52 protein-coding genes and 2 other RNA genes (1 of these 54 running past the window's edge) are annotated in these 55754 nt (G+C 60.2%); 24 read left to right on the forward strand and 30 right to left on the reverse strand.

Annotated elements, in window-relative coordinates:
* Positions 1–606: 606 nt before the first annotated feature.
* Genes ACQRBR_RS00005 through glpA form a run of 3 tightly spaced genes read right to left on the reverse strand, consistent with a single transcriptional unit; the run spans position 607 to position 4690 of the window.
* Positions 607–1827 (reverse strand): anaerobic glycerol-3-phosphate dehydrogenase subunit C, encoded by a 1221-nt coding sequence (locus ACQRBR_RS00005; RefSeq protein ID WP_427811944.1) that lies wholly within the window; start codon positions 1825–1827, stop codon positions 607–609.
* A gap of 9 nt (positions 1828–1836) precedes the next feature.
* Entirely contained in the window at positions 1837–3099 is a 1263-nt protein-coding gene (gene glpB / locus ACQRBR_RS00010; protein ID WP_427811945.1) for an anaerobic glycerol-3-phosphate dehydrogenase subunit GlpB, read from the reverse strand.
* A complete protein-coding gene (glpA, locus tag ACQRBR_RS00015) occupies positions 3083–4690 on the reverse strand; it encodes an anaerobic glycerol-3-phosphate dehydrogenase subunit GlpA (protein ID WP_303880196.1) in 1608 nt (535 codons plus the stop codon). The genes glpB and glpA overlap by 17 nt, the downstream gene beginning before the upstream one ends.
* 248 nt (positions 4691–4938) lie before the next feature.
* On the opposite strand from glpA, the gene ACQRBR_RS00020 reads away from it, so the two are divergent.
* Positions 4939–5709 carry an HAD-IIA family hydrolase gene (locus ACQRBR_RS00020; protein ID WP_040369319.1) on the forward strand — a complete coding sequence of 257 codons (771 nt, stop codon included), beginning with the start codon at positions 4939–4941 and terminating at the stop codon, positions 5707–5709.
* 68 nt (positions 5710–5777) lie between these two features.
* Entirely contained in the window at positions 5778–6443 is a 666-nt protein-coding gene (locus tag ACQRBR_RS00025) for an HAD family hydrolase (protein WP_427811946.1), read from the forward strand.
* Positions 6444–6656: 213 nt separating this feature from the next.
* On the opposite strand, the gene ACQRBR_RS00030 is transcribed toward ACQRBR_RS00025, so the two are convergent.
* From ACQRBR_RS00030 to ACQRBR_RS00045, 4 genes are read right to left on the reverse strand one after another with little or no spacing between them, the layout of a single operon-like run.
* A complete protein-coding gene (locus ACQRBR_RS00030) occupies positions 6657–7880 on the reverse strand; it encodes an aspartate kinase (RefSeq protein WP_006006022.1) in 1224 nt (407 codons plus the stop codon).
* A gap of 25 nt (positions 7881–7905) precedes the next feature.
* On the reverse strand, positions 7906–8430 hold the full coding sequence (tsaE, locus tag ACQRBR_RS00035) for a tRNA (adenosine(37)-N6)-threonylcarbamoyltransferase complex ATPase subunit type 1 TsaE (RefSeq protein ID WP_168936345.1): 525 nt from the start codon (positions 8428–8430) through the stop codon (positions 7906–7908).
* A gap of 14 nt (positions 8431–8444) precedes the next feature.
* Positions 8445–10013: an NAD(P)H-hydrate dehydratase gene (locus ACQRBR_RS00040; RefSeq protein WP_427811947.1), complete on the reverse strand. Its 1569-nt coding sequence runs from the start codon at positions 10011–10013 to the stop codon at positions 8445–8447.
* A 2-nt stretch (positions 10014–10015) separates the two neighbouring features.
* Positions 10016–10387, reverse strand: coding sequence for a holo-[acyl-carrier-protein] synthase (locus tag ACQRBR_RS00045; protein WP_427811948.1), 372 nt, complete (start codon positions 10385–10387; stop codon positions 10016–10018).
* Between the two features lie 112 nt (positions 10388–10499).
* Here ACQRBR_RS00045 and ACQRBR_RS00050 point away from each other — a divergent pair, with 112 nt between their 5' ends.
* Positions 10500–11834 carry a UDP-glucose dehydrogenase family protein gene (locus tag ACQRBR_RS00050; RefSeq protein ID WP_168936342.1) on the forward strand — a complete coding sequence of 445 codons (1335 nt, stop codon included), beginning with the start codon at positions 10500–10502 and terminating at the stop codon, positions 11832–11834.
* A gap of 296 nt (positions 11835–12130) precedes the next feature.
* On the opposite strand, the gene ACQRBR_RS00055 is transcribed toward ACQRBR_RS00050, so the two are convergent.
* From ACQRBR_RS00055 to ACQRBR_RS00075, 5 genes are all read right to left on the reverse strand, one after another.
* Positions 12131–12718 (reverse strand): TetR/AcrR family transcriptional regulator, encoded by a 588-nt coding sequence (locus ACQRBR_RS00055; protein ID WP_006006010.1) that lies wholly within the window; start codon positions 12716–12718, stop codon positions 12131–12133.
* A 77-nt stretch (positions 12719–12795) separates the two neighbouring features.
* Positions 12796–15237, reverse strand: coding sequence for a Lon protease family protein (locus ACQRBR_RS00060; protein ID WP_168936068.1), 2442 nt, complete (start codon positions 15235–15237; stop codon positions 12796–12798).
* 5 nt (positions 15238–15242) lie between these two features.
* A complete protein-coding gene (gene hemC / locus ACQRBR_RS00065; RefSeq protein WP_427811949.1) occupies positions 15243–16178 on the reverse strand; it encodes a hydroxymethylbilane synthase in 936 nt (311 codons plus the stop codon).
* An 8-nt stretch (positions 16179–16186) separates the two neighbouring features.
* The gene (locus ACQRBR_RS00070; protein WP_006006004.1) at positions 16187–16426 is read right to left on the reverse strand and encodes an FmdB family zinc ribbon protein; all 240 of its coding nucleotides are present in this window, start codon (positions 16424–16426) and stop codon (positions 16187–16189) included.
* 14 nt (positions 16427–16440) lie between these two features.
* Positions 16441–17040, reverse strand: coding sequence for an SIS domain-containing protein (locus tag ACQRBR_RS00075; RefSeq protein ID WP_427811950.1), 600 nt, complete (start codon positions 17038–17040; stop codon positions 16441–16443).
* A 115-nt stretch (positions 17041–17155) separates the two neighbouring features.
* Between ACQRBR_RS00075 and ACQRBR_RS00080 the strand changes: the two genes are divergently transcribed.
* From ACQRBR_RS00080 to ybeY, 6 genes are all read left to right on the forward strand, one after another.
* Positions 17156–18016, forward strand: coding sequence for an NAD(+)/NADH kinase (locus ACQRBR_RS00080; RefSeq protein WP_303880120.1), 861 nt, complete (start codon positions 17156–17158; stop codon positions 18014–18016).
* A gap of 7 nt (positions 18017–18023) precedes the next feature.
* Entirely contained in the window at positions 18024–19763 is a 1740-nt protein-coding gene (locus ACQRBR_RS00085) for an ARMT1-like domain-containing protein (protein ID WP_303880113.1), read from the forward strand.
* A 22-nt stretch (positions 19764–19785) separates the two neighbouring features.
* Positions 19786–21216 carry an Asp-tRNA(Asn)/Glu-tRNA(Gln) amidotransferase subunit GatB gene (gene gatB, locus ACQRBR_RS00090; protein ID WP_006005996.1) on the forward strand — a complete coding sequence of 477 codons (1431 nt, stop codon included), beginning with the start codon at positions 19786–19788 and terminating at the stop codon, positions 21214–21216.
* A gap of 157 nt (positions 21217–21373) precedes the next feature.
* Positions 21374–22363, forward strand: a complete 990-nt coding sequence (locus tag ACQRBR_RS00095; protein ID WP_168936073.1) for a PhoH family protein — start codon at positions 21374–21376, stop codon at positions 22361–22363.
* Complete coding sequence (locus ACQRBR_RS00100; protein WP_427811951.1) at positions 22332–24950, forward strand: HD family phosphohydrolase; 2619 nt, start codon at positions 22332–22334, stop codon at positions 24948–24950. Before ACQRBR_RS00095 ends, ACQRBR_RS00100 begins: the two co-directional genes overlap by 32 nt.
* Positions 24947–25378, forward strand: a complete 432-nt coding sequence (ybeY, locus tag ACQRBR_RS00105) for an rRNA maturation RNase YbeY (protein WP_427811952.1) — start codon at positions 24947–24949, stop codon at positions 25376–25378. The genes ACQRBR_RS00100 and ybeY overlap by 4 nt, the downstream gene beginning before the upstream one ends.
* On the opposite strand, the gene ACQRBR_RS00110 is transcribed toward ybeY, so the two are convergent.
* Positions 25375–26481: a polynucleotide adenylyltransferase gene (locus ACQRBR_RS00110; protein WP_427811953.1), complete on the reverse strand. Its 1107-nt coding sequence runs from the start codon at positions 26479–26481 to the stop codon at positions 25375–25377. The two genes, ybeY and ACQRBR_RS00110, sit on opposite strands and share 4 nt — an antisense overlap.
* A 136-nt stretch (positions 26482–26617) precedes the next feature.
* Between ACQRBR_RS00110 and ACQRBR_RS00115 the strand changes: the two genes are divergently transcribed.
* From ACQRBR_RS00115 to ACQRBR_RS00150, 8 genes are all read left to right on the forward strand, one after another.
* Positions 26618–27271 carry a biotin--[acetyl-CoA-carboxylase] ligase gene (locus tag ACQRBR_RS00115; RefSeq protein WP_427811954.1) on the forward strand — a complete coding sequence of 218 codons (654 nt, stop codon included), beginning with the start codon at positions 26618–26620 and terminating at the stop codon, positions 27269–27271.
* Between the two features lie 13 nt (positions 27272–27284).
* Positions 27285–30986, forward strand: a complete 3702-nt coding sequence (locus ACQRBR_RS00120) for a pyruvate carboxylase (RefSeq protein ID WP_427811955.1) — start codon at positions 27285–27287, stop codon at positions 30984–30986.
* A gap of 99 nt (positions 30987–31085) precedes the next feature.
* A complete protein-coding gene (locus ACQRBR_RS00125; protein WP_303880103.1) occupies positions 31086–34643 on the forward strand; it encodes a PEP/pyruvate-binding domain-containing protein in 3558 nt (1185 codons plus the stop codon).
* 476 nt (positions 34644–35119) lie between these two features.
* Positions 35120–36226, forward strand: coding sequence for an ABC transporter substrate-binding protein (locus tag ACQRBR_RS00130; RefSeq protein WP_427811956.1), 1107 nt, complete (start codon positions 35120–35122; stop codon positions 36224–36226).
* An 84-nt stretch (positions 36227–36310) separates the two neighbouring features.
* Positions 36311–37147 carry an ABC transporter permease gene (locus ACQRBR_RS00135; RefSeq protein ID WP_303880101.1) on the forward strand — a complete coding sequence of 279 codons (837 nt, stop codon included), beginning with the start codon at positions 36311–36313 and terminating at the stop codon, positions 37145–37147.
* 6 nt (positions 37148–37153) lie between these two features.
* Entirely contained in the window at positions 37154–37960 is an 807-nt protein-coding gene (locus tag ACQRBR_RS00140; RefSeq protein WP_427811957.1) for an ABC transporter ATP-binding protein, read from the forward strand.
* Positions 37951–38715: an acyl-CoA dehydratase activase gene (locus ACQRBR_RS00145; RefSeq protein ID WP_427811958.1), complete on the forward strand. Its 765-nt coding sequence runs from the start codon at positions 37951–37953 to the stop codon at positions 38713–38715. The genes ACQRBR_RS00140 and ACQRBR_RS00145 overlap by 10 nt, the downstream gene beginning before the upstream one ends.
* 50 nt (positions 38716–38765) lie before the next feature.
* Positions 38766–39896 carry a double-cubane-cluster-containing anaerobic reductase gene (locus ACQRBR_RS00150; protein ID WP_427811959.1) on the forward strand — a complete coding sequence of 377 codons (1131 nt, stop codon included), beginning with the start codon at positions 38766–38768 and terminating at the stop codon, positions 39894–39896.
* 157 nt (positions 39897–40053) lie between these two features.
* Here ACQRBR_RS00150 and ACQRBR_RS00155 read toward each other — a convergent pair whose 3' ends face one another.
* A complete protein-coding gene (locus ACQRBR_RS00155; RefSeq protein ID WP_168936508.1) occupies positions 40054–40242 on the reverse strand; it encodes a hypothetical protein in 189 nt (62 codons plus the stop codon).
* Between the two features lie 367 nt (positions 40243–40609).
* On the opposite strand from ACQRBR_RS00155, the gene ACQRBR_RS00160 reads away from it, so the two are divergent.
* Positions 40610–41302 carry a tellurite resistance TerB family protein gene (locus ACQRBR_RS00160; RefSeq protein WP_427811960.1) on the forward strand — a complete coding sequence of 231 codons (693 nt, stop codon included), beginning with the start codon at positions 40610–40612 and terminating at the stop codon, positions 41300–41302.
* Between the two features lie 298 nt (positions 41303–41600).
* Here the strand turns inward: ACQRBR_RS00160 and ACQRBR_RS00165 are convergent, their stop codons facing one another.
* Positions 41601–42113, reverse strand: a complete 513-nt coding sequence (locus ACQRBR_RS00165) for a hypothetical protein (RefSeq protein ID WP_427811961.1) — start codon at positions 42111–42113, stop codon at positions 41601–41603.
* Positions 42114–42300: 187 nt separating this feature from the next.
* On the opposite strand from ACQRBR_RS00165, the gene aspA reads away from it, so the two are divergent.
* Positions 42301–43695 (forward strand): aspartate ammonia-lyase, encoded by a 1395-nt coding sequence (aspA, locus tag ACQRBR_RS00170; RefSeq protein WP_302261534.1) that lies wholly within the window; start codon positions 42301–42303, stop codon positions 43693–43695.
* 241 nt (positions 43696–43936) lie between these two features.
* Here aspA and ACQRBR_RS00175 read toward each other — a convergent pair whose 3' ends face one another.
* Positions 43937–45274 (reverse strand): sodium-dependent transporter, encoded by a 1338-nt coding sequence (locus tag ACQRBR_RS00175; RefSeq protein WP_427811962.1) that lies wholly within the window; start codon positions 45272–45274, stop codon positions 43937–43939.
* Positions 45275–45423: 149 nt separating this feature from the next.
* On the opposite strand from ACQRBR_RS00175, the gene ssrA reads away from it, so the two are divergent.
* Positions 45424–45805: a transfer-messenger RNA gene (gene ssrA, locus ACQRBR_RS00180) on the forward strand.
* Positions 45806–46011: 206 nt separating this feature from the next.
* Positions 46012–47226, forward strand: a complete 1215-nt coding sequence (locus ACQRBR_RS00185) for a tyrosine-type recombinase/integrase (protein ID WP_427811963.1) — start codon at positions 46012–46014, stop codon at positions 47224–47226.
* Here ACQRBR_RS00185 and ACQRBR_RS00190 read toward each other — a convergent pair.
* From ACQRBR_RS00190 to ACQRBR_RS00255, 14 genes are all read right to left on the reverse strand, one after another.
* Positions 47190–47432, reverse strand: a complete 243-nt coding sequence (locus tag ACQRBR_RS00190) for a helix-turn-helix transcriptional regulator (protein ID WP_006005948.1) — start codon at positions 47430–47432, stop codon at positions 47190–47192. The genes ACQRBR_RS00185 and ACQRBR_RS00190 overlap by 37 nt on opposite strands.
* Before the next feature lie 97 nt (positions 47433–47529).
* On the reverse strand, positions 47530–47805 hold the full coding sequence (locus tag ACQRBR_RS00195; protein ID WP_427811964.1) for a hypothetical protein: 276 nt from the start codon (positions 47803–47805) through the stop codon (positions 47530–47532).
* A 135-nt stretch (positions 47806–47940) separates the two neighbouring features.
* An RNA gene (locus tag ACQRBR_RS00200) (hammerhead ribozyme type II) lies at positions 47941–48005 on the reverse strand.
* A gap of 3 nt (positions 48006–48008) precedes the next feature.
* Positions 48009–48176, reverse strand: a complete 168-nt coding sequence (locus tag ACQRBR_RS00205) for a hypothetical protein (protein WP_303868430.1) — start codon at positions 48174–48176, stop codon at positions 48009–48011.
* Positions 48177–48330: 154 nt separating this feature from the next.
* On the reverse strand, positions 48331–48777 hold the full coding sequence (locus tag ACQRBR_RS00210) for a hypothetical protein (protein ID WP_289616249.1): 447 nt from the start codon (positions 48775–48777) through the stop codon (positions 48331–48333).
* Positions 48778–48989: 212 nt separating this feature from the next.
* Entirely contained in the window at positions 48990–50192 is a 1203-nt protein-coding gene (locus tag ACQRBR_RS00215) for a hypothetical protein (protein ID WP_427811965.1), read from the reverse strand.
* Between the two features lies 1 nt (position 50193).
* The gene (locus ACQRBR_RS00220; RefSeq protein WP_308599482.1) at positions 50194–50991 is read right to left on the reverse strand and encodes a RecB family exonuclease; all 798 of its coding nucleotides are present in this window, start codon (positions 50989–50991) and stop codon (positions 50194–50196) included.
* A complete protein-coding gene (locus tag ACQRBR_RS00225) occupies positions 50954–51133 on the reverse strand; it encodes a hypothetical protein (RefSeq protein WP_337441448.1) in 180 nt (59 codons plus the stop codon). Before ACQRBR_RS00225 ends, ACQRBR_RS00220 begins: the two co-directional genes overlap by 38 nt.
* A gap of 11 nt (positions 51134–51144) precedes the next feature.
* On the reverse strand, positions 51145–51321 hold the full coding sequence (locus ACQRBR_RS00230) for a hypothetical protein (RefSeq protein WP_278882746.1): 177 nt from the start codon (positions 51319–51321) through the stop codon (positions 51145–51147).
* A 199-nt stretch (positions 51322–51520) separates the two neighbouring features.
* Positions 51521–51706, reverse strand: a complete 186-nt coding sequence (locus ACQRBR_RS00235; protein ID WP_303995909.1) for a hypothetical protein — start codon at positions 51704–51706, stop codon at positions 51521–51523.
* 483 nt (positions 51707–52189) lie between these two features.
* The gene (locus ACQRBR_RS00240; protein ID WP_427811966.1) at positions 52190–52732 is read right to left on the reverse strand and encodes a hypothetical protein; all 543 of its coding nucleotides are present in this window, start codon (positions 52730–52732) and stop codon (positions 52190–52192) included.
* Positions 52733–52772: 40 nt separating this feature from the next.
* A complete protein-coding gene (locus ACQRBR_RS00245; RefSeq protein ID WP_427811967.1) occupies positions 52773–53474 on the reverse strand; it encodes a DNA-processing protein DprA in 702 nt (233 codons plus the stop codon).
* The gene (locus ACQRBR_RS00250; RefSeq protein ID WP_427811968.1) at positions 53474–54373 is read right to left on the reverse strand and encodes a hypothetical protein; all 900 of its coding nucleotides are present in this window, start codon (positions 54371–54373) and stop codon (positions 53474–53476) included. The genes ACQRBR_RS00245 and ACQRBR_RS00250 overlap by 1 nt, the downstream gene beginning before the upstream one ends.
* A 21-nt stretch (positions 54374–54394) precedes the next feature.
* Positions 54395–54910 (reverse strand): S24 family peptidase, encoded by a 516-nt coding sequence (locus tag ACQRBR_RS00255; RefSeq protein WP_427811969.1) that lies wholly within the window; start codon positions 54908–54910, stop codon positions 54395–54397.
* A 280-nt stretch (positions 54911–55190) separates the two neighbouring features.
* Between ACQRBR_RS00255 and ACQRBR_RS00260 the strand changes: the two genes are divergently transcribed.
* The 3 genes in view from ACQRBR_RS00260 to ACQRBR_RS00270 are tightly spaced (at most 28 nt apart) and all read left to right on the forward strand, a layout consistent with a single transcriptional unit that may run on beyond the window.
* The gene (locus tag ACQRBR_RS00260; RefSeq protein WP_427811970.1) at positions 55191–55433 is read left to right on the forward strand and encodes a helix-turn-helix domain-containing protein; all 243 of its coding nucleotides are present in this window, start codon (positions 55191–55193) and stop codon (positions 55431–55433) included.
* 28 nt (positions 55434–55461) lie between these two features.
* Entirely contained in the window at positions 55462–55677 is a 216-nt protein-coding gene (locus ACQRBR_RS00265; RefSeq protein WP_006005914.1) for a hypothetical protein, read from the forward strand.
* Positions 55678–55680: 3 nt separating this feature from the next.
* Positions 55681–55754, forward strand: partial view of a DUF4258 domain-containing protein gene (locus ACQRBR_RS00270; protein ID WP_300644938.1) — the 5' end (the start) only. The gene runs 229 nt beyond the window's last position; only the first 74 of its 303 coding nucleotides appear in the window; it begins with the start codon at positions 55681–55683; its stop codon lies off the right edge, out of view.

Consider the following 55754-nt stretch of genomic DNA (forward strand, 5'->3'; position numbering starts at 1 on the left):
CCGATGAGTCTGTGCGAGGATGGAAGTGCCTGCGGAGCCGTCGAGGCGGCTTCTAGCTGGTCTGCACCCCGGCAGTACAGGGCACTGTGATTTTTGAAGGCAGAAAGCATCGGCGGAAAGGAAACGTCCTGGCATGGCCATAATCGGCATTTTGGCCGAAGTTCTTGCGTCCAGGGGGAGGATGTTTTTTTTTATGGACTGGACGAGTCGCAGCTGCCATGTGCTTTGGGGGGACAGCTAACAGTGCAACATATCGGGGCTTGTGGGCAGGGGATGCGCCGAAATCCTGGTGGCCAGCAGGATATTGAGAGACGACGGATCTAGAAAAAGTTTCTTCTCCCATCCTGTAAGGTTCGGGGATATAAGAAAGATATCCTTATGGAATTATGTAAACTTTAAAATTCTGTATATGCTGAGATGACGGGCTTTTCGTTGCGGCGAAGTGAAATCCATTTTTTCTGTTCAGTGGATCCCGGCTGTAACAGTAGCAAATTTCTTGAGTATGCTAAGAACATGATTAAAAAAAAGAATATCTCGCTGTAAAAAAAAGAGGCCTCTGCATGATGCAGAGGCCTTTCACCATTTTTTTGTCCTCGCGGATCCTAACTAACGGGCAGCTTCTAGCCAGCGTCGCAGGACGGAAATCGGATGCAGGCAATCCTTGCCGGAACCGTGCTTGATTTGGACACGGCAGGTGCCGCATTCCGAAGCAGCCACGGGAGCCGGACTTTTGCGTACGGCATCAAAGAGGGCGGAGCCCACCTGCATGCCGATGGGATACTTTTCTTTTTTGAAACCATAGCTGCCCGAGATCCCGCAGCATCCGGCATCGGCATTGCTGACATGCATGCCAGGCAGAGAACGGAGCAGGTCAAGGCCGGGCAGGCCGTTGCCCTGAGCACGCAGATGGCAGGGGGCGTGATAGATAAGCTCGGAAGGAACCTCGGAACTGTCCACAGTTTTTCCGGGCAGACGCAGTTCTCCCTTATCCACGCAATCCAGCAGGAAAGCCTGCGCATCCAGCAAGGTAGTGGAGACGCCATCGATCATCAGATCGGGATAGTATTCCGGCAGATCGGAGGAGAACATCAACGCGCAGCTGGGGCAACCGGTGATGACCGGGATGCCTTCCTTGCGCCAGCGCTGCAGTTCCGCGATATTCTTTTTGGCATTGGCGCGAGCGTCGTCCCAGAATCCGTTGGCGACCATGGGCAGACCGCAGCAGACGAATTCCTCGGGAACGATGACATGGTAGCCAGCCTGGTTCAGCACCCACACAAGGTCGAGCCCGGTCTGCGGATCATAGACATCCAGATAACAACCGGGAAAGAGGACGACATACTTGTTGGTATGGGGCTGCCAGATTTTTTTCAGCTGCTGCCGGAAACTCTTTTCGGCAAAGGCCGGCATGGGAGCTTTGGCGGAGATGCCCAGCTTGTCCAGCGCAAAGCGCGTCACAGGATTGAGCATGCCGAAGTTTTTCAGCTTGGCAGGCACATAGCGCAGCAGCTTGGCCATGAGCTCGCCGTGCCCAAGGATCCAGTCCCGCAGAGGCGGACGCTTTTTGCGGCACTGCTCGGCACGAGCCATCATGTTCAGGCTGGAGATCGGGACGCCCTGGGGGCAGGCGATGTCGCAGTTTTTGCAGTTGGCGCAATAGTGCAGGGATTCTTCTTCGGCAAGACCCAGCAGGCGGAAACGCTCATAGGCGGGACCGATCATGCGGGGGCCAAGGAAGTTCGTGGTGGCCTGGGCCACCGGGCACTGTACCACACAGGTGGTGCAGGCGATACAGGCATCAGGATTGGGATGTTTGAGAGCCATCATGCACCTGCCTTACACACATTGGGCGGCATACCAGGCCGTGGCAAGGGCCACGCCGTTACCGCTTTTTTCAGTAGCGAAGTCATAACCGCCCAGCGAGCGGCCCACAAAACGGACATTGTCCAGCAGCACCGAGCCTTCCTCAGAGCAGGGACGCAGCTGTGCGTCGACGCGGACGCGCAGGGTAGCGAAGGCGTGGCGGGCAAAGACATTTTCTTCCGACCAGTTAGAAGGATCAGCGGAAGGCATCTCGCCATTTTCCAGACAGAGCGGCAGCCGGAAGATGCTTTCCTGCATCTTGCCGGGCTCCGCTTCGAATCCGTCGCCCATGAAACCACCGGTAGCCACAATGATCTGATCAGCTGTATAGACGTGTTCGTGGTCGAGACCGGAGGTGACCACGCCACGGCAATGCCCGTCCGCGACGTCGGCACGGATCACCGTGGTATTTTCCAACAGGGTGACATCCAGCTCGCGCAGGGCATTCAGCAGGCAGGTGCGCAGGCGCAGGCCGCTGACTCCCGGAGGGATGGAAAGCATTTCCACCACCGGGCAATCCAGCAGTTCCACCAGTTTTTTCCAAAGGAAGTTGCGCACCCCGCACACAGGCGGCAGCAGGATGAGGTCCTGTCGGCCGCAGGCTTTTTTCAGGGCATCGGCCAGCCAGAAGACCCCTTCGGGACGGTCCACATAGCGGGCCAGATCCAGAGCCGTGATATTGCGGTGCGTCTTGCCCAAGGGCGAGGGCAGGACGACTTCGGTGAACTCGATGCTCCTGAGAGCAGGATAACGGCGGAACTGCTTGATGATCAGATTGGGCTGGCAATCGCGCAGGCCCTCGATAGTGACCACGGCAACTCGTTTGGCCTTCAGCAGCAGATCGCCATCGGCGCTGGCCGGACACAGGCCGCTCGGCTTAAGGGTGCCCATGATGCTGGGGACCAGGCGATTGTTCTCTTTCATGGGCAGCAGGGACAGGCCCTGAGCTGTACAGACTTCTTCCAGGAAAGAGCAGGCTTCGGCCACACGATCGCGTCCCAGCAGACGATAGGGATGGGCCTCGGGCAAGGATTCGATGGCATCCAGCGGATGGCCGGAAACGGCCTGACCGTTGACATAGCCCAAGACGTCCACGCAACCGCTGCCGATGGCCAGCGCTCCCACGCCCCGGGAAAGGACAGTGACCTTGCGGCCGCGCCGGGCAGCGGCAAGGGCCGCCACAAGGCCGGACATGCCGGCGCCGATAACCAGGACGTCGCTATTTCTTTTGTTCATTGCCGGCTCCATCCAGATTGAGGGTGGCCGCATAGATGGCACGCCCCAGTTCGATTTCTTTCAGCTGCTTGCCCCACAGGGCCGGGCGCAGACCACGCCAGCGTTCCTGCAGGAATTGGGAGACGTCTTCCGTGGGCGAGAAGGCCAGGGGCACATTGCGTTCGGTCAGGGCGCCGATGGCGCGCAGGGAGCAGAACGTGCCCTGGCAGGTACCCATGCCCAGACGGGTGCGCAAGCGGACATCATGCAGGGAGTGGGTGGCAGGATCGCGGGCCACATATTCCACTTCAGCCATGCTGACCATCTCGCATTCGCACAGCAGCTCGTTGTCCTTTTCGGATGCGGCCTTTTCCACCACATCGGCAAACGTGCTGCCCAGACGGTCGGCAGCAAGAACGGCGCCATTGAGCGGGAAAACCTTGGCGGCTTTCTGCATCAGCTCGGGGGAGGGATCCTCCATGATGGGCTCTTCCGCCGTACGGCACGGTTCGTTGTTGCCGAGATAGCGGCAGACCAGATCGCTCATGCGCTCCGCCATCAAACGGTAGGTGGTCAGCTTGCCGCCGAAAATGCTGGCCATGCCTTCCAGGCCGTCCTGCTTGTGGTCCACGATGTGGAAATTGCGGCTGGCGGCACGACCCACGGCATTGTTGGGCGTGTAGAGCGGGCGCGTACCGGCAAAGGCACGCAGGATACGGTACGAACGCAGATCGGGGAACAGGGGCTCGCCGATGTCCAGCAGACGCAAAACGTCCTCGGTCGTGGGCGTATTGTTGTCCGGGCGGTCGGTAGGCGTCGACGTGGTCCCCAGGATGGTGATGGAACCGTGCGGGACGAAGATGTCACCGTCGGAGCTTTTGTGCAGGCGGTTGACCACGCGCGACGTGAAGCGGTGGTTGAAGACGATCAGCGTACCGCGGTCGGGCGACACGCTGACGTCCAGACCGGCCAGCTGGGCGATCTGTCCGGACCAGGAACCGGCGGCATTGACCACATATTCACAGGCGATGTCCAGTTCCTCGCCGGTGATGCGGTTGCGGGCCGTGACGCCCGTGACCTTGCCGTTGCTCTGCTTGATGGCGATGACTTCGTGGTAGGTGAGGATATCACCGCCGTAGCGCCGGGCACACAGGGCATTGTGCCAGACCAGGCGGAAGCCGTCGACGCAGGAGTCCGGCACGCGGTAAACAGAACAGATATTGGGAGCCAGGTTGGGCTCCAGCCGCCGTGCTTCGGCCACATCGATGCGCTCGGCGGAGATGCCCGCACGGGCACAGGCTTCGACCCAGCCGGGTTCGAAGGCCGGGTCGTCCAGTTTGGTACGGACGAAAAAGCCTTCGGTCTCTTCCACACACTGCTTGCCGATGCGGCGCAGGATCATGTTTTCTTCGATGCATTCCCGGGCGGATTCGCTGTCACTGACAGCGTACCGGGCGCCGCTGTGCAGCAGGCCGTGGAAGCGGGAGCTCGTGCCGTGGGCCAGCCCCCCCTGTTCCAGCAGCAGGGCGGGCACGCCGCGCATGCTCAGGTCGCGCAGAATGCCGATACCTGTCGCACCACCGCCAATGATGATCACTGTGGTTTCTTTCACGCTGTCCTCCGCTCACAGGAGCGACAATTATAGCTTTGGAATCTTCGTTTGCGAAAGTTATACGGGGAAGTCGTCCCTTTCCTCTACTTACAGGACATTGTTGTGTCAAGATGGGCAAGAGGCGGGAAAAACGCCGCTTGCAGCAGGCCATCGGCCTGTGTAGAATCCCGGCACGGCGGCGGGTGCCGGACGGGGGCGCCACGGCTTTGCCGTCATTTTTTTCATTTTTGAAACTTGGGGGACACGGCATGCGGCTTCCTGACAAACGTTGCATCGTTCTGGACATGGATGGTACCATCTATATGGGGGACAATCCCATCGAGGGGGCCGTGGCCTTTGTGCAGCGGCACTGGGAAGATGTGGACTTCTTCTTCCTGAGCAACAATACCTCCAAGGCGCCGGAGACCTACATCAAAAAGCTGAACGGCATGGGCATCCCCGCCCGCAGGGAACAGCTGCTCTCGCCGGTGACGCCGCTGGTGGCTTTTTTGAAGGCGGAAGGCATCCATACGGCGTATGTGGTCGGCAACCGGGATTTCGTTTCCGATCTGCGCCAGCGCATGCCTGAACTAAAGCAGCAGGAAGAAGGCGCGCAGGCCGTCATCCTGGCCTATGATACGGAACTGACCTATGAAAAACTGTCGCGTTCCGCGCTGCTGCTGCAAAAGGATGATGTGCGTTTCCTGGCCACGCATCCGGATCTGGTCTGCCCCTCCCCGGAAGGCCCCCTGCCGGACGTGGGCAGTTTTCTGGCCCTGTACGCCACCGCCACGGGCAGGAGACCGGAACGCATCTTCGGCAAGCCGGATGCGACCCTGCTTTCCGGCCTGCTGCAGCGTTATGCACCGGAAAACATGCTGATGGTGGGCGACAGGCTGTCCACCGACAAGCTGCTGGCCGAGAACGCCGGCATCGATTTCCTGCTGGTCCTGAGCGGAGAAGCCCGGCGTTCCGACCTTCCCGGGCTGGAGCGCCAGCCGACCCTGGTGCTGGATCACCTGGGACTGCTTGACCAGTAGGCCGCAAGAGGCAATAGTAATAAAAACGTCCGGCAGCATTTTTCGTAGTCGCAACCCCCGGTATGCCTATGGCCCATACTTCTTTCTTTTTCGATCTTGACGGTACCATCACCGATTCCAAGCAGGGCATCATCAATTCCGTCCTGTATTCTCTGAACCATTTCGGGATCAGGGCCAGTGCGGACAGTCTGCTGTTCTTCATCGGTCCGCCGCTCAAGCAGTCCTTTGCCCGTTATTTCCCGGGAGACGGCGCCCGTGTCGCACTGGCGGTGGAAAAATACCGCGAGTATTTCCGGCGGCAGGGGATGTTTGAAAATCAGGTCTATCCCGGGGTGCCGCAGATGCTGGAGCGCCTGATCGAGCAGGGACACCGCATCCATCTGGCCACATCGAAGCCGGAAGTGTTCGCCCGTCAGATCCTGGACCATTTCCAGTTGAGCCGTTACTTCTCCTTTGTGGCTGGTGCCGAGCTGAACGGAAGCCGCAACGACAAGGTCGATGTGCTGCGTTACGCCCTTCAGGAAACGGGCGCGGATGTGTCCCATTCGCTGATGGTGGGGGACAGGTTCCATGACGTGGTCGGCGGTCATGCCGTGGGCATGAAGACCGTGGGCGTGCTGTACGGGTACGGGAGCCGTCAGGAGCTGGAATCCGTCCATGCCGACTATATCTGCCAGAGCATGACGGATCTGCAGACGACCCTGCTGGCCCTGGGGGCCGAGATGCGCCACTAGGGCGGGATGCTGTCCTAAGTGGATGAAAAAAGGCCACTGCTCCTGTGACAGGCATCGGTTTACGGAGAGGAGTTTTTCCGCGGTAAAGGCCTGTTACGACCATTCGCATGAGAAAGAGAAAGCCCGGTATCACAGGATACCGGGCCTTCTTATTGTACGGGGCGTATTGTCGGCTGATGGCCGGGGCCGCTCAGCCGGCAGGCAGGAGCGGAACTAGTTGATATCCCAGTCCAGGCCGAAGGTGTCGTGCAGGATGCGCACGGCCAGTTCCACGTACTTTTCCTGGATCAGGATGGTGATCTTGATCTCAGAGGTGCTGATCATCAGGATGTTGATGCCTTCCTGGGTCAGGGCGGAGAAAGCACGGGCGGCCACGCCGGAGTGGTTGCGCATACCGACACCGATGGCGGAGACCTTGGCCACGTTGACGTCGGAGACCACGTCGGTGGCGCCGGTGCGCTCCTTCACTTCTTCCATGATGGCCAGGGTCTGCTTGAGATCCTTGCGGGAGATGGTGAAGGTCATGTCGGTATGGCCGTCAAGGCTGGTATTCTGGACGATCATGTCCACCAGCACGCCCTTTTCGGAAAGGGGGCCGAAGATGGCGGCGGCCACGCCGGGCACGTCGGGAAGGTCGTGCAGAGTCACACGAGCCTGGTCCTTATCATAGGCAATGCCGGAAACAAGAACAGCTTCCATGCTGGAGTCCTCCTGGGTAACGAGCGTGCCGGGGTCGTCGGAAAAAGTGGAGCGGACGCGCACAGGCACTTTGTACTTCTTGGCAAATTCCACGGAACGGATGTGCAGCACCTTGGCGCCCATGCTGGCCATTTCCAGCATTTCTTCGTAGGCGACACGATCCATCTTGCGGGCGCTGGAGCAGATGTTGGGGTCGGTGGTATAGACGCCGTCCACATCCGTGTAGATCTCGCATTCCACCGAACCCAGGGCGGCAGCCAGGGCAACGGCCGAGGTGTCGGAACCGCCGCGGCCCAGGGTGGTGATGCGCTGGGACTCCGTGCACCCCTGGAAACCGGCGACCACCAGCACGTCGTATTCATCCAGATAGCTGCGCAGGCGCTGGCTGTCGATGGATTCGATACGCGCATTGCCGTGGTCGTCATCGGTAATGATGGGGATCTGCCATGCCAGCAGGGAACGGGCACGGATGCCCGCGTCTTTGAGCAGCATGGTGAAGAGCGCGATGGAGACCTGTTCCCCGGTGGAGACCAGAGAATCACATTCCGCCGGGTCCGGAGTGGAGGACCACTCGGAGGCCAGGGCCAGCAGGCGGTTGGTCTCGCCCGAACGGGCGGAAAGCACGACCACCATCTTGTAGCCCTTGTTCAACCCGGCCTGCACTTTTTCGCGCACTTTCTTCATGCACTCCAGGTTTGCCACTGAAGTGCCACCGAATTTTTGAACTAAGATTTTCATGCCAGATTCCATTGATGCACCTGTCTCACGAAAAAAGGGGCAGATCCGTCCGGGAGCCGTGCCGTCCGGATGTGGTCCAGGCTGTATGCAGCTCCTGAGCCAGAGCCTGAGACGCCTGCCCATGCGCCATTACCGTCAGGAATCGTCCTTTTTCGCATGACTCCAGCCGGATGTCCAGAAATTCCTTGGGCAGGGCCGCTTCGGGGATATACTGGGCCCATTCCACGATGCAGATGCCTGCATCGGCGTCCAGCGCGTCCCAGACTTCGTCGGGAAGGGAGGCCGGGCAACGGTAGAGGTCGCAGTGCAGGACAGGCGGACAGGTGGGATAATTGTTGCAGATGGTGAAGGACGGACTGGAGATCTCGGCCTGGTCGCCACCCGGCAGGGCCGCGACCAGAGAGCGCGTCAGGGTCGTTTTGCCGCTGCCCAGATCTCCTTGCAGCAGCAGGGCGCGCACCTGGGGGGCGTTTTGCATCATGCCGGCCAGCAAGGTGCCGAGGCGGGCGGTATCGTCCAGGGATTCGAGCACAAAGGTAAAGGCATCCATAGCGGGGTATCCGGTTAAAGTGTCATGGCCTGGGGCAGGGCATCGGCCAGTTCGCCGGCCACATTGCCCCGGTGGGGATAGGTGCGGGCCAGTATCTGGCCGGCAGCGGCATGCAGCGCCACTGCCAGGCATGCGGCCTGATGGGCCGGTCGGGCGCTTTCCTGCAAGCGAGCCAGCAGGGCCGCGGTACAACCGGCAAGCACGTCGCCGGAACCGCCCATGGCCAGCTGGGGGACATCCAGGGGGCTGAGGCCTGTGGGGCAGTCCCGCTGGCCGACCAGCGTCCCTGCGCCTTTGAGGACGACAGCTGCGGGGACGGCGGCGCAAAGGGCCTTCAGGGCCGCCATCCTGTCCTGCTGGACAGCGCTGCCCGGGCAGTGGAGCAGGGCAGCGGCCTCGCCGGGATGGGGCGTCAGGATGTCCCCGGGGCCAAGGGCCGCCAGCAGGGCGGGATCCCCTGCCAGCAGCATCAGGGCATCAGCATCGAACACACAGGCCGGGCGGTCAGGCCCTGTCAGAAGGGCTGTCAGAAATGCATGACTGTCTTCTCCCCGTCCCATGCCGGGACCGATGACCATGGCCCGGCACTGGTGGAGGCGTTGCCGCAGGCCGTCCGGGAGCTGGGAGGGCCAGTCCCTGTTTTCGGGATCGCCCAGGGGCAGGGTCATGATCTCGGGCCAGCCCATGCGCACTTGGTCTTCTCCGGCAGCGGGCATGGCTGCCGTGACCAGACCGGCACCGGTGCGCAGTGCCCCCCGGGCAGCCAGATGCCCGGCACCGCACATGCCGGGGCGGCCTCCCATGACGAGGATATGCCCGTAGGTGTTCTTATAGCTCGCAGCCGTCATGGCAGGCAGCAGGGGCAGGGCATGGCCGTCCAGAAGGCGGAAAGAGCAGGGACCTTCATCCCGGACTTTGGCAGGCATGGCGATGGGGCCCACATGGCATTCCCCGGTATACGGACGGGCCCACGGCAGCATCAGGCCTGGTTTGGCGGCGGCAAAGCTGACCGTCATGTCCGCTTTGACAGCCTCGGGACCAGGCAGGCCGTTGGTGGCATCCAGGCCCGACGGTACGTCCAGGGACAGGATCAGCGGCCGGGGAGAAAGTTCGTTCACGAAGGAGACAATGCGTCGGGCATCGTCGCGCAGCTGGCCGGAAAAACCCGTGCCCAGCAGCCCGTCCACCAGGATGTCGGGATGAGGGAGGGACGTCTCCGTCAGCGCGGCCACCGGAAGGAAGGGGACGCCACATGTCCGGGCCGTCCGGAGATGATACGCCGTTTCATTCCGGTAATGCTCCAGCGTCCGGGTATGGAAAACATGCGGACAGGCTCCGGCATCAAGCAGATAACGGGCAAGGCAGGCGGCATCGCCGCCATTGTTACCGCTGCCCATGAGCAGCCAGACCTGTTTCCCCGCAAGCCGGGGGCACAGGGCGCTCAGCTGGCGGAACGCCGCGGCCGCGGCATTTTCCATCAGGATCTCCGGCAGGATGCCCAGTTCCACGGCCTGCCTGTCCCACTGCTGCATCTCGTGCGGCAGGGGCAGCGGCGGCAGTGCGGACCACCATTCCCCGTTCATCGTCAGGCCTCCAATACGACAACCGCGGCTGCCGTGGTTCGTTCATGCGTGATGGATACATGGATATGGCGCACGCCCAGCTGCCGGGCACGCTCCAGGGCCGGGCCGGTAAAGCGCAACTCCGGCTTGCCCGTCGGCGTGGGCAGGATCTCGATGTGACGTGGGCCGATCCCCAGGCTGAAGCCGCAGCCCAGCGCCTTGACGGCGGCTTCCTTGGCAGCCCAGCGTCCGGCCACGAAGGTGGGGCGCAGATCAGGGCAGGCCTCCTGTTCGGCAGGTGCCAGGATCCTGGCCGCAAAACGTGCGCCGTGGCGTTGCAGGGCCCGTTCCATACGCCCGATATCGGTCAGGTCCATCCCCAGTCCCACCAGCATGTCCGCCCCCGGAGTTGAAGCTCAGGAAAAAAAACGCTATACTGCGCACTCAATCGATTTGTTTTGACGTTATCACTGTCGGGCGTCAAGAGCGCCCCAAGGGAGAAAACATATGAAATTGTGTATCGTCGGCACCGGCTATGTGGGTCTGGTGAGCGCTGCCTGCTTCGCTGAAATGGGCAACTCCGTGACCTGCATCGATGTCAACAAGGATGTTGTGGCCCGCCTGAATGCCGGCTCCGTGCATATTTTCGAGCCCGGCCTGGAACCCATGGTGCGCCGCAGCCATGCCGATGGCCGCCTGAAGTTCACCACCAGCCTGGCGGAAGGTCTGGTGGGTGCGGATTGCGCCTTCATCTGCGTGGGTACCCCTCCCGGAGAAGACGGTTCCTGCGACCTGCACTATGTGGAGCAGGTGGCCCGCGAGATCGGTCGTACCATGGAAAACGACCTCATCGTGGTGGACAAGTCCACGGTGCCGGTGGGCACTGCCGACCGTGTGCGCGCCATCATCACCGAAGAGCTGGCTGCCCGCGGCAAGAATTTCGACTTCGAGGTGGTCTCCAACCCCGAGTTTCTGAAGGAAGGCGACGCCATCTCCGACTTCATGAAGCCTGACCGCGTGGTCATCGGTACCTCGTCGGATAAGGCCGCTGCCACTATGCGCGAACTGTACGCGCCCTTTGCCCGTACCCGTGACAAACTGATCGTCATGGGCATCCGCAGCGCTGAAATGACCAAATACGCCGCCAACTGCATGCTGGCCACCAAGATCTCCTTCATCAACGAGATCGCCACCATCTGCGAACGTGTGGGCGCCGACGTGCGCGACGTGCGTAACGGCATCGGTTCTGACAGCCGCATCGGCTACCAGTTCATTTATCCCGGCGTTGGTTACGGCGGTTCCTGCTTCCCCAAGGACGTGAAGGCCCTGATCCATACGGCCGAAGCCGCCGGTATGGAGCCCAAGCTGCTCAATGCCGTGGAAGCCGTGAACGCCCGCCAGAAGCTGCACATGGCCGAGCGCATCAAGGAATACTTTGCGCCGCAGGGCGGTGTGAAGGGCAAGACCCTGGCCCTGTGGGGCCTGGCTTTCAAGGCCAACACCGATGACATGCGTGAAGCCGCTGCCATCAACATCATCAACGCCCTGACCGAAGCCGGCATGAAAGTGCGGGCTTTCGACCCCGTGGCGGCTGATAACGCCCGCCGTATCTTCCAGGATAACCCCCTGGTGGAGATCGTGGACGATCAGTACGGCGTGTGCGATGGTGCCCAGGCTCTGCTGGTGGTGACGGAATGGAACCAGTTCCGCAATCCCGACTTCGACCGCATCAAGTCCCTGTTGACCGCGCCGCTGCTCTTTGACGGTCGTAACCTCTACTCGCCCGCCGCCATGGGCAGCCGTGGTTTCGCCTACTTCTGCATCGGCCGCCGTCCTGACTAGGCAACGAACCGACCCAAGACCAGAAGAGGGCCTGTCCTGCAAAGGGCAGGCCCTTTATTTTTGTCATACATAAAGGGGGAAGAGAGCTGTCGAGCGAAACGATGACTTGGCAAAAGTCATCTGGGATACATAAGTAGTGTATGGGAGCCATAGGACAGGAGCCAGAGGCGGCAGGCTCTTCAGGCCGGTATGGGAGACGTTTTTTCTGTTAAGCGTATCCCTTGGAGGAAGCCCCATAAAAAAGCCCCGGCAGTTTCCTGCCGGGGATCTGTTTTTTTAGCGGGGAGGGAAAAGGACTAGTTCTTGCGGATGGAGCGGGAGACGAAATCCAAAGTTTCGTCATAGAGCTCCGGCAGGGCATAGGGGGTCAGAACACGGGTACGGTTGGCACCCACCATCAGGGAGATGATGACCTGCGCCGTGGCCTTGCTGTCCACATTGACGATGCTGCCGTCACGGATGCCGCGCTGGATCTGTTCTTCCAGTTCACGATGCACCTGGGCGAACATGGAGTCCATCTGCTCCCTGTCCGTCTTGGTCTTCATATCGCTGTACGGGGAGCAGCGCACCAGCACCAGCCAGTTGGAATCCTTGTCCACAGAGAAGTCCAGATAGGCCTTGCAGAAGTGCATGACGGCATCATAGCCGCAGGCCGCATCGGCCGTGGCCTGGCGCAGCTTGACCAGAAAATGTTCCAGCACATCGAGTCCCGAGGCCAGGAACAGTTTTTCCTTGTTGCCATAGTGGTGCGTCAGCAGTCCAAGGGCCACACCAGCCCGGTCGGAAATCTTCTTGAAGGTGGTTTCCACATAGCCACATTCACCAAAAAGTTCCTTGGCGGCCTGGAGCAGGGCTTCTTTTTTATTTTTTGCAGTCATGGTCATTGCGGGGGTTAAGCGTCTTTTTCACAATCGGCCAGAACTGTTTACTCGCTCAATGAAGGCAAGTCAATGCATGACGCCTATCCTTTACGCGTCCGGCGGAAGGAGTTCTGGGCATAGTCGCCCAACCGTTCCAGACGGCGGTCCACCATGTCATAGAGGCTGCCGGGTGTGAACGTATCGTCCTTGCGGCGACGTCCCACGGGCAGACCCGTGAGCAGGGTCAGGGCCTCTTCGATACTGCGGACGGCATAGATGGCAAACTGTCCCTTTTCCACGGCCTGGAGCACATCCGGTGAGAGCATCAGGTGATCCACATTGTCGTGGGGGATGATGACCCCCTGACTGCCCGTGAGACCATGCCGTGCGCAGACCTTGAAGAAACCTTCGATCTTCCGCGTTACGCCGCCCACGGCCATGATCTGCCCGGAATGGCTGACCGCGCCCGTGAAGGCCAGGTCGAGCCGTACGGGCACATCGGCAAGGGCGGAGAGCAGGGCCACCAGCTCCGCACCGGAAGCGGAGTCGCCTTCGATACCGGCATAGCTTTGTTCAAAGTAGAGCGACCCGGCCAGAACAAGAGGCTTCTTGCGGGCAAAGAGGTTGGTCAGGTAGCTCTTGAGGATCATCATAGCCTTGGTATGGATGGGACCGCCCAGTTCGGCTTCCCGCTCCAGGTCGATGATGCCTTCATGGCCGACGCCCACGGTACAGGAGATGCGGTGGGGCAGGCCGAATTCAAAATCACCGTAGCCGGTGACCGACAGGCCGTTGACCTGACCGATGGCACTGCCCGAAGTACAGACTTTGATCATCTCGCGGTCGTACTCTTCCATGAAGATCTCTTCTACCAGATTGGCCCGGTAGGTGCGCGCCGCATAGGAACGCTCCATGATATCACCGGTGACGATCTCGGCGCCTTCCATGCCTGCCAGAGCGTCTCCTTCGATCATCTGTTCACGCAGCAGCGGGAACTTGAGCGACAGGCGGCGCTGATCCTCGCACAGATGCGAGCCCAGATCCACCAGCCAGGCCAGGGCCGTGCGGTCGAAGGGACGCAGGCCGGATTCTTCCGCGATGCGGGCGATGACCGACAGATAGAAACGGACGCCGGCGGCATTGCGGTCCATGCGTTCGGCCATTTGGGCCTTGATGCGGAACAGCTTGGCGAAACGGTCTTCATTAAGGACCAGGGCTTCGTACAGGTCTTCCGTACCGATAAGCACGACCTTGAGGTCCAGCTTCAGGGGCTCGGGGTTGATGCCCTTGGTGCGGATGGCGGCATCCGGGGTCTCCGCGCCGTCTTCGATGCGCAGAGAATTGGCCCGCAGGGCCCGCAGCAGACCTTCCCAGGCATTGGGATGCTGCAGCAGGTCTTCCGCCCGCAGGACGAGGAAGCCCCCGTTGGCCTTGTGCAGGCTCCCGGCCCGCACAAGGGTGAAGTCCGTCACCAGAGCGCCTAGCTCGGATTCCCGCTCGATGCAGCCCAGCAGGTTGGACGCGGTGGGATGGTCTTCCACCACGATGGGGGCACCGCTGAGCTGGCTGTTGTCCACGAAGACATTGACGTCATAGCGGTACAGCGGATCGCCCTGCGGCGGCAGGGGCGCATGGGGGACATCCGGGCCGGACTGGCCGGCCTCCCGGGGCAGGAAGGCTTCGGTGTTCTTCAAGATGTCCGCGCGCAGGCTGACAAAGTACTGTTCCAGGGCCTCGCTCTGGCAGGCCTTGAGCAGTTTTTTCTGGGCCGGGAGCAGCAGGGCGTCCAGCACCTGGGCCATGACGGTCTGTTCCAGGTTGCGCTCGTCGTCATGGAAGCTTTCCTCGGCCTTGCTCAACTGGCGCATGAAGCTGGCCATGCTCTGGACCAGGGTCTCCCCGCGCCGCTTGAGGGTCATGCGCAGGCTGTCGTCCAGATGCTCGAACTCTTCCTCGCTCAGCCGCTTGCCCTTGACCAGCGGATACAGGGTCAGGCTGCCGCCTTCGTCCATGTCAAGGTGGAAGCCCTTGTGCTGGGCCACGGAGGTCATCTTGCTCAGCAGGCCGCTGCGGACCTTCTGGAAGCTGTCCACCAGCCGGGCACGCTGTTTGACGAAGGGCGCGGCTTCGAAGCGGCGGGGCAGTTCATGCAGGATGGCGTCCACGGTGGAGGTCACGCACTGCTTGAACTTTTTGCCCTGACCGGCAGGCAGGGAAAGCAGGCGCGGCCGGTCGGGGTCATCGAAGTTGTGGACATAGACCAGATCCGGCGGCGTCGGCCGTTTGCGGGCCTGCGGGCCAAGATAGGAGAGCAGGGTATAACTGCGCCCCAGATTGGCATCGCCGGAGACATAGACATTGTAGCCACAGGCCCTGATGTTCAGGGCCATGTCCAGAGCCTGCATGGCGCGAGGCTGGAAAGCGTTGCGGCTGCCCGCCCCGTTGCGGGGCAAGGGGATCTCCCGGCTGTCCTGCCAGGGGATGCGTTCGGGATCGAACGTCGCGTGCAGTCGCGATGTGGGCAGAGGAAGGATCTTGGGCATCATTACTACCGGTTTTCAGCATACAGGCGGTCAAGGATATCCTTGCCGCCCTTGTCCAGAAGATGACGGGCCAGGGCAAAGCCCGTTTCGCGTGCCGTGGCGGCCGTTCCTTCCTGCTGTTCGCGCAGGATGACACTGCCGTCCACTTCGGCCACTAGGCCGTCCAGGATGAAGCGGTCGTCGTCCAGCATCTCCGCATGACCGGCGATGGGCACCTGACAGCCGCCGTCCAGGCCGGCCAGGAAACCTCGCTCGGCTTCCACGCAGATACGGGTGGGACGGTGTTCCATGCGGGACAGCAGTTCCAGCACCTCGCTGTCATCACCGCGGCATTCGATGCCCAGGGCCCCCTGGCCCACGGCGGGCACGAAGGTGGCCGCCTCGAAATGGTGCATGCGGTCCGCGGAAAGACCCAGACGCTTGAGCCCGGCGGAGGCCAGCACGATGGCGTCGTATTCGCCTTCCTTCATCTTGCGCAGGCGGGTATCCACATTGCCGCGCAGGGAAAGGATCTCCAGGTCGGGACGCAGATTGAGCAGCTGGGCCTGGCGGCGCAGGCTGCTGGTGCCCACGCGGGCCCCCTGGGGCAGTTCGTCCAGAGAGGCGTAGCGGTTGGAGAGCAGGCAGTCCACGCAGATCTCACGCTGGGGCACGCAGCCCAGGACGAGGCCCTCGGGCAGGACCATGGGCACGTCCTTGATGCTGTGCACGGCCAGGTCGGCGGAACCGTCCAGCAGGGCTTCCTCGATCTCCTTGACGAACAGGCCCTTGCCGCCCACCTTGGACAGGGGAACATCCAGGATGATGTCGCCGCGGGTCTTGATGACGCGCAGGCTGATGTTCAGGCCCGGTTCCAGGGACTCCAGGCAGGCTTTGACGTGTTCGGCCTGCCAAAGGGCCAGCTGACTGCCGCGGGTGGCGATGACGAGATTTTTGCGCATGGCGTCTCCTAGTGGCCGCAGGTGGCGCAGTTACCGCCGGAGCAGCCGGCGCAGCCGCCGGAAGAGGCGGGCATGGAAGGAGCGAAGGAGTCATCGCCGCCGTTACCGCCGCTGCAGTGGGCGCAGCGGGACATCAGCTTGCGGGTCTCGGCCGCGCCGCAATGGGGGCAGGCGGGCAGGTCATCGCCAAAGACAAGTTCCTCAAAATCCTTGCCGCATTTGGTGCAAGTGTATTCGTAGATGGGCATGGTCGTATAACCTCTTACTGCGGATCGACGGTCTGGATCGCCGTCACGTTTTCGAAAAGATAGTAATCCACCAGCCTGCAGACAAGATGGCCGGCGGCAAAAAGCAGTTCATGGACAAGGGAGGCAGGGGCCCCGGAAGCATCCGGGACATCGATTACGAGCCCGGGCAGGGACAAGCCCGCGACAGGGCGTCCGCAAAGAGTGATGCAGGACAGACCGGTCTCCTGCGCCAGTGCCAGTACGGGCTTCATGGTCGTCTGTGCTGCGTCGGGGAGGAAGGACAGGAGCGTATCCCCGGGCCGGGCCAGAGCCTCGAGTTGCCGCAGGGCCGCTCTGTCCGTCGTCTGGTCCCCTGTGCTCCCGGCCGGTATCAGGATGGCCGGCAGCGCCGGCCGGTCGAGATCGAGCCGGTCAAGCAAGGCCTGGGCTGCGGCGCGAGCACAAATGTCGCCGGCGCCTTCTCCCAGGACGAGGATCTTGCCGCCACGGGCAAGGCAGCGGGCCATGTGCAGGGCCGCCTTCTGCAAAAGAGGCGTTCTTTCTTGGAAAAAGACCTCGCGCAGGCGGGCGCCTGTCCGGCTGTATGTCGTTATGATGTCCTGCGCTGTCTGCATGGTGTCGTCCTGATGGCCTGCGGCCGTACCATTTTTAAGACAAAGCCACTGCCCTGACAAGATAAAAAGCCTCTTCCCACTTGCACTGCGCGCGCCTATAACGTAGAGAAAAAGGATGCAAAGCAAAGCCCGCCATATTCTCGTGGTCCGCAAGGCCAACAGTGACCGTGCGGCACGTCTCGAAGCTGAAATAGGTGCCTGGCTGCGCGCCAGGGGACACTCTGTCACGGCCATCAGCGGAGGGTTTGACGATCCCGCCTATGCTCTTCCCGATCTGGATTTTGCCGTTGTCCTGGGAGGGGACGGCACCATGCTGGGTGTGGCCCGTCGGGTGGCAGGCCGGGGCATCCCCCTGCTGGGCATCAATTTCGGCCGGGTCGGCTTTTTGGCCGACATCCAGCCGGAACAATGGGAGAAAGGCCTTGCCGATTCCCTGGCAGGCATCACTCCCGAGCGTACCTGCATGGCCCTGCAATGGAAAGTCGTACGTAATGAAAGCACGCTCGCCAAGGGTGTGGCCGTCAATGACGTCGTCCTCAGCCGGGCGGCCCTCTCGCGGCTCGTCAACATGGACATCGGCGTGGACGGGCAGGAAATGTGCCGTCTGCGCAGTGACGGCGTGATCATCTCCACCCCCATCGGCAGTTCGGGCTACAGCGTCTCCGCCGGAGGTCCGCTGCTGTACCCAAGCCTCAACTGCATGGTGTTCACGCCCATCTGTCCTTTCCTGAATACCATCCCCCCCATGGTCTTTCCCCATAAGACCCGTTTCTGCATCGACCTGCTGCCCGGTACCACCGAGACCTACATCACAGTGGACGGTCAGGAAGGCCTGCTGCTTCAGGTGGGGGACCGGGTGGAGGTGACGGGGCTGGAAGACGCCGTCTGCTTTGTGGGCAAAGAAATGCCGTTTTTTGAACGGTTGCGGACGCGCGGCTTCGTGACGGATATGGCATCGGGCGCCAAACAGAAGTGAGGCCCGCATGAATGGGAACGCGCCGCGCCGCATGGCTGATGTCCGGCTGGGAAAAGATGCCTGCTTCGACGCATGGCTGTATAATCTGTTCATCGACAACAACCTTGTCCATGACCTCAATCCGCACATCGTTGCCAGTCCTGAACAGCTGAAATTCATGGTGGCCGGCGGTCCCGGCAGCGTTTATCTTCCCTGTTCGGATGCCATGTTCGCCTTGCTGTGCGAGCCGACCATGCCCCGACGGCTGCAGAAAGAATACAATCGTGCCTGGCGCATCCTCGTGCGCCTTGTGCGATCCCTCGTGACGGACAGGATGCAGCGCCGGGCGCTGCTGCTGTTCTGTCGTTACCGCTTCCGCAGTGCGGTTGCCCAGCATACGCTTTTGCCGCCGCGTCTCATCAAGCGCATGACCAATATCGTCCTGGCCCAGGGGCTGGGCGATGGCGATCCCTGGCGGCAGCGCCGCCATGCGCTCAATATCCTGCAGCGCGAGATCCTGCGCTCGGAGAGCGTGCGTACCGCCCTTGAAGGCATGCCGGTAGCTCCGCTGCCGGATACGCTCGAAGCGGCCCGGGCCCGGCTGGATGCCTGCAGCCTGGTCCGTCATCTGTTCCTTTCCGCCTATACGCTGGAGCTGGAGGCCACCGTCCCCGACAGGATATTCCTGGAAGAGGAGTTCCATCGTGCGGAGCAGAAAGCCGTGGAGCTGGAAGGGTATCTGGATGAACTGGCCTCCCGGCCGCGGACCATCCTGTATCTGTGCGATGCCGACGGCGGGGTGGTCTTTGATCTGGCCGTGGTGCGCAAACTGCTGCGCATGCAGCATCGGGTCATTTTTGCCGTCAAGGAGGGTTTTTTCTTCTACGCACCTACCATGGACGACGTGGAAGAAGATCCCGTCCTGCGCGAAGAGCTGAAACAGGACTACATCGTCCGGGATGCCCACCTGAGCAAGAACCAGCTGTTGCGTCACCTGCGCGAGCACCGTCTGCTGGTCATCAGTGACGGGACACGTGAACGGCTTAATCTGTACCGGGTCTCCATCAGTTTTTCCCGTGCCTGGAAGGAGGCGGACCTTATCCTGGCCAAGGGCTGGCGCTCGGCCGACATGCTGCTGGGCACCAGCTGCGAGTTCACCCGCGACATCCTCTGTTACTGGCATGATGGCACGGACATGCATCTGGCCCTGCGGCGGCATGCGCCGGGGGTGAAGAAATTGACCGAGCAGGACGTGGCTGCCCATGCGGACAGCATCATCGCTCGTATGCGCGAGGCCCGTATGGGCGGTCGTACCGTTATGTTCTACAGCTGCATCATCGGCAGCATCCCCGGTGAGACCCAGACCGCCATCTCACTGGCACGGACCTTTGTGGGAGACTTACGCAAGCGTTTGGACAACGTCCTCATCGTGAATCCTGCCGAACATTTTGTGGAAGGCATGGACGGGGACGACCTGATGTTCATGTGGGAACGCGTGCAGCGGAGCGGCTTTATCGACGTCTGGCGTTTCCAGACATTTGCTGATATCGAAGAAAGCTTCCGGCTCATGGGACGCAAGGTCCCGCCCGTCTGGTCCGGCAAGGATGCCACTTTTTCTACCGGCTGCACCCAAGAAATGCGCATAGCCCTGGACGTGCAGCGGCAAAACAGGGAAATGCAGATCATCGGGCCCGATCCGGCCCGCTTTACACGGCGTGGCGAGTACGGCGTCGGCAAATATTTCGACGCGACCATCAGCCGTTCCTAACATCTGGTTCACGGAGTTTTTCATGCCTGCATATGAAGCCGTCATCGGCTTGGAAGTCCACGTACAACTGGCTACGGCCACCAAACTTTTCTGCTCCTGCCCCACCAGTTTCGGGCAGGCTCCCAACAGCAATGTCTGCGAAGTCTGCGGCGGCATGCCCGGTGCCCTGCCCATGCTCAACCGGCAGGCCGTGCACTATGCCTGCCTGGTGGGCCTTGCCACCAACTGCAGCATCCACCGCAATTCCATTTTCGCCCGCAAAAACTATTTTTATCCCGACCTGCCGTCCGGCTACCAGATCTCGCAGTTCGACCTGCCCATCTGCGAGCATGGCCATCTGACGGTCACGGTGGACGGTGCCGAAAAGCGCATCGGCATCACGCGCATCCATATGGAGAACGACGCGGGCAAGAACATCCACGCCCAGGGCGAGAACGTCAGCTATGTGGACCTTAACCGCGCCGGGACGCCGCTGGTGGAGATCGTTTCCGAGCCGGACATGCGTTCTTCCGCCGAGGCCGTGGCCTACCTCAAGGCCCTGTACGGCATCGTGACCTATCTGGGCGTCTGTGACGGCAACATGGAGGAGGGCAGCTTCCGCTGTGACGCCAACGTCTCCATCCGTCCCGTGGGCAGCACGACCTTCGGCACCCGTACCGAGCTTAAGAACCTGAACTCGTTCCGCAATGTGCAGCGGGCCATCGATTACGAGATCGCCCGCCAGCAGGATGCTCTGGCGGACGGGGAGGAGATCGTGCAGGAGACCCGCCTGTACGATGCCACGAAGAACATCACGGCTTCCATGCGCGGCAAGGAAGAAGCGCACGACTACCGTTACTTCCCTGATCCCGACCTGTTGCCCGTGACCATCACCGATGAGGAATTCAGCCGCTGGCAGCAGGAACTGCCCGAGCTGCCTGCCGCCCGCATGCAGCGCTTCATCGCCATGACGGGCCTGCCCGAACCCGAGGCGGAAGTGCTGGTGCAGAGCCGTGCCATGGCCGACTTTTTTGAAGCTGCGGCGGCCAAAGCCGATGCCCGCAAGGTGGCCAACTTCATCCTTGGCCCGCTGCTGCGCGAGCTCAACGCCCGCTCCCTGCATGTGCAGGATTGCGCCATGACTCCCGAAGCTCTGGCCGAGCTGGTCAGCATCGTGGACAAGGGCCTCATCAGTGCCAAGATCGCCAATGATATCTTTGCCGACCTGATGGAAAACGGCGCCATGCCCGAAGCCTACGTCAAGGAAAAGGGCCTGGTGCAGATCTCCGACAGCTCCGCGTTGGAAGCGGCCGTGGACAAGGTACTGGCCGACAATCCCGCCGAAGTGGAGGCTTTCCGTGGCGGCAAGACCAAGCTCATCAGCTTCTTTGTGGGCCAGGTCATGCGCGCGACCCGCGGCAAGGCCAACCCCGCGCTGGTCAATGAGCTGCTGGCCAAAAAGCTGGCTGGCTAGTCCGGGAGCATGAAAAGCTGCAAGGGGGCGCCTGGGGTGCCCCCTTATTTTTTTGAGCGCAGCTCCAATTTTATTAAAGTTATACTTTAAGAAATAGCGCGCCGGATCCGGAAGCCCTTTCATGGACAGAAAGCCCAAAATACGCTAGGCAAAAATCATGGCTTCATATTCATCTTCTCAGGAAAGGATCGATTTCGATGATCCTTTGCTGGCCAATCAGCTGTTTGGTCCCCGCAATGCCCATTTGGACCTGCTGGCCGCTGCCAGCGGTGCCCAGATAGGCAGCCGCGGTGCTTCTGTTTTTTTCTCCAGTCCGGACCATGCTGTCCTGCAGTGTCTGTACCGGCTTTTCGTGCAGCTCTATGACATGCTGCGCAACGGCATCAGCATCAGTCAGCAGGACATGTCCCGGGCCTATGCCATGCTGGCGGCCGATCCCGGGCTCAACCTGCGGCAGGTCTTCCAGGAGGCTGTCTTCGTCAATACGCCGCGCAAGACGGTGACGGCCCGCAATGTGGCCCAGAAGCAGTATCTGGATATCCTGCGTCGGAACGAGATGGTCTTTGCCGTGGGGCCTGCCGGTACGGGCAAGACCTATTTAGCGGTGGCCATGGCTATCTCCATGCTGCAGCAGCATCAGGTCAAGCGCATCGTGCTGACGCGTCCTGCTGTGGAAGCAGGGGAGCGCCTCGGCTTCCTGCCCGGTGATTTGGCGGATAAGGTCAATCCGTACCTGCGTCCCCTGTATGATGCCCTGCACGACATGGTGCCCCAGCCCAAGGTAGCATCCATGCTGGAAGTGGGGACCATCGAGGTTGCCCCCCTGGCCTTCATGCGTGGCCGTACTCTCAATGATGCCTTCATCATCCTGGACGAAGCCCAGAACACCACCCACGAGCAGATGAAGATGTTCCTGACCCGCATGGGCTTTGGATCGCGCGTGGTGGTCACGGGTGATACCTCGCAGATCGACCTGCCTGTCAACCCGTCTTCCGGGCGGGCCCGTTCGGGCCTCGTCCATGCCCTGGCCATCCTGGACAAGATCCCCGGTCTTGCCGTGCACCACTTCAGCAAGGCTGACGTGGTGCGCCATCCTCTGGTGGGAGCCATCGTCAATGCCTACGACAACGCCGAAAAAGACAGCTAGACCCTCCAGCATGGTGGCCCTGTGGCAGACGCTGAGAACGCGTCACCACTGCGGTCGCGGCCTGCTGGTATTGATCCTGACCCTGCTTTTCCTCTCGCTGCTGGCCGGTGCCAATCTGACACCGGAAAGCCGCGTCTATGTGGCGGGGCAGGTGGCGGACAGTGACGTCATCGCTGACCGCGACATCCTGGTGGAAGACGTACAGGCCAGCAAGGCCCGGCAGCGCCAGGTGCTCATGCTCCAGCCCTCGGTCTACGACCTGAGCATGCAGCCCTATGAGATGTTCCAGAACCGCATCCTGGGGATCCTGCATCATCTGAACGTGATGGCCGACCACAAGGGCTTGCAGAGCGTCAAACCTGTGCCGGAAGAAGCTGCTCCGGCGGCTCCCGAAGCGGAGGACAGCACGCCTACTGTCGGGCAGGCCGGGGAAGCCCCGGTCACGCCCGCTCCTGCCGCGCCTGTTGCCGCCCAGCGTCCTCTGCCCAGAGCCGATGAAGATCTGGCGGACCTTCCGAGAGGGGAGGCCTCTGTCCGCCGTCTGGTGGAAGAACTGACGCCCCGGGTGGCCGAAGAGGTGTTGCCCCAGCTGGCCTTGCCGGAAGTGCAGCAGTACCTCCTCAAGACCCTGATGCCGCTGATCCGGGATCGTCTGGCCGAAGGCCTCGTGGGCGACATCCGTTCCGCCAGAGCCGGACGGGCCGGGGTCGTCATCCGCAATCTCGACAACGGTTCGGAACTGCTGCGCCCCGAAGTGACCACGCTGCCCGATGTGCAGTCCTTCCTGGCCGAGATCTCGTCCCTGCTGCGGCAGGAAGATTCCCTCAATGCCCATTCCCGCCGGGCCATCAATATCCTGCTTTCCGCCACGGTCCCGGCGTCCCTGACGCTCAACCGCGAGACGACCCAGCGCCGCGGTGAGGCCGTGGTGGCCAATGTGGAGCCCGTCTTTTACCAGATCCAGAAAGGCGAGCTGGTGGTGCGCAAGGGGGACAGGGTGAGCCGCGAGCAGCAGCTCAAACTGCAGACCCTGTATAAGAGCGCTGCCGATCCCGTCCGCTGGGGCGTGGTACTGGGGGCCTTCCTGTTCTCCCTGATCCTGTCCATCGGCTTCTTCGTGGCGCCCAGCGGCAAGCCCGGAACGCCGCTGCGCTGCAAGGACATGCTGCTCATCTCGCTGGTGCTGTTCCTGTTCAGCGTGGGGGCCAAGGGGGCGTTCTGCCTTGCCACCCGTTTCGACAGCCTGACGCTGATGGCCAATTATGCCGTCGCCTTCCCCATCGCCGGGGGGGTGGGGCTGGTGGCCATGGTCTTTGCCGCCCGCCGCTACTGCACCATGAGCCTGCTGCTCTGTTTCTTTGCCATGCTCATGTTCCAGGCGGACTACACCTTCTTCCTGTATCATTTCCTGGGCGGCATGCTGGCCACCTGGCTGGTGACCAATGCCCAGACCAGACAGGACGTTGTCTGGAGCATCATTCCCCTGACGGTGGGACAGTCACTCATCTGGCTGGGCATGGCCCTGCTGGCGCAGATCTCGCCCAACGAGTTTCCCATGCAGCTGGGGGCCGTGGCCATCAACAGCCTTCTGTCCCTGATCCTGCTGTTCGCCGTCAGCCCCGTGCTGGAACTGGCCTTTGGCTACAGTACGCGTTTCCGACTCATGGAGCTTATGAGCCTTGAGCATCCCCTGATGCAGGAACTGATGGTGACCATCCCCGGCACCTATCATCACTCCCTGGTGGTGGCCAATATGGTGGAAGCCGGGGCTAAGGCCATCGGAGCCAACAGCCTGCTGTGCAAGGTGGCGGCCCTGTATCATGACGCGGGCAAACTGACCTATCCCGAATACTTCATCGAGAACCAGTTCGGCGGTCCCAACAAGCATGACAAGCTGGCCCCGTCCATGAGTGCGCTCATCATCACGTCCCACGTCAAGAAGGGCACGGAACTGGCCGAGCGCTACAAGCTGGGGCAGGAGATCATCGACATCATCCGCCAGCATCACGGGACCCGCGTCATCCGCTACTTCTATCAGAAGGCCATCAATATGGGCGAGCGGCCGCGCGAATCGGATTTCAGCTATCCCGGTCCCCGGCCCCAGACCAAGGAAGCCGCCATCCTCATGCTGGCAGACTCCGTGGAGGCCTCCAGCCGGACGCTGACGGATCCCACACCTGCCCGTATCAGGACGCACATCGATACCATCATCAAGGGCATCTTCTCCGAAGGCCAGCTCGACGAGTCCGAACTGACCTTCAAGGATCTGCATTACCTGAGTGAGAACTTCCAGCGCATCCTGACGGGCATCTTCCATCAGCGTATCGCCTATCCGCCGGCCAAGAACGAAGGCAAGCAGGAAGGCAAGGCTGCGGAAGCCAAAAACGCGGAAGCCCGCCCGGCCGAAAGCAAGGCCGAAGCCAAGGGGCACGAGAATGCCCCGGCTGCCAAAGAAACGGAAGAAAAAGCCGAGAACAGCCACAGCGGCCATCATCACGGCCGTGTGCATGACGCTGCCGCCGTCGAAACCGCGGAGAAGCTGGAAGCCGAACAGCTGGCCCGTACAGAACAGGCGGGGCGGGAATGATGGCTGTCCGGGTCATCGATCATTGTCCGGCGGGGGCCTGGCTGTTGCCTGTGCCCCCACGCCAGATAAGCAGGATACTGGATGTCCTGACCTCCGCAGCGCGGGAGGCCGGTTGTCCGCTGGGCCCTGTGGAAGCCCATCTGGTGGACGATGCCTGCATCGCCAGGGCCAATCAGCGCTACATGGGTTGCACAGGCCCGACCAATGTGCTGTCGTTCCCCGGTGATGAGAGCCTGCCGGGGGTGATGCTCCTTTCTCTCGATACGCTGAACAGGGAGTGCCTGCTTTACGGACAGGATCCGGCAGAGCATCTGTTGCGTCTGCTGGCGCATTCCGTGGGGCACCTGGCCGGGTATGACCACGGTGAAGAGATGGATGCCCTCTGCGACTGGTGCCGGAGCAGGGCCGAGGCGGAAGTCTGGAGCTAGGCCGACCTGCTGCCGACCAGGGCCTGGCAGTGCAGTTCCCGCAATTTGCGGGCGGATTCCGCTCCCTTGTTCTGCCATTGGGGCGGCAGCCCTATGGTGCGGAGGAGGGCCGTATCCTCCAGTGCCTTGCTGCTGATGTCCTGCTTGCTGTCGGCATCCACCACGCTCCAGAACTCCTTCATCAGGCCGCGCGTGGCCACTGTCCAGAGTACGTCCCGGCGTGTGCCGGGGCGCAAACGGTCATACAGCCCGGCCTTCATATGCAGCTCGCAGGCCAGCAGTCCTGCTTTTTCCTGTCGGACGGGCAGGTGCAGACGTTTGGCCAGAAGGCGTACCAGCGCCAGCCCTCGCTGCTCATGTCCGTAGTGGTGGGGTAGTTCTTCCTCAGGAGTCAGCAGTTTCCCCAGATCGTGGCAGAAGGCCATCCAGACGGCCAGGCTGTTGCCGGCCACGGCGTTCATGACCCGGACGGTATGCTGGAGCACCGAACCGCTGTGCCAGCGTACAGGCCCGGCGGGGATGCGGGCGATGGCTTCCAGTTCCGTGAACCACGGCCGCCAGAGGTGGAGCTGCTCCAGGACTTCCAGAAAGCGGCCGGGGCAGGGCAGGGCCAGAGCTTTGAGCAGCTCCCTGCCGACCCGCTCCGCCGGGATGGCCGCCAGGACGCTTTCCGGTACCTCCGCTGCCAGGCGGAGGCAATCGGGGTGCAGCTGCCAGTCCGGGTGACGGCAGGCAAAGCGGGCCAGCCGGAAAAGGCGCAGGGGATCCTTGCGGAAAGCATCGGGCGAGGCCGGACGCAGAAGCCTGCGCTCCAGATCATCCAGCGTCTTGGCATGGGCATGCACATGCCCGCCGGCATCCAGAGCCAGCGCATTGACGCTCAGGTCACGGGCGGCCAGATCCGCAGGCAGGCTCCCACCGCGAAGCGGCATGAACTCACAGCCGTGCCACAGACAGACCTGAACGCTTTTCCCCACGCGGGCGGCATCGGGATGCGTCGCCAGAAAGGCGGCATCGTCTCCGTCCACGGCATAATCCAGCTCAACCGGTGCCTGTCCCAGCAGGATGTCACGGACGGCACCGCCAACAAGGTAGGTCTTCATGACGACATCATGCCATAACGGGGCGCAGGAGCAAAGGGCCGGGCGGCCTGAGGTCTGGCGTTTCGGTGAGGTCTCGTCCGCACTGGATGTGGGGCATACCCTGGCCCGGCGCGGACTGTTGGCACCCTGGCAGAGCGTGCTGGTCAGCAGCCAGCGGCAGGGCAGGGGGCAGCTGCGCCGGAACTGGGTCTCGCCCGCCGGTAATATTTATGCGGCACTGCGGCTCCCCATGCAGGAACCGTTCGCCAGTTCCGCGGCCTCTACCGTGACCGGGGCCATGCTGGCGTCCGCTCTGGGAAAGCTGGGCTTTGCGGTACGTCTCAAATGGCCCAACGACCTCGCCGTACTGGATGGGGACACTCCCGCCAAGGTGGCAGGAATACTCCTGGAAGAAAGAGGGGGCGTTTTGCTGGCGGGCATCGGTATCAATGTGGCCTGGGCCCCGTCGGCCGAGACCTTGCGCGCAGGAGCCGCCATGCCCGCGAAGGCCCTTGTTTCGGGCCTAAAAAAATCACAAAAAATATTTCTTACCGCCGAGAGCCTATGGTATCAACTTGTAAACTGCCTGTTTTGCGAGTATAGTACCGGCGGTTCTCTAAAGAAAAACTGGAAGGATCTCGCCGAGAGCTTCCTGCTCTGGCGCGGGTCCTGCGTTTGTCTCGACGACGGCGATGAGGTCGTCGAGGGCATTCTGACAGGGCTGTGCCATGATGGAGGACTGTGCCTGTCGCGCAATGGCCGGCAGGAGGTTTTTTACAGCGGAAGCCTGCGTCTTTCGCATCATTACTAAAGGGCAAAAAGGCATGGCCAACAAATCCTTTGCAGACGTCCAGGAATTTCTCAAGGGCAAGGTGATCCTTGTCGCCAACCGTGGCATTCCCGCCCGCCGCATCTGTCGCTCCATCCGCGAACGCTTTGACGCCGTCGCTGCCATGACAGCCACCGATGTGGATAAAACTGCGCCGTCAGCATCCACTGCCAAGGAACTGATTCTGCTCGGACCCGATCCCCGCGCTTACCTGGATATTGACCGCATCATCGACAAAGCCCGCCAGCGCGGCGTGGTCGGTATCCATCCCGGCTGGGGCTTTGCCTCTGAGGACACCCGTTTCCCCCAGCGCTGCAAGGAGGCCGGTATCACCTTTATCGGTGCCACCGCTGAAGCCATGAACCTGCTGGGCAACAAAGTGCAGGCCCGCGCCGTGGCCCGCAAGCTGGGTATCCCCGTGGTGCCCGGTTCCGACGGGGCCGTGGATATCGCCACTGCCCGCCAGCTGATCTCCGAGATCGGCCTGCCCATCATGCTCAAGGCCGAAGGCGGCGGCGGTGGCCGCGGCATCTTCGCCATCCATAACGAAGCCGAGCTGGAAGACGCCTTCTTCAAGGCCTCCACCATGGCCCAGGCCTCTTTCGGCAACCCGCGCCTGTTCGTGGAAAAATTCCTGGCCGATGTGCGCCACATCGAGATCCAGGTCATCGCCGACATGTACGGCAATGTCTTTGCCTTTGACGAGCGCGACTGCACCGTGCAGCGCAACCACCAGAAGCTCGTCGAGATCACGCCTTCGCCCTGGCCGGGCATGACCCGCCAGCTGCGCGAACAGCTCAAGGACTACGCCCGTCGCCTGGTGCGCGCTGTGGGCTATCACTCTTTGGCCACGGTGGAATTCCTGGTCACGCCCGACGGCACGCCCTACATGATCGAAGTCAACACCCGCCTGCAGGTGGAACACGGCATCACCGAATGCCGTTACGGCATCGACCTGGTGGAAGAGCAGATTGCCGTGGCCTTTGGTGCGGAACTGCGCTACCGCGAAGAGAACCTGCGCCCCTCCTACTGTGCCATGCAGGTGCGTATCAACTGCGAGAACCCGCAGGAGAACTTCGCTCCCAATGCCGGTCTGATCACCCGTTACGTGTCGCCTGGCGGCCCCGGTGTGCGTCTGGACTCCAACATCAGCGCCGGTTATGAATTCCCGGCCAACTATGACTCGGCCGGTTCCCTGCTCATCGCCTATGCCCACGACTGGGAAAAGACCCTGGGCATCATGGACCGCGCCCTGAGCGAGTACATCATCGGCGGCATCAAGACCACCATCCCCTTCCACCGCCAGATCCTCAAGCATCCCCTGTTCCGCAAGGGCGAGATCAATACCAACTTCGTGGCCAACCATCCCGAGCTCATGCAGTACCGGGACGTGGCCCCCGAAAGCGAACGTCTGGCCCGTCTGGTGGCGGAGATCTCCGCCAAGGGCTACAACCCCCATGTGCAGCTTGGGGAATACCGTTCCGTCACCACGCCCCGCCTGGGCGCCTTCGATCCCGTGCTGCCGCCCATTTCCAGCCAGCTGCGCCGCCAGCCGTCTCCCTATCCCCAGGGCGACCGCCGCGCCCTGCTGGACTTCATCCGCGACAGCGGCTACGTGCACTTCACGGATACCACGCCGCGTGACTTCACCCAGTCCAACTCCGGCAACCGCTTCCGTCTGGCCGAAGACCGCCTGATCGGTCCCTATCTGGACAATGCCGGTTACTTCTCCATCGAGAACGGCGGTGGCGCCCACTTCCATGTGGCCATGCTGGCCAACATGACCTATCCCTTCTCCGAAGCGAAGGAGTGGAAGAGCTTCGCCCCCAAGACGCTCAAGCAGCTGCTGGTGCGCTCCACCAACGTGCTGGGCTACACGCCGCAGCCGCGCAACCTCATGCGCCTGACCGGCGAGATGATCTGCGATCACTACGAAGTGGTGCGTTGCTTCGACTTCCTGAACCATGTGGAGAACATGCGTCCCATCGCCGAAGTGGTCATGGATCGCAAGGACGTGGTCTTCCAGCCCGCCATCTCTCTTTCGTGGGCCAAGGGCTTCGACGTCAATCATTACTTGGGCGTGACCGAGAATATCCTGCGCATGATGGCCGATATCATGGGCGCCGATGAAAAGGCTGCTGCCCGCAGCATCATCCTCGGCCTCAAGGATATGGCCGGTGTCTGCCCGCCGCGCTTCATGACCGAGCTGGTGACGGCCCTGCGCAAGCGCTGGCCCGAACTGGTGCTGCACTATCACCGCCACTGCACCGACGGCCTGTTCATTCCCGCCTGCGGGGCCGCGGCTAAGGCCGGTGCCCACATCATCGACGTGGGTCTGGGCTCCGCTGTCCGCTCTTACGGGCAGGGCGACGTGCTGGCCACGGTGGCCTACATGGAAGACGAGCTGGGTTTGGAGTGCCATCTGAACAAGGATGCTATCCGCGACGCCAATTTCGTCTGCAAGCAGATCATGCCCTACTATGACCGCTACTGCTCGCCGTACTTCAAGGGCATCGACTACGATGTGACCCGTCACGGCATGCCTGGTGGTGCTACTTCCTCTTCGCAGGAAGGTGCCATGAAGCAGGGCTACATCCATCTGCTGCCCTACATGCTCAAGTTCCTGGAAGGGACCCGCCAGATCGTCCGTTATCACGACGTGACGCCCGGTTCCCAGATTACCTGGAATACCGCCTTCCTGGCGGTCACCGGGGCCTGGAAGCGCGGCGGCGAGGAGGAAGTCCGTTTCCTGCTCGAAGTGCTCAACGAAGTCACCCGTACGCCCGAATCCGAGCTGTCCAGCGAGATGCGCAAGGCCCGCCTGAACATCTACCAGGATTGCAACGACGCCTTCCGCAAGCTGCTGTTGGGCAAGTTCGGCCGTCTGCCGCTGGGCTTCCCTGCGGACTGGGTCTACGAAAGCGCCTTTGGCTCCGAGTGGAAGAGCGCCATCGCCAACCGTACGGAAGTCTCGCCTCTGGAAAGTCTGCCGGACGTGAACCTGGCCGCCGAAGAGGCTGCCTGCACCGAACTGTTGAAGCGCAAGCCCACCAAGGAAGAATTCGTCCTGTACCTGAACCATCCGGCCGATGCCCTCAAGACCATGCAGTTCCGCATGCAGTACGGCGATCCCAACAACCTGCCTCTGCATGTCTGGTTCGAAGGTCTCAAGCCCGGCCAGGACCTCTATTTCAATGACCGCAGCGGTAAGCCCCACCATCTGCTGCTGCTGAGCATCTCCCGTCCCAACGATGCCGGTGTCGTCATCTGCCGCTACGTGCTGGACTCCGAGATCATGAGCTGCGAAGTGCAGGTCGCCCAGCCCACGGGCCAGAAGGCCAAGGGCCTGACCATGGCGGATCCTGCCAACAAGTTCCATGTGGCTTCGCCCAGCAACGGCGACCTGTGGGTCATGTACGTCCACCCCGGCGACATCGTGAAGGCTGGCGAGGAACTGTTCAACGTGTCCATCATGAAGCAGGAAAAGGCTGTGCTGGCTCCTGTGGATGGTGTCGTGAAGCGCGTGCTGAAGACGGCCGACTTCAAGGAAAACAAGCAGATGGTATCTGTGCGCGAAGGCGAGCTGCTCGTCGAACTGGGCCCCGTGCCGCGTATTTGCAGCAACGAAGCCTGCGCACAGCCTATCCCCATGGACAATGTCTCCTTCTGTCCTTACTGCGGATCCCGCGTGATCTAGCCGTGTGGCGCATTTGCGCCGCATTGTGGACAGGATGTGCCTGCTAGGGTATGATGATTGCAATCAAAAGCTTTCTTTCCTGGTATAACGGAGGAAGTCATGGCCAAAACGGCTGCCACTAAGAAAGAGGAATCCCCGGAAGCTATCCGCAAAAAGTTGGTGCTGACCGGCGCCGACATCGTGGCGATCGGCGAAGAAGCCGAGCTGCTTGTGGGTGGCAAGAACTACAACACGGCCCTCATCAGCCAGATCGAAGGTATCCAGGCGCCTTATTTCCGCGCCATCTCTTCGCTCGCCTTCCACAGGGTGCTGGATGAGACCAAGGTTACCGGGCGTATCGTTCGCGCGGTCGTCGACCGCGAGTACGGCCGTATCGACTGGAATGATCCCGAAATCAACCAGGACCCCGACTTCCTGCAGAAGTTCGTCCGCCAGCTCGGCAAGCAGATCCATGACGCTGCCGCTGCGGAAGGGGACCAGTCCCACACCAAACTGCGCACCTTCATCAATACCATCGTGGAAGGCTTTGCTACTTCTCCCGAAGGTATCGACCAGCTGCGCAAACGCTCTGTGATGGTGCAGGCCGCCATCCTGTCCGTGGATCTTCCCCAGGACGTGGATGAGGCCGTGCGCGGTGCCTATCTCTCCATCTGCAACGAGAACGGTGACGACATGACCCCTGTGGCCGTGCGTTCCTCGGCTGCCGGTGAAGACTCCCGCAAAAAAGCCTTTGCCGGTCTGCAGGACACCTACCTCAACATGGTGGGCCCGGCCAAGGTCGTGGAAGCCTACCATTGGGACTGTGCTTCCGCGTACAACCTGCGCTCCATGACCTATCGCCGCGAGGCCATCCTCGATGCCATCGCCCGCGCTGAAGAGACCGGCGATGAAGCCATCGCTACCAACGCCAAGCAGGAATGGGCCATCGAGAACACCTCGCTTTCCGTCTGCATGATGCAGATGATCAACCCCGTGATCTCCGGTACGGCCTTCTCCGCCGATACTTCCACCGGTTGCCGCGGTACCTCCCGCAAGGACCTGGTCAGCATCGATACCAGCTACGGTCTGGGCGAAGCTGTGGTGGGCGGCAAGGTGACCCCCGACAAACTTTATGTCTTCCAGCGTGATGACGGCAGCGAAGTCGTCATCCGTCAGATGGGCTGCAAGGACATGAAGATCGTCTATGACGAACGTGGTGGTACCCGTGAAGTGCCCGTGCCCGAACTGGAGGCCCTGCGCTGGGCCCTGTCCCTGAGCCAGGCCGAGCGTGTGGCCAAGGGCGTGCGTGCCGTGAGCAAGGCTTACGGCGGCATGATCATGGACACGGAATTCTGCATCGACGCCAACGACAAACTGTGGTTTGTGCAGGCCCGCCCCGAGACCCGCTGGAACGAAGAGCTGGAACTGCATCCTACCACCATCTTCATGCGCCGTCGCGAAGTGGACGCCAAGGCTGCTGCCAATGCCGAAGTGCTGGTGGAAGGCAACGGCGCCTCCCGCGGTGCCGGTCACGGTACCGTGCGCTTCCTGCGTTCGGCCCTGGAACTGAACAAGGTCGCCAAGGGCGACGTGCTGGCCGCCGAACGTACCGACCCCGACATGGTGCCCGGCATGCGCGTGGCCTCCGCCATCATGGCCGACGTGGGTGGCGATACCAGCCACGCCGCCATCACCTCGCGTGAACTGGGTATCGCCGCCGTCATCGGCATCCAGCGTCTGGATGTGCTGCGCGCCCTGGATGGCGTGGAAGTGACCGTCGACGGTACCCGCGGCCGGGTGTACCGCGGTCTGCTGCCCCTGCGCGAAGTGGGCGGCGAAATGGACGTGGCCAAACTGCCCACCACCAAGACCAAGGTCGGTCTGGTGCTGGCGGACGTGGGCCAGGCCCTGTTCCTCTCCCGTCTGCGCGAGTTCCCGCAGTTCGAAGTGGGTCTGCTGCGTGCCGAGTTCATGCTGGGCAACATCAGCATCCATCCCCAGGCTCTGGAAGCCTTCGACAACGGCGAATTGGAAGACGTGGTGCAGGGCAAGCTCAAGGAACTGGAAGACAACCTTTCCAAGGTCCTGCGCGAGCAGATGGCTGCCGGTCTCATCGTGTTCAACTTCAACCTGCGTGAATACGTGGGCGAAGTGACCGGCCTCAATGCCGAAGTCTCCGCTCTGGTGGACGCCGACCGCAGCCTCAGCGCTGAAGAAGTGCTGCTGCAGCACCGCAAGATGCGTGAGCTCGACCACAAGATCGACCAGCATATGGAAATGGCTTCTCGCCGCCTGGAGATCCTCAAGACCTCCGTGGATCTGGCCGATCATGTGCGCATCATCATGGGCTACGACGACGAGCTGGCCCTGCTTTCGCCTTCCGATCCCGAATCGGCCAAGCGCATCGCCGAGATCGAAGCTTCGGTGGAAGAGCATGTGAAGCGCATCAAGGATCTGCCCGTGGTGACTTCTCTGCTGGGCAATATTGCCCGCCTGCGTGAAGAAGTGAGCCTGCGTGGCGGCCTGAAGAAGGAAATGGACGATGTGCGCGCTCTGCCCGAAAAGATCCGCGCCATCATCAAGTCCCGCGGTTTTCGTACCGGTAAGGAACACTATGTGCAGACGCTGGCCCAGAACCTGGCCCTGTTTGCCATGGCCTTCTACGGCAAGACCATCGTGTACCGTACCACGGACTTCAAGAGCAACGAATACCGCAACCTGCTGGGCGGCAACCTCTTCGAACATCACGAAGACAACCCCATGCTGGGTTACCGCGGTGTGTCCCGCAATATCCACGACTGGGAAATCGAAGCCTTCAAGCTGGCCCGCGGCGTGTACGGCGGTTCCAACCTGCAGATGATGCTGCCCTTCGTGCGTACCCTGGAAGAAGCCCGCTCCATGCGGACCTACCTGAGCCAGGTGCACAAGCTGACCAGCGGTCAGGACGGCCTGCGCATCATCCAGATGTCGGAAATCCCCTCCAACGCCATCCTGGCCAAGCAGTTCATCCAGGAATTCGACGGATTCTCCATCGGTTCCAACGACATGACCCAGATGGTGCTGGCCACGGACCGCGACAACGCGCGTCTGGGCCACATCTACGACGAAGAAGATCCCGCCGTGGTCTGGGCCATCCTGGTCAGCATCTTCACCGGCCAGAAGTACGGTAAGAAGGTGGGCTTCTGCGGTCAGGGTATCTCCAACAGCGTGATCCTGCGCGGTCTGGTGGCCATCGCCGGTATCGTCTCCGCTTCGGTGGTGCCGGATACCTACTTCCAGACCGTGTTCGACATCGCCGCTGTGGAAGCTGAGAACATCCCCACGTCCAAGCTGGGCGAATGGCTGGGCAAGCAGCATCATCAGCGTCTGGCCAAGCTGATGGAAGAGGCCGGTTACGGCCACATCCTGAAGAAGTACACGCTGCCCCAGGATATCCAGGAATGGTACGAAGGCGAACTGCAGCGTCGTCACGAACAGCTGCGTGAGCATCTGGATACCCCCAAGGAATCCTTCTACCGCACCGAGCTGGAAAGCTTCCGCTCCATGTTCCACAAGCCCGTCATCTACGCGACCTGGGATTGGAGCAGCACGGTGGAAGACGCCCTGCATCAGGCCGGCTTCGCTTCCTTCGAAGAGCAGGCTGCTGCCCTGGAAGAATACCGCAAGATCAAGTTCTAACCTGTACCGGTTCGCGAGTCGGTTCTGAGCCGGTTCGCGGATACGTTGATGATAAAGGGGGCGCCCAAAGCGCCCCCTTTTTTCTTTCAGGACTGTCGTGATCCTCCCGGCGATAGGGAAAGGTCTCATAGCTGCTTGTTTTGGAAAAACTTTCAAGAGAATAGGGGAGGGTACTTTACTTTGTATTCCTTCCTTCGTATGCTCAAAATATATCTGGTGTAGTATTTCTGGAGAGAATATGGATAGTTGGCGCATGCTTCTGTCTGGTCTGACCTGACGCTGTCTGTGGTGGGGCTGTATGTCCTTGTCGCCGCAGACGGTTTGCTGACGCCTATTTTCCGTCGCCTTTCTCCGGGCAAGCTCGCAACACCCCATCACTTCCGCGCAGTCTCGCGCGGTTTTTTTGTGCCCAACGGCAGGATGGCCTGCCGTTTTGCGACCATGGTGGTCGCATCATCACAAAAAGGGGGTTGCCCATGTTCGTTCCGTCCACCCTTCGCAGGCTGGCTTTGGCCGGCATCGCTGTGCTGGGTCTGTGTTCCATGTCTGTTGCCGCTGAACTGCCGGCCTTCAAGACTGGTTTCATCTTCACCACCCACCATTCCCCATTCCAGGTCGCAGCTTCACGCGGTGAGGCCTTCCGAAATCTGGGCGTCTATCTGAAACCTCTTGTGGAACGCGAAAGCTATGAGCTCATCAAGGACGGCAAACCCATTGCCATCCTCGATCTGGTCGTGGCCAAGAGCGGTTCCGAGACCGCCACGCTTTTTGCCCAGAAGCATCTGGATATGGGCATCGCCTCCATCACGGCCATCATGGCCGGCATCGACAAGGGGACGCCCATGAAGATCGTCTGCCCGCTGCAGACGGAAGGCATGGCGCTGGTGGTGCCCAAGGATTCTTCCCTGACCAGCTGGGAAAGCCTGCTGCAGCGGGTGAAGGACAGCAAGGAGCCCGTCAAGATCGGCTTCCATTCGCCTACCAGTGCTCCCAAGATCGTGCTGGAAGGCGCGCTGGTCAAAGCCGGGCTCAAGGTGACGCTTGATCCTTCGGACAGCAAGGCGGATGTCCTGCTGGTGGACCTGAAAGAGACCAGTAACCTGCTGGCCTCCCTGACCGCCGGACAGGTGGAAGCTGTTGTCGGTCCTTCGCCCTTCCCCGAAGTGGCCCAGACGCGCGGCATCGGCAAGGTGCTGGTCAATCTGGGCGAACTGCCTCCCGCCGGGCAGTGGGCCAACTTCCCCTGCTGTGTGGGGGTGGCCTCTGAAGAAATGATCGCCAAGCATCCTGAAGTGGTCCGGGCTTTCGTGGCCCTGATCTCCCGCGTGGGGGCCTGGTGCAATGCCCATCCCCAGCAGGCCGGTGAGATCGCCGCCCAGTGGATTGGTCTGCCGCCCGAGGCCGGGCGGAAGTCCAGCCTTGTGTTCCTGGGAAGCTTCAATGACAGCTGGCTGCGCGGCGCGGATACCTATCTGCGTATCCTGGACAGCATGAACAAGTTCAGCGGCAGCTTGCGTCACAAGACCATGGAACAGGCCCGCCCCCTGCTGATCAACGATTCGTTCCTTGATACCGGAAAATAGCCGGATCTCTCTGTAACCGCGTTCCTTTTCCTGCGGCAGAGGATGAGCCTCTGCCGCAGGCCACTCATTGCTTGCAGGTCGACTATGCCGGGACGAATCATCTTTTGGGCGGCGCCTCTTCTGGTGCCTGTGCTCTTCTTTATCGTATGGGAATCCATGGCGACGCTGGTGGGCAACAGCCTTATCCTTCCTCCGCTGGAGGAGATCGGGGCCCTGCTGGCGCACCCGCTGGACAATGTCATCGCCATGGGCACGCTGGCAGGCAATATCGGCATCAGTCTGGTGCGGGTCCTCTGTGGGTATGCGGCAGCCGTGCTGCTGGGAGTGCCTTTGGGGGTGGCCATGGGCTATTATGCTGGCCTGCATCGCCTGCTCAATCTTTTTCTGGGCATGTTTCGCCCCATCCCGCCTCTGGCCTGGGTACCGCTGGTGCTGGCCTGGTTCGGCGTCAGCAGTCTGGCAACGGCCATAGGCCTGCCGCGAAGCGAATTATACTATTATCTTAATAATTTAAAGATATCCATGTTGTTCATCATCTTCATCGGCGCATTATTTCCTATCCTGACTAGTGCCGTGCATGGTGTGCAGACGGTCAACCGCACACTGGTGGATTCGGCCCGGGTTCTGGGGGCGTCCGAACGGGATATCTTCACCAAGATCCTGCTGCCCGCCGCGGCTCCGTCCATCGTCAATGGCCTGCGCATAGGCCTCGGGGTAGCGTGGATGTGTCTGGTTTCCGCGGAGATGCTGCCCGGCAGCCTTTCCGGGGTGGGCTATCTGATCACACACGCCTATACCGTGGGACGTACGGATGTGGTCATTGCCGGCATGATCAGCATCAGTGTGGTGGGAGCCTTGCTGGACATGGCTTTTCAGTGGATAGAGCGACGCAAGTATGCGTGGAAACAATTTTCCCGGTAGGCGCGTATGACGGAAAGTGTGCTTTCTGCCCGAAAGGTGCGCAAGCGCTTTCGCTTGCGTGAAGGTGAAGTGCTGGCCCTGAAGGGACTGGATCTGGATGTGCGGGAGAATGAATTCATCTGCATCGTGGGGCCCAGCGGTTGCGGCAAATCGACGTTTTTACGCATGGCTGCCGGACTTGAGCCCGTCAGTGAAGGTGAGATCCTGTACCGGGGCCAGCCGGTGAAGACTCCGCGCCGTGAAGTGGGCATGGTGTTCCAGGAATATTCCCTGCTGCCCTGGCGCACGGTGGAAGACAATGTGGCTCTGGGCCTTGAATTTGCCGGGAAAGGCCGCGAAGAACGTCGCAAGGTGGCGCGCGAATATCTGGAGCTGGTGGATCTTTCCGCTTTTGCCCGCGCCATGCCCCATGAACTTTCCGGCGGTATGCGGCAGCGCGTGGCCATAGCGCGGGCCCTGGCCAACAGGCCTGACGTGCTGCTGATGGATGAACCGTTCGGGGCGCTGGATGCGCATACCCGTATCCTGCTGCAACGGGAGCTGCTGCGCATCTGGCAGCATCACAAGACCACCATCCTTTTCGTGACCCACGGGGTGGACGAGGCCGTATATCTGGCTGACAGGGTCGTGGTCATGTCGGCGCGTCCGGGAACGGTCCGCGCTGTCGTGCCGGTGGACATCCCCCGGCCCCGCCACCGTGGGGATCCTGAGTATGCGCGCCTGACGGCTTCCATCCTGGAAATGCTGGATACAAGTGCCGGGGCCGTGCGCGATGAGCGAAAAAATGATGCGGGAGGCTGTCCATGCCGGTAGCTGGAGTGGATGTGGGCTCTGTGGCCGCCAAGGCCGTAGTGCTGGACGAGGGAAAAAAGATCGTTCTTGGGCGGGCCGTTCTGCCCACCGGCTGGAACAGCCGTGAATCCGGGGAACAAGTGCTGCAGGCCGCCTGCCGTGCCGCGGGAGTGGAGCCGGCAGCCCTGCGGCGTGTGGTCGGCACGGGCTATGGCCGTGTGGCCTTGCCCTTTGCCGACAAGGTCGTGACCGAGATCTCCTGCCATGCGCGCGGTGCCTCCTGGCTTTTTCCTGCCACGGGCGTGGTACTGGATATCGGCGGACAAGACAGCAAGGTCATCGCCGTGGAAGACGGCGCCGTGCAAGATTTTGTCATGAATGACAAATGCGCGGCCGGGACAGGACGTTTTTTGCAGGTCTTGTCCGGCATCCTGGGCATGGAGCTGCCGGAGCTGGGGCAGGCCGCCGCCACCGGCAACCCCGTATCCATATCCAGCATGTGCGCCGTTTTCGCGGAGACCGAGATCATCGGGCTGCTGGCGCAGGGGACGGCTCCGGCCGATATCGCTGCCGGGGTGTTCTTGTCCATCGCACGCCGTATGCGGGGGCTGGCTGCACGTATCCCGCTGAGGGGAGAGTGCACCTTTACCGGAGGGCTGGCGATCAGTCCGGCATTCAGCGAACTGCTTGCGGCAGAACTTGGAGTGCCGGTCAATGTCCCTGACGATCCCCAGACTGTGGGAGCTTTGGGCGCGGCCCTTGTGGCGGCTCGCTGATAACGTAACGACGCGCATCGGCAAGGCCCGGAGCGCATGGGAGAATAAAGATGACATACGCCAGTCTTGAACATTTTCGGGATGTGACCAGCCGTAACGTGTTGGCCCTGCAGGAAGCCAAAGAAAAAGGCCGCAAGGTAGTGGGGCAGTTCTGCATCTATTCCCCACTGGAGATCGCCCTTGCGGCAGGTGCCGTACCTGTCTCGTTGTGCGGTACGAAGCAGGACTCCATCCCTGTGGCGGAAGAGGTGCTGCCGCGCTGTCTGTGTCCCCTGATCAAGAGCAGCTTCGGCTTTGCCCTGCAGGACAGCTGCCCCTATCTGGCGGCTTCTGACATCGTGGTGGCGGATGCCACCTGTGACGGCAAGAAAAAGATGTATGAACTGCTGGCTGCCTACAAGCCCGTGATGGTCCTGCAGCTTCCGCAGATCCAGGATGAGCGCGCTCATGCCTACTGGCGGGAGCAGTACGCCTTGCTGGTGGCCCGCCTGGAACAGGACTTTGATGTCCGGATAACGGAAGAGAAGCTGCGGGCTGCCATGGATCTGACGTCCCGCCTGCGTCAGGCCCTGAAAAAGGTGCTTGATCTGGCCCGTCGGCGCCCATCGCCCCTGCGGGGGCTCGATTTGCTGGACATCTGCTTCCGGGCCTCGTTCATGCCGGACTATGAGCAGGCCATCCGCTTGCTGGAGGCCATCCACGCGGAATTGCAGGACGCCCCGGCGGCTGTGGCTCCGGATGCTCCCCGTATCCTGCTGACAGGCGTCCCCACGGGTATGGGGTCGCACAAGGTCGTGCAATTGCTGGAAGAATGCGGTGCCAGCGTGGTCTGTATCGACAACTGCACCTGTTACAAGAAAGTCCTACTGAACATGGAAGAAGAGGGGGATGCCCTGGACATCCTGGCCCGCCGCTATCTGGACATGCACTGCGCCGTCATGTCTCCCAATCCCCACCGCTACAGCATCCTGAGGGATCTGGCCCGGGATTTTGCCGTGGATGCCGTGGTCGATCTGACATGGCAGGGCTGCCAGCCGTATGATGTAGAGTCCTGGAGCGTCAAAAAATTCGTGCGCGAAGATCTGGGCTTGCCTTTCCTGCAGGTGGTGACGGATTATTCAGGTACGGATACGGAGCAGCTCAAGGTCCGGCTGGAAGCCTTCTTGGAGATGCTGGCCTGAGGAAGCTTTCTGCAGCTCGTCCGTCGTATGGCAATATGTCATAACTATTAAATTTTCATATTTTTTTAGGGGCAAACGAAAGATGCCATGGCAGCATGTGTCATGGCATCTTTCATTCTGAGGGGAAGGAAGGAATTTAGAATTCCGGTAGAGTCAGCTACCAGTTTTCAGGATCGGCATATTTTTCCTTGCCGAAGCTGCATGCACCGCACATGGATGTGCTGTTCACGAAATGGCCGTCTCTCGTATAGACATCGACCACAGGACCGTGCCCACAGGCGATGCATTTTTTCGTATAATTGGGGCGCAAGCGGCATTCGATGGGGGGCTGTTTTCTTTTGGTCATGATCTTTCTCCTTGAAATGAAAAGAAAGCCTTGCCTTTGCAAAAATCACACTAGGCAAAAACGGGAACGCGAGCATGTCCGTTGTGTGACGATTGGATGTCTCCCTAAAAAGTATGAAAGCAGAAGCGGGCATGGTGAGGCATGGGCGTGCGATCGTGGTGCCGTTGCCCCAGACATACTGGAAGCATGTTTTTTGCAATGAAGATTAGATGCGTGGAAGAAAGCAAGGGCCACCGGCAAGCAGACCGAAGGCTATCCTCTTGACTTATAGTGGCATGATCCTATCTGTACTCTGACACACGCTGTTTACGCACAGGGGAATATATGGAAAATCCCCCTGTGCCAGACAACAACATGAGAGGTACATATGTCCCTTTTCGACATCTTCAATAAAAAGAATATTGGTGAAACGCTTGGCTCTCTTATGGATACGGCCAAAGAACAGGCATCCGGTCTGACCAAGGCTGCCCCCGGCGGCGTTGGCGGTCTGGTGGGTGCCGGCGCCCTGGGGGCGCTGTTGGGCTCCTTCATGTCCAAAGGCGCGTTGCAGAATGCCGCTCTGGTCGGTGCGGGCGCAGTAGCCTGGAATTTTTACCAGAAATGGTCGCAGTCCCAGAAAGAGAGCCAGCCTGCGGAACCGGCTCCTGTCCAGCAGCCGGTGGCGGCTGTGGCCCCTGCCGAGCTGGATTCCACGGCCCGGCTCCTGCTGCGCGCCATGGTGTTCGCCGCGCGGGCGGATGGACATATCGACGCGACGGAACAGGATCGTATCAGCAAGGTCGTTGCTCAGATGGCTCCCGGTCAGGACACCAATGTCCTCTTGGGGCAGCTGCTGAATGCCCCCATCGATCCTGCGGCCCTGGCCGCGGAGATCCGGTCCGCAGAGCAGGGAGAAGACCTGTACCGTTTGTCGTGCATGATCGTGGATATCGACCACTTTATGGAACGCAGCTACCTTGATGCGCTTGCCGCGGCCCTGAAGATCTCCGAAGCCCGCAAGGGACAGCTGGAGGAAGAGGCCCGTCAGGCCAAGGCCCAGCTGGCCGCGCATGCCGGATAGCATCTTTTAGCCCGGGTTAACCAAAGGCCATCCTTGCGGGTGGCCTTTTTCGGTCATAGGGCCTTGGAGCATCCTAGTGATCTATTTTGCGGCAAATGGGGGTGTGGAAAAGGCCGATATCGTCAAGAAACAGAAAATGGCGCATATTTCCCCTGAGAGCGAAAAAGTGATTTTTATGAATCATAGATCAAAAAAAAATTTTTTAGCGTCTTAAATCGCAATTTCGCGCGATGTATTTTTTGCCGATAAATAAAAAAAGGGCACACCCAAGGTGTGCCCTTTTGCGTAAAAGGAGAGATCAGTTCAGGCGCTGGGATGTTGCCGGCATGACCTGCTGGACACGGGCCGCGATCTCCGTCTTGAGGCTGTGGAGGACACGGCTTTGCTGATGCAGGGTCTGGGCTAGCTTTTCCAGGCCGGGGATGGTACCCAGCTCCTGGAAGCTTTCGTTCCAGATGGCCGTGAAGGCTTCGCTGTGATAGCTGGCCGTATCGCGCAGCAGCTCATGGATGCGCTGATTGTATGCTTCCAGAACTTTCTGGATATCCTGCCAGTGGTTTTCCAGCAACCCCCGGTCCTGCTGGAGCTTTTCACTCCAGATGAAGTCCAGACGGAACTGGAACTCGCGCCAGGCATCGAGGCTGGCCAGGCGGCGATCCTCTTCATTGCTTTCCAGATGACGGATGAAATTGTCCGCTAGATCTTCCGAGTAGAACCAGGCGATGGTGGTGAAACCCATCAGAGTCGGTACGCACACGGACCAGCGCGTTCTGCCGTCGGCCGTGGAAGTCTTTCTGCAAAAGAATATCATGCTGCTATCTCCTGTATCTTCGAGGGAATCTTCTCTGGCGAACCTACAGCGCGTTGCCGCCGCTGGCAAGAGCTGCGGACAGGGGAGTAGTGGACTTTGCTCCGGCATCCCGGTACGCTTTGCAACAGGGTTCCGTTATCCGCGCTGTTCAGGCGTTGTCTTTTTCGGCATAGCCGCAGGAGGTCCCATGAGTCGGCTGGAGCATGATTTTCTGGGTGAATTGACCATAGATGATTCGGTTTACTATGGCGTGCAGACCTTGCGGGCCATGAACAATTTCCACATTTCCGGGACGCCGCTTTCCCAGTTCCCAGAAATGATCTGGGCCTTGGCCTGCGTCAAAAAAGCCTGTGCCCTGGCCAATATGGAACTGCAGGTACTGCCCCGGGATATCGGCATCGCCATTTGCGCCGCCTGTGACCGTATCCTGGCCGGGAACATGCTCGACCAGTTCCCTGTGGACTGCATCCAGGGCGGGGCGGGTACGTCCACGAACATGAATGCCAACGAGGTCATCGCCAATCTGGCGCTGGAGATCATGGGGCATCCCAAGGGGGCCTATACTTATTGCCATCCCAACAACCACGTCAATTGTTCGCAGTCGACCAACGATGTCTATCCTACGGCCTTGCGGCTGGCCCTTTTCCGGCTGCTGGACTACCTTGTGGAGCATATGATCCCTCTGCAAAAGGGGTTTGCGGCCAAGAGCGTGGAGTTCTCCCATATCGTCAAGATGGGACGCACGCAGCTCCAGGATGCTGTGCCCATGACCCTGGGGCAGGAATTCGGCAGCTATGCCACGACCATAGGGGAAGATATCCAGCGCATCCATGAAGCGCAGAAGTTATTGCTGGAAGTCAATCTGGGGGCCACGGCCATCGGGACAGGCATCAACTCTCCCCAGGGCTATGCGCAGCTTGTGGTCGCGCGTCTGGCCGAGATCAGTGACATCCCTGTCCGGCTCTCCACCAACCTGGTGGAAGCCACATGGGATACCGGCGCCTATGTGCAGACATCCGGCGTTCTGAAGAGGACAGCCGTAAAGATCTCAAAGATTTGCAATGACTTGCGTCTGCTGTCTTCCGGCCCGCGTACGGGCTTCCATGAGATAAATTTGCCGCGGATGCAGCCGGGATCCTCCATCATGCCGGGCAAGGTCAACCCCGTGATCCCCGAGGTTGTCAATCAGGTCGCTTTCGACATCATCGGCAAGGACGTGACCATCACCCTGGCCGCCGAGGCCGGGCAGCTGGAGCTGAACGTGATGGAACCCATCATCGCCTTTACGCTTTTTACGGGGATTCGCAGGCTGGCCCGGGCCTTCAGTACCCTGCAGGAACGCTGTGTTGCAGGGATCACGGCCAATGCTGACCGCTGTCGGCAGCTGGTGGAGAACAGCATCGGGATCGTTACGGCGCTGAATACTCGCCTTGGGTATGAAACGTCAGCGAGCATCGCCAAGGAAGCCCTGGAAAGCGGGCGTTCCGTCATGGATCTTGTTCTTGAAAAGCAGCTGCTTACCCGGGAAGAACTGGATGAACTGCTGCTTCCGGAAAATATGATCCATCCATTTTTAAAGTGATACTTTAACTAATTTTGACTTGCCGGGCCGGATCGTATCGACACCGGCAAGGCAGAAAAAACATCGGTGAGAAAGCACGAAAGCCCGGCGGATGCGCCGGGCTTTCTTTATTTTCGATGGCGGGGCAGAAGCGGTTTATCTTGGTCTGTTGCCGGCACGGGGCACCGGAGAAGACCATATCCAGGAGGGGGAGGCTCGCTCCAGCTGTTCTATGCGGTTACCGGTTGTTCTAGTCCTAGCCCTAGATGATGCCCAAACCGTGCAGCAGCACCAGGGTGATGAGCACAGGCGTCACCGTGCGGCACAGGGTACGTACCAGTCTGGCCGGCATACCGCCCCCTAGGGCTGCGAGCATATGCTCTTTTTTCCAGAAATAGCCCACGAACAGGCTCGTCACGATGCCGCTCAGCGGCATCAGGATGGTGGACGACAACGCATCGTACAAGTCGAAGAACGTCAGGCCGAACAGTTTCACATCCTGCAATGCAGGACCGGTGGAAAGGGTCGCCGGCAGGCCCAGCAGGACGAGCCCGGCCAGCAGGATGGGCACCGCCTTGGTCCGCGGCAGGGAAAAGCGTTCGGAGAGCCAGGCCACCGGGACTTCCAGCAAGGAAAGGATGGCTCCGGTAGAGGCGATGGCAGACAGGATGAAAAAGAGAGTCGCAAAAAAGGTCCCGCCCGGCATGGAGGCGAAGACGGCGGGTATGGTCAGGAAGAGCAGGGCAGGCCCTTCCGCAGGCTGGAAGCCGAAGCTGAACACAGCGGGGAAGATGGCGATGCCGGCCAGCAGAGAGACCAGCAGGTCGCAGATCATGACGCGGGTGGCCATGAGCGGAATATTGACGTCTTCCTTGAAGTAGCTGCCGTAGGTCAGCATGCAGCCCATGCCGAGGGACATTTTAAAAAAGGCCAGTCCCATGGCCATCATGATGACGGAAGCGTCCACCCTGTCCCATTGGGGCATGAACAGGAAGCGCAAGCCTTCCGAGGCTCCCGGAAGGGTCAGACTGCGGATGCAGACGCCTACCAGCAGCAGAAAGAGGACGGGCATCAGGATACGCGTCACTTTTTCGATACCGGCCGAGGCACCGCGCATGATGATGCCCCCCGTCAGCAGCAGGACGAGCCATTGCCAGAACAGGGACACAGGCCCATCATTCAGCAAAGAAGAAAAACTAGCCTGGGCCACGGCAGGGTCCGTGGACGAGACGGCGCCTGTGGCGGATTTGAAGATATAGGCAAAGACCCAGCCTGCCACGTCGGAATAGAAGCCCAAGATCAGCAGGCAGCTGATGATGGCTGAAAGGCCTATCAGCCACCAGCCGGTCCGGGGGGCCAGCTTCTGGAAGATGCTGATGACGTTGCTGCGTCCGGCCCGGCCGAGGCTGAGGTCCGATATCATCAGCGGCAGCCCGATGCAGAGCGATGCCAGCAGATAGACCACAAGGAACGATGCACCGCCGTTCTGGCCAACCAGTGAGGGAAACTTCCAGATATTACCGAGCCCGACGGCAGAGCCCAGCGTTGCCGCCAGGACGCCCAGCCGTGAAGAAAAATGATCTCGAGTGGCAGAAGCCATGCATCCTCCGTACGGGTTGAAACATATTCCAGGAGGGCGGTTGTAGCGTCTGGAGGTTTTTTGTGCAACCTCTTCACCTGTCGTACACGGGCCATAAAAAAACAGCTTGTCAAAGCAGGTAGTATTATCTATAGTAGTAATTCCCAATTGGGGGCGCATTGGTTTCGACGGGGATGTGGAAACCAAAGTTGCAGGTCGAGGCGCCGCTGGCCTCGTAAAAAGCGGCACAAAAGTAATTGCCAACAACGATTACGACTACGCTTACGCTGCCTAAAAACAGCGAGGCACCTGACCACATTTGATGGTCACGTCAGACGGGCCGACGCCTGATACGTCCGGCTGGCGACATCGCATCAGGCTGGTGGAGCTTGGCGCCTGCCGGGAGTTTCCACGAGATCTGTACCGGCGGGATTGCTGCTCTGTGCCCGGTCAGGGGCGAGCAGGGTGGTGAAATCTGTTCCTGACCTAAACCTGTAGACGCTTTGCGTGGAATGTTCTCGGACGGGGGTTCGACTCCCCCCGCCTCCACCATCAGCGCATGTCCCAGAGGCCCACGGTGTACCAAAAGACACCGTGGGCCTTTTCTTTTCGCGGGGTTACAGTCCCTTGCTGTCCCGGTTTGTCCCTGTTTGTGTCATAGCAGCACACTTTATCTGGGGGTACATTTTGGGGTATATTTATCAATCCCCAAACAGGTACCCCCAGATGTACCCCAAAGATATCCCCGGGAGGCAAGCATGGCGCAGCTCACAGAGATGAAGATCAAGGCGATCAAGCCGGGCGCGAAAATGGCCCGCTATTATGATAGCGGGGGCCTCTATTTGCAGGTCAGCCCGACAGGGGGGAAATATTGGCGCTTCAAGTACCGTGTCGAGAAAAAGGAAAAACTGGTGGCCTTGGGTACATGGCCTCAGGTGAGTCTGAAAGAAGCCAGAGAGAAGCGCGACCGGTGCCGGCAGGAGATAGCGGCCGGAAACGATCCCATGCTGCTCAAAAAAGCGAGAGCTGAAGCGGCGTGTCCTGGTCGCACCTTTCAGGAGGTGGCAGAGGTCTGGCGCAACAATATGGAGAACGTCTGGTCGGAGAGCCATGCCAAGACTATACGGGAGCGTCTGGCGCTGAACGTCTATCCTGTGCTGGGGAAGAAAGACATCGCGGGCATACGGCCAACGGAGATCCTGTCCATGCTGCGCAAGATAGAAGCCCGGGGTGCCTACGAGACCGCCCAGCGCGTCCTGGGCATCTGCGGGCAGATCTTCCGGTATGGCGTCGCTGTCGGCTTGCTGGAATCGGATCCCAGCCGTGATCTTCGCGGGGCGCTTGTGCCACACCAGGGAAAGCAGCTGGCCGCGATCACGGATCCTGCGGAAGTGGGGGCGTTGCTCCTGTGCATGGATCAGTACAAAGGCGGGGTGGTGGTACGGGCTGCGCTGCAATTCAGCGCGCTGACCTTCTGCCGGCCAGGTGAGATCCGGCACGCAGAGTGGGGAGAGGTGGATTTTGAGGCGCGGGAATGGCGCATCCCGGCAGAGAAGATGAAGATGCGGAAGGAGCACCGCGTGCCGCTTTCTCGGCAGGCCATGCTGGTGCTTGAGGATATCCGCCAGTTCACCGGGGACGGACGCTATGTCTTCCCTGGGGTGTCCCGTTCCAGGCCCCTGAGTGAGAATGGGGTGACGTCTGCGCTGCGGCGGATGGGGTACAGCGGCGATCAGATGACGGCCCATGGTTTCCGGGCCATGGCCTCCACGCTGCTAAATGAGCTTGGCTTTCGGGGCGATGTTATAGAGGCCCAGCTTGCCCACACGGGAGGGGACAAGATCCGGGCCATCTATAACCGCGCAGAGTACATGAAGGAGCGCCGTCGCCTGATGCAGGCCTGGGCGGACTATCTGGATGAGTTGAGGGCCAGGGCTCAGTCTGTTTCCGGGGTGGCGGAAAGGTTGGCATAGACGCCCCGCAAGTCTCCGAGCCTCCAGAAGGGGGTGCGGCCCCGATACCGCGGCGCCGGGATGATGCCGCGCTTGATGTAGCGGTAAAAGGTGTTCCTGGAGATGTTGAGGTACTGCATGGCCTGCTGGGCTCGCAGTATCCGGCCGCTGTCCGCACAGATTTCCGGGGGAAGACTTGGGGTCTGCAGGATGCTTTCAGAGGGCATAGGGGTCTCCTTTTGTCTCGTGTTTTCGTTGCCGCCGGGCAATAAAAAAGGCCGCCCAAAGGACGGCCTTCTTCATGTTCTCGGTGTGTGATTGATCTTACCTTCCCAGCGCCACGGCCACGTTGAGGCTCAGGCGCAAGTGCAGGCTGGCGTCATCCAGCGCTTGGCTGAAGCGTTGTTCGGCTTCCGTGCGGCTCTGGAACAGGCTGTCCAGCAGGCACTGCGGGCTGAACATGGTATCAGCATTGCGGCCCAGGTCGGACACGGCGTAGCTGAACAGGTCGCCGCGGCGGGCGTCCAGTTCCCGCAGCATGGCCATGAACTCTTGCCGGAGGCCGGCTTCGCGCCGTGTCCAGTCCTGCCACAGCTCCAACAGCGCGGTCTCCTGCGGGCCGGGGACGTGGCTCCGGTCGCGGTGCGGCGGGTAGAAGCAGCCGTTGCGATACAGGGGCAGGGCGTCTCCGTCTTGCGGGCGCGGCGGTAGTTTTTGTTGTCCATGATCTTCTACCTGTGGCTGCTCATCAGGCCGTGGCCGCCACGCCACGACGACGCCCCGGGCGGGGCGTTTCGCTGGGGTTATTCGTCGGGAGCCGTATCGCTGTCTCCCCTGAGCCATGCGAGGGTATCCATAACCCCCTGCTCGTAGGTCATTCCGGGATAGTTGCTCTCTTCGTCAGAGCCTTCCACGGCCACGGCCCAGTTTTCCACACGGGCGATTTCATCGTCAGTCCTTACGACGTCCATCAATTCATCTCCTTTGCTGCTCATCCATTTGCAGCAAGCCAGTTTGTTGCTCAAAAAACGGGCTTTGAGTTGACACAACGCTCGACGTTTATTTGCCAAACAGGCCGCTGCCCCGCACGACGCGAAGGCAACGGCCTGTTTTCGTTGGTGATGCTCACTTGCTGGTGAGTTGCCGCAGCTCTTCCCGCGTCAGCACGCGTACGTCTTCGCAGCGCACCAGGCGCGGGCCGTCTATCCATATCCACCAGCGGGCATCCGCGCCCAAGTGGGGCGGTGTCTTTGTCCATGCTTGCCCGCAGCCTCCGCCATCGTCATCATCCCAGTGGGCGAAGACGCGGACGGGCTTGTCCAGCCCTTGCGGACGTGGCCCGGGAGGCGGGGCACCAGTGAGCCAGTCGCGTACCAGGGCGGCCACGGCATCCGCTGATAGAGCCGTGTATTTGCCGTCCGGGCAGTGCCAGCAGCCATTGATCTTGGCACGGTACAGCCCGGCATCCTCATTTTGCCCCGTAAATTGGGCAAAGTCGTATAGAAAAATAGCCTCCGTTTTGCCCTGTTTTTTGAGCAAAATGGAGGCGGACTTGTCGTTGGGATCAGACATGGCAACGCCTCGCGGCCCGTCGGGCGGCATCGGTACGCCTGTGTTTTTCCTTCTGGCAGCCAGGGCAGAACCTGTACCTGGGCGATGGGGCCATGAACGATCTTCCGCACCGGCGGCAGGTGATGACATTGAAGGTGGGCAGCATATGTCCTCCTCATGGCCGGGTACGAGGCCCCCGGCGGGGCGCTTGGGGGAGGATGGATGGCTGGGAATCACGCATCAGCAGCCGGGGCGGCCTCCCAATGGGGGCAGCCTGTGCGGTGCTTGCAGTCGTAGCAGTCGTCTTCCGTGATCTGGGCTCCGTTGTGAGGGCAGGTGAACGTCTGGTACGGCGGGACGAAGCTCTGCACCTGGGCCGGTTCCGGCGCTGTGTCGGCGCCACTGGCCTGCGTGGAGTCAGGGGCAGGGGATTCCTTGGGCTGCAGTGCTTCCGGCTGTTCCTGCGGTACGGCAGATGCCCTCGCGACGGCTTCCTTGATGATGCGCTTGCAGTCGGTCTTGCTCCAGGCTTCGGGCTGTCTGCTACCAGCCAGGAAGCAGGCGGCCTCCAGTGTGAGGCCCGCGTCCTCCCAGGTCGCAAGAGCCTCATGGCGCAAGTCCTCAAGCTCCTGCTGCGCCTTTCTTCGGGCCTCTGCCTTGTCCTGTGCGCTGGTATCGGATGTGGCATCTTCCTGCCCCCTGTCGGCAGGAGAGGCGCTTTCCCTGATCGTTTCGACGGACGTAGAAGGCGTGGCCTCCTCTACAGGCTTTGCCCAGCTGCCGTCCTCCTGCGGAATCAGCTCGATGGTGTCCCGCAGCTCATCTTCCGTCTTGAGGCCCATGGCGATCTCCGGCGCATGGGCACGGACGAACCAGGACACGGCCCGGTAGCGGAGCATAAGATCTGGCATGGACTGCCATTTGCTGCTGTTCTTGAACCAGCCTTCATGTTTGGCCAGCCCGATGGTGATGAGCGGGCCTTCCACAATCTCACCGGTGGTCAGTTCCTTGGCCACGGCCCGGCAGCCCCAGTCGTCATTTCCCTGTGTCCCCTGGAACTTGTAGCGGATGGTCGAGAAGCGCCCGGAATTGTTGAGCGTGGCCAGCAGGAACTGGGCTGTCCAGGCGGGGCGTCCATGCACAACATAAATGTTTTGCATGACAGCCAAGGGGTTGGCCTTCATACGCATGGCCATGTCCAGGGCCACGACGCAGCAGCCGATGGCTTCTTCAATGCTGGAGCAGCCCCTCCGCTTGCCCTTTTCGTCGGTATAGGGGGCGCGGAACGTATCGGGCACGAAGGGGACCGTGACGAACATGCGGGCCATGCGCTGGAGGTTTTCAAAGCCGGAGATGGTCTCCAGGCTGATGGGCATATCGCCGGTGGTCATAACGGGTTTGCGTTGCAGGGTATTGAGGGTGGTTGCTAGGCTCATGTCATCTCCTCCACCGGCATCCATGGAACACCGGGCAATATTTTTCGGTACAGGTCTGGGATTTGGGATTGCCGTAAAAGTCGCCGCTGCGGATCATGCGGGCGGCCATCTGGAGCAGGCCGGGCTGTTCTTCCGTGCCCACCAGCAGCTCGCGGGCGCCGGTGATGACGCCCACGGCGGCGCGGCGGCCCTTGTCCGTCTTGGCCACCTGCAGGCCGATGATCTCGGCAGGGGCGGTGATGGGCTGGCCGATGGCGGCGCCGGCCAGCAGTTCGTACACACCGATCTGGGCGGCGTGCCCCGCCGTGCGGACCGTGCCGTCCGCCGCGACCGCCGTCTTGCCGGTCTTGATGTCGGCAATGCCCAGGTCGCCCAGAGCATTGGTGGTGATGCGGTCCGTGGTGCCGGTAAGGGCCAGGCCCAGGTCGGTGATCTCCAGCCGCTCGCATGTGGCCTCCACGGCGACGTAGTTCCTGGCCGGGGCGATGTTGCGGCAGTACAGCCCGTGCAGGGCCAGGGCGATGCGCTCCGCTTCCCGGGGGCTGTCTTCGCCCCAGTCCACGTCTTCCCTGGGATGATGGATAGCGTCCACCACCTCGCCGGCGGCATCATCGGGTGTGATGGGGCTGCCCAGGATGCGTTGGACGTCGAAGACAGCTGCTCCGGCGTGGACCGCCGTCCCCAGCTGGGCGGCAGCGCTGCGCGGCAGGCGCCGTCCGCAAAGGTGCTTTGCCTCCCAGCGGGCCGGGCAGTCGAACAACTCAGGCAGGCTGGATGCCCGGATGGCTGTCATCTCCATTGTCGTCCTCCACCTTATCTTCTTCCACGAGCGCGTGTAGGCGCTCTTCCTCATCTTGGATCTCTTCCCAGCAGCGTTCGCCGCGAGGCTTGCGGCAGCGCTCTATCCACGGCTCGAACCAAGGGCAGCTATTATAGCACATGGACGCCGCCCCTACTTGCTGACGATGGTGGCCGGGCGCATGGCCGGTTCGGCGGGGTGATCGTTGATGCCGCCAAACACACAGACGACCACGAGCATGATGATGGCGGCTGCCCATCCGACGACGTTTTTCCTTGGGTCGAGTTCTTCCCTGACTTCTTGCCAGAACGGGCGATCATCTTGGCGCATGGGGATACTCCTTGAAAAAATGACGCCCGGCGGGAAGGTAGGCCACCGGGCGTTTGCCGCTGTGGGGTGACATGGCTGACGACGTAAAAACAGCCTGGTGCAGCACAGACACGTCGCGGCCCCACTCCCGGCGACGACAGGGTAGGGGAACTGTCGCTGCCGGTCAGGGGGAACTATCCTGGAATCCCGGATAGTTCGTTTATGCGAAGCGGTTCAGGGACAGGATATTGATGGCCCGGCAAACCTCAGCCTCGCGGCGGTCGAGGTTGAGCAGGGCGGTGTGGTTTCCGGCCCAGCAGCGGGAAATGTTCTGCGCTTGGTGGATGGCGCTGAGTTCTTCGTTCAGGGCTTCGATACGTTCGTTGATGGCTTCGCTGGTGGTCATAGATGCATCCCTTTCTTGAAGTAGAACTTGAGATTTTCCGGTTCCATTCCCGTCCCCGGTCACCCGGGGGCGGTGTGAAGTCAGAAAGCGTCTTGGTTTCACGGGCTGCTCGCAACTGGCGTCCACCCGTGCGGCGCTCTCGTCGCCACCGCCCGCCGCCTTTCGGCCTGCCGTGTCGCACACGGCCATTCTTGCGGGGGCCCCTTCTCCCGGGCCAACCTCGTTTCCCCTTCCCTGCCGTCGCGTGCTTTCCCGCTCCCAAAGGCTTGCGGCTTGCCGAGCTCGGTACTTGTGGGGAACGTCCACCGGGGGAGGCTTGTGGTACTCTGGGCCGTGGCCCGTGTTCCCGGCCTTCCCCGGTGTGCGTGAGGTTATTTTGTTATGTTAAAATAACATTGTCAAGGTTTGTTTTTTTAAAATAACTATAGGGATAAAAAAATCCCGCCCGGAAGGGCGGGATGGGGAAATCAAGAAAATTGAAATTTATGGTTCGTGTGGCGCTATAGTTGGCTGCTGCTCAAGGAGGCTATAGGCATCAAACAATCCAAGACCAAAACAGACAAACGATATCAGTACCAGGATGATCGAGATTATCCTGCCAATGGTAGAGTAACGGACAGTCCAGTGGGGAGGATCTGCCTCTAGTTGGAGACGTACCATCGTAGAAAGTTCCCTCCGGTCACCTCTGGTTTGGGCAATTGTATCTGGGGGGACCGGCGCAATTTTCATAACGCCTCCCATGAGTGCAGGGCGCCATGTTTCAAAGAGCAACCATTGTGTAAGGTAGGTCATCCCTGTAGCCAGGACAGCCAAAAAAGCACCTCCACCAAACCATAACGCAGCGGAATACCACCATACCTGTTTGGAATAGATGATGGCGACAGCAGCAGTGCCATTCAAAATAGTAGCACCTCGCAGGGACATCTTTGAAAATTCAATCATCCCCTTATTGCTATCCAAGGCAGCTTGGACGCGTCCTTCATGCAGCTGAAGAGTGTAATCTTTTTTTAATTCATCGAAATCCATAACATCACATTTTTAGCTATAACGCCCTTTCAACACAAAATCAAAGCAGGGAAAGCTGTTCCTGAAGCACTTCCCCCCGGAGACATGTCAATACAGCCCCCAAACTTGCCCTATTTGTCTTGATAGATTTTTTAAGAGACCGTCCGCCTTTTTGAAGAAGAACCCGGTTACCTACTGCATAGTCGTTCTCTCCATAGTCAACAACGAATAAGGGGCACTGGGCTTTTAAGGATGCCAATCCTGCAGCAAGAGTCCCCCCTTTCTCGCCAGCTTCTATAACGATCATGGCACGTGAAAGAGCAACGATGACGTGATTCCTCCCCATAGCCCTATACACGGTCCAGCGCATTTCCGGGTCAAAGGGGCTGATGACCAAAATTCGATTCCAATCCCAGAACTCAGCTATTTCTTTTTTGATTCTGAAATGGTCAATCCCTTCAGGAAGCACGATAACTGTGCTTCCGCCAGCTGCCAACGCGGCGGTATGCGCAGTCATATCGACGCCAGCGGCATAGCCTGAAATGACAGGATAGCCAGATTGGGCAATCTGCACGGCACAATCTTCAGCTACAGAAACACCTGCAGGAGAAACTTTGCGAGATCCACAAAATCCGGCACCCGGGATATCCAGTAATTTTAGATTCCCCATGCAGTATATTTTCTGAGATTTTCCATTTTTCAGGAAAATTTCCCGCACTGAAATTGGCGGCAATGGGGATGTCGTTTTCCGTAGAGTTGGCATCACTCACTTCCTGGTGTTCTCTGTATATTATCTTTGTCATTGAGTGATTTTACTATATACAGTCCACAAATTTTTCCGCAGTTCGCTTCCTGCAATTTCATTCCTACGAAATTTACTGAAATTCCAGACTGATATAGGTCGTCAATCAAAATCACGTCCTTGCCTTCTAAATCTTTTGTACAGGAAAGGCCAGCTGCCTCCCATGCGGCCCATTTATCATCCCGAGATAATGTTTTTCCCTGCGCTTTTTCACCTGTATATTGAAAAGTTGATGTAATATCCTCAATTATTAATTTTTTTGAAATTTCTGTCGCGAGCAGTGCAGGCAAATCGAGTCCTTTTTTCCCAGGCCTGGGAGGGACGGCGGATATATATTTACAGTCTTTATAAAAAGGGAGGGATTGAATCGTCCGGACAAATTCATTGGCTGTCCATGTTAATGTTTTTTTATATGCTTCACCGCTTATTCTGGCATATTTCAGATAATAAAAAGCCGTTGCTGGCCTTTGTTTTGTCTTATCTTCATATAAATCAAGAGCAATTGATGAAAATAAATTGTCTTTGAGAAAAACGCGTAAGTTTTGCTGTTGCTCCCAAGCTTCAACTTTTCTAATAGCTGTCTTGTCAGGCAGGTAATGCCAAAAATTCTTATGACGTGTTGAATATATTAGTTTATTTTGGGTCATAGTTTCATAGATGGGGACTATTGTCTCTCCAAAAGAAACAGAAAATGTCGGCCTTTCCTTATTTTTCTGGATGCCTGAAAATTTATTGAATATTTTTCTATGAGACGTTTCTTCAGTATCTCTGATGCTGAAGAAACTATCCTTCGATATGTTGTGTTGTTCATAATATCTATGAGGATCAATAATATCTTCTTCGTCACCGAGGTAGATCATATTTACTCCATATTAGAGAAATTACAGCGCCTGCCAGACCCAGACCACACGGCCCAAGATGATGTCGGCATATTCCGTGATGGACAGACGGCGGTCTGGGTACTTTTCCTTGTCGGGATTATCGGAGCGGATGATGTATTCCCCGCTGGCGGCATCCACGATGACGCGCTTGATGGAGAGCCCTTCATACGGCAGGCGGACGGCGTAGACTTCCCCGGAAACGAAGTCGAAGTTCCGGCGGATGACGCCCACGACGCCCCCGCTTTTGATGGTCCAGGCCATGCTGTCCCCTTTGACCAGCAGGGCGGAATCGCACTGCATGGCATATTCCAGGGGGACGCGGATGGTGGCCAGGGGGTCGTTTTCTTCCAGATCGAAGGCCGGACCCGCGCCTGCCAGAGCATAGACATGGATGGTCACGCTGCCGTCAGCGTCGGCCTTTTCCACAGGAGCATTGGGCGCTGGGCGGCGGATGGTGGCCGATTTAGGCAAGTAGTCCTGGATGTCCAGCCCCAGCACGTCAATATACCGCAACATGTCAGGGAATGAGGCGTTTCGGGACGTCGAGGACTCCTTGAGCCAGTTCGTGACGGCAGACCGTCCGGTATGCCCAAGGAGCCGTGAAATCTCTGCCCGCTTCATTCCTGAGGCTTCAAGCTCTTTCACTTTGCCGAGGATGGCATCCCAAGCCCTTTGTGCCGATTCTTCATAGATGTTGGTATCCATGTTTTACCCATAGCTAGGCTGTTCGTTTTATGCAAAAAACGAGATAGTTTTTTGATTGCCTTTTATGTTATTAACAAATAACATTTTGGTTATGAAAAACGCACTGGAAACATTCAGGACAACTCGTGGCCTGACTTACCGCGAGCTGACCGAGGCGTGTGGGGGCCGAAGCCTGAACGCTGTCTACCGTCACTGCAAGGGTGACAAGATCGCTGCGGAGTCGGCTGTCGTCTATTCCCGTAACCTGGGCATCCCCCTGTCCGAGCTCCGTCCCGACCTCTGGCCGCCTGACCCCACCACGGGCCCGTCGCCATCCGCCAAGGCGGCCCTGTGAGCGCTTTGCTGTGGCCGGGAGGGAACACATGCCCCGCAGCGAATCCTTTTCCCTGCGGCTGCCACAGCCGCTTTACGACCGCCTGTTCGACGTGATCGCCGCCACCGGTAACGAGGTGACGCGCTCCGGTGTCATCGTGAAGGCGCTGGAGACGTATCTGGCCATCCTCGAATGCAACCCCGGTATGCTGGAAGGATACGACAGCGGGCGGGACAGGTCTGCAACACAAAAGGACGAGACGTAATACATGACGGATACCTGTACGACACGAGCCATCCGCTGTTTTTCCGGTCATGCCGTGCGGCGGTGCCTGGAGAGGGG

This window comes from Desulfovibrio sp. SGI.133 (assembly GCF_050313955.1).
In the GTDB taxonomy this organism is placed as follows: domain Bacteria; phylum Desulfobacterota; class Desulfovibrionia; order Desulfovibrionales; family Desulfovibrionaceae; genus Desulfovibrio.

Bases quoted from the DNA above. Each gene is read 5' to 3' on its own strand.
- ACQRBR_RS00230 (WP_278882746.1), bottom strand. From the start codon at position 51,321: ATGCGCCAAGATGATCGCCCGTTCTGGCAAGAAGTCAGGGAAGAACTC.
- ACQRBR_RS00140 (WP_427811957.1), top strand. From the start codon at position 37,154: ATGACGGAAAGTGTGCTTTCTGCCCGAAAGGTGCGCAAGCGCTTTCGC.
- ACQRBR_RS00155 (WP_168936508.1), bottom strand. From the start codon at position 40,242: ATGACCAAAAGAAAACAGCCCCCCATCGAATGCCGCTTGCGCCCCAAT.
- ACQRBR_RS00260 (WP_427811970.1), top strand. From the start codon at position 55,191: ATGAAAAACGCACTGGAAACATTCAGGACAACTCGTGGCCTGACTTAC.
- ACQRBR_RS00250 (WP_427811968.1), bottom strand. From the start codon at position 54,373: ATGATCTACCTCGGTGACGAAGAAGATATTATTGATCCTCATAGATAT.
- ACQRBR_RS00165 (WP_427811961.1), bottom strand. From the start codon at position 42,113: ATGATATTCTTTTGCAGAAAGACTTCCACGGCCGACGGCAGAACGCGC.
- ACQRBR_RS00255 (WP_427811969.1), bottom strand. From the start codon at position 54,910: ATGTTGCGGTATATTGACGTGCTGGGGCTGGACATCCAGGACTACTTG.
- ACQRBR_RS00030 (WP_006006022.1), bottom strand. From the start codon at position 7,880: ATGAAAATCTTAGTTCAAAAATTCGGTGGCACTTCAGTGGCAAACCTG.
- ACQRBR_RS00225 (WP_337441448.1), bottom strand. From the start codon at position 51,133: ATGTGCTATAATAGCTGCCCTTGGTTCGAGCCGTGGATAGAGCGCTGC.
- ACQRBR_RS00205 (WP_303868430.1), bottom strand. From the start codon at position 48,176: ATGGACGTCGTAAGGACTGACGATGAAATCGCCCGTGTGGAAAACTGG.
- ACQRBR_RS00215 (WP_427811965.1), bottom strand. From the start codon at position 50,192: ATGAGCCTAGCAACCACCCTCAATACCCTGCAACGCAAACCCGTTATG.
- ACQRBR_RS00135 (WP_303880101.1), top strand. From the start codon at position 36,311: ATGCCGGGACGAATCATCTTTTGGGCGGCGCCTCTTCTGGTGCCTGTG.
- aspA (WP_302261534.1), top strand. From the start codon at position 42,301: ATGAGTCGGCTGGAGCATGATTTTCTGGGTGAATTGACCATAGATGAT.
- ACQRBR_RS00210 (WP_289616249.1), bottom strand. From the start codon at position 48,777: ATGTCTGATCCCAACGACAAGTCCGCCTCCATTTTGCTCAAAAAACAG.
- ACQRBR_RS00045 (WP_427811948.1), bottom strand. From the start codon at position 10,387: ATGCTGGTGGGACTGGGGATGGACCTGACCGATATCGGGCGTATGGAA.
- ACQRBR_RS00125 (WP_303880103.1), top strand. From the start codon at position 31,086: ATGGCCAAAACGGCTGCCACTAAGAAAGAGGAATCCCCGGAAGCTATC.
- ACQRBR_RS00070 (WP_006006004.1), bottom strand. From the start codon at position 16,426: ATGCCCATCTACGAATACACTTGCACCAAATGCGGCAAGGATTTTGAG.
- ACQRBR_RS00185 (WP_427811963.1), top strand. From the start codon at position 46,012: ATGGCGCAGCTCACAGAGATGAAGATCAAGGCGATCAAGCCGGGCGCG.
- ACQRBR_RS00120 (WP_427811955.1), top strand. From the start codon at position 27,285: ATGGCCAACAAATCCTTTGCAGACGTCCAGGAATTTCTCAAGGGCAAG.
- ACQRBR_RS00245 (WP_427811967.1), bottom strand. From the start codon at position 53,474: ATGCCAACTCTACGGAAAACGACATCCCCATTGCCGCCAATTTCAGTG.
- gatB (WP_006005996.1), top strand. From the start codon at position 19,786: ATGCCTGCATATGAAGCCGTCATCGGCTTGGAAGTCCACGTACAACTG.
- ACQRBR_RS00085 (WP_303880113.1), top strand. From the start codon at position 18,024: ATGAATGGGAACGCGCCGCGCCGCATGGCTGATGTCCGGCTGGGAAAA.
- ACQRBR_RS00080 (WP_303880120.1), top strand. From the start codon at position 17,156: ATGCAAAGCAAAGCCCGCCATATTCTCGTGGTCCGCAAGGCCAACAGT.
- ACQRBR_RS00075 (WP_427811950.1), bottom strand. From the start codon at position 17,040: ATGCAGACAGCGCAGGACATCATAACGACATACAGCCGGACAGGCGCC.
- ACQRBR_RS00150 (WP_427811959.1), top strand. From the start codon at position 38,766: ATGACATACGCCAGTCTTGAACATTTTCGGGATGTGACCAGCCGTAAC.
- ACQRBR_RS00060 (WP_168936068.1), bottom strand. From the start codon at position 15,237: ATGCCCAAGATCCTTCCTCTGCCCACATCGCGACTGCACGCGACGTTC.
- ACQRBR_RS00055 (WP_006006010.1), bottom strand. From the start codon at position 12,718: ATGACCATGACTGCAAAAAATAAAAAAGAAGCCCTGCTCCAGGCCGCC.
- ACQRBR_RS00100 (WP_427811951.1), top strand. From the start codon at position 22,332: ATGCCTACGACAACGCCGAAAAAGACAGCTAGACCCTCCAGCATGGTG.
- ACQRBR_RS00160 (WP_427811960.1), top strand. From the start codon at position 40,610: ATGTCCCTTTTCGACATCTTCAATAAAAAGAATATTGGTGAAACGCTT.
- ACQRBR_RS00190 (WP_006005948.1), bottom strand. From the start codon at position 47,432: ATGCCCTCTGAAAGCATCCTGCAGACCCCAAGTCTTCCCCCGGAAATC.
- tsaE (WP_168936345.1), bottom strand. From the start codon at position 8,430: ATGGATGCCTTTACCTTTGTGCTCGAATCCCTGGACGATACCGCCCGC.
- ACQRBR_RS00235 (WP_303995909.1), bottom strand. From the start codon at position 51,706: ATGACCACCAGCGAAGCCATCAACGAACGTATCGAAGCCCTGAACGAA.
- ACQRBR_RS00220 (WP_308599482.1), bottom strand. From the start codon at position 50,991: ATGGAGATGACAGCCATCCGGGCATCCAGCCTGCCTGAGTTGTTCGAC.
- ACQRBR_RS00265 (WP_006005914.1), top strand. From the start codon at position 55,462: ATGCCCCGCAGCGAATCCTTTTCCCTGCGGCTGCCACAGCCGCTTTAC.
- glpB (WP_427811945.1), bottom strand. From the start codon at position 3,099: ATGAACAAAAGAAATAGCGACGTCCTGGTTATCGGCGCCGGCATGTCC.
- ACQRBR_RS00050 (WP_168936342.1), top strand. From the start codon at position 10,500: ATGAAATTGTGTATCGTCGGCACCGGCTATGTGGGTCTGGTGAGCGCT.
- ACQRBR_RS00175 (WP_427811962.1), bottom strand. From the start codon at position 45,274: ATGGCTTCTGCCACTCGAGATCATTTTTCTTCACGGCTGGGCGTCCTG.
- ACQRBR_RS00110 (WP_427811953.1), bottom strand. From the start codon at position 26,481: ATGAAGACCTACCTTGTTGGCGGTGCCGTCCGTGACATCCTGCTGGGA.
- ACQRBR_RS00130 (WP_427811956.1), top strand. From the start codon at position 35,120: ATGTTCGTTCCGTCCACCCTTCGCAGGCTGGCTTTGGCCGGCATCGCT.
- ybeY (WP_427811952.1), top strand. From the start codon at position 24,947: ATGATGGCTGTCCGGGTCATCGATCATTGTCCGGCGGGGGCCTGGCTG.
- ACQRBR_RS00145 (WP_427811958.1), top strand. From the start codon at position 37,951: ATGCCGGTAGCTGGAGTGGATGTGGGCTCTGTGGCCGCCAAGGCCGTA.
- ACQRBR_RS00240 (WP_427811966.1), bottom strand. From the start codon at position 52,732: ATGGATTTCGATGAATTAAAAAAAGATTACACTCTTCAGCTGCATGAA.
- ACQRBR_RS00005 (WP_427811944.1), bottom strand. From the start codon at position 1,827: ATGATGGCTCTCAAACATCCCAATCCTGATGCCTGTATCGCCTGCACC.
- ACQRBR_RS00025 (WP_427811946.1), top strand. From the start codon at position 5,778: ATGGCCCATACTTCTTTCTTTTTCGATCTTGACGGTACCATCACCGAT.
- ACQRBR_RS00095 (WP_168936073.1), top strand. From the start codon at position 21,374: ATGGCTTCATATTCATCTTCTCAGGAAAGGATCGATTTCGATGATCCT.
- hemC (WP_427811949.1), bottom strand. From the start codon at position 16,178: ATGCGCAAAAATCTCGTCATCGCCACCCGCGGCAGTCAGCTGGCCCTT.
- ACQRBR_RS00020 (WP_040369319.1), top strand. From the start codon at position 4,939: ATGCGGCTTCCTGACAAACGTTGCATCGTTCTGGACATGGATGGTACC.
- ACQRBR_RS00040 (WP_427811947.1), bottom strand. From the start codon at position 10,013: ATGAACGGGGAATGGTGGTCCGCACTGCCGCCGCTGCCCCTGCCGCAC.